The 57,671-nt window shown below is 41.4% G+C and carries 50 protein-coding genes and 1 tRNA gene (2 of these 51 cut by a window edge); 27 read left to right on the top strand and 24 right to left on the bottom strand.

Annotated features, from left to right (window positions below; all coding sequences use genetic code 11):
- Positions 1–982, top strand: partial view of an NAD(P)/FAD-dependent oxidoreductase gene (locus RM553_RS11300; RefSeq protein ID WP_311535037.1) — the 3' portion only. Its footprint begins 80 nt before the window's first position; 982 of the gene's 1,062 nt are visible here — the last part of the coding sequence; the start codon falls outside the window, past its left edge; it ends in the stop codon at positions 980–982.
- Between the two features lie 50 nt (positions 983–1,032).
- A complete protein-coding gene (locus RM553_RS11295; protein WP_311535036.1) occupies positions 1,033–1,368 on the top strand; it encodes a 2Fe-2S iron-sulfur cluster-binding protein in 336 nt (111 codons plus the stop codon).
- A 36-nt stretch (positions 1,369–1,404) separates the two neighbouring features.
- On the opposite strand, the gene RM553_RS11290 is transcribed toward RM553_RS11295, so the two are convergent.
- Positions 1,405–2,187, bottom strand: a complete 783-nt coding sequence (locus RM553_RS11290; protein WP_311535035.1) for a DUF3050 domain-containing protein — start codon at positions 2,185–2,187, stop codon at positions 1,405–1,407.
- A 112-nt stretch (positions 2,188–2,299) separates the two neighbouring features.
- On the opposite strand from RM553_RS11290, the gene RM553_RS11285 reads away from it, so the two are divergent.
- Positions 2,300–2,479 (top strand): hypothetical protein, encoded by a 180-nt coding sequence (locus tag RM553_RS11285; RefSeq protein ID WP_311535034.1) that lies wholly within the window; start codon positions 2,300–2,302, stop codon positions 2,477–2,479.
- A 63-nt stretch (positions 2,480–2,542) separates the two neighbouring features.
- Here the strand turns inward: RM553_RS11285 and RM553_RS11280 are convergent, their stop codons facing one another.
- From RM553_RS11280 to rplM, 6 genes are all read right to left on the bottom strand, one after another.
- Positions 2,543–3,718, bottom strand: a complete 1,176-nt coding sequence (locus RM553_RS11280; RefSeq protein WP_311535033.1) for an acyl-CoA dehydrogenase family protein — start codon at positions 3,716–3,718, stop codon at positions 2,543–2,545.
- A 198-nt stretch (positions 3,719–3,916) separates the two neighbouring features.
- Positions 3,917–4,639: a tRNA1(Val) (adenine(37)-N6)-methyltransferase gene (locus RM553_RS11275; protein WP_311535032.1), complete on the bottom strand. Its 723-nt coding sequence runs from the start codon at positions 4,637–4,639 to the stop codon at positions 3,917–3,919.
- A 179-nt stretch (positions 4,640–4,818) separates the two neighbouring features.
- Positions 4,819–5,646 (bottom strand): translation elongation factor Ts, encoded by an 828-nt coding sequence (tsf, locus tag RM553_RS11270; RefSeq protein WP_311535031.1) that lies wholly within the window; start codon positions 5,644–5,646, stop codon positions 4,819–4,821.
- A gap of 89 nt (positions 5,647–5,735) precedes the next feature.
- Positions 5,736–6,635: a 30S ribosomal protein S2 gene (rpsB, locus tag RM553_RS11265; protein ID WP_311535030.1), complete on the bottom strand. Its 900-nt coding sequence runs from the start codon at positions 6,633–6,635 to the stop codon at positions 5,736–5,738.
- Between the two features lie 184 nt (positions 6,636–6,819).
- On the bottom strand, positions 6,820–7,206 hold the full coding sequence (gene rpsI, locus RM553_RS11260; RefSeq protein ID WP_311535029.1) for a 30S ribosomal protein S9: 387 nt from the start codon (positions 7,204–7,206) through the stop codon (positions 6,820–6,822).
- Positions 7,206–7,661 carry a 50S ribosomal protein L13 gene (rplM, locus tag RM553_RS11255; RefSeq protein WP_311535028.1) on the bottom strand — a complete coding sequence of 152 codons (456 nt, stop codon included), beginning with the start codon at positions 7,659–7,661 and terminating at the stop codon, positions 7,206–7,208. Before rplM ends, rpsI begins: the two co-directional genes overlap by 1 nt.
- Positions 7,662–8,017: 356 nt before the next feature.
- Between rplM and RM553_RS11250 the strand changes: the two genes are divergently transcribed.
- Entirely contained in the window at positions 8,018–8,629 is a 612-nt protein-coding gene (locus tag RM553_RS11250; RefSeq protein WP_311535027.1) for a DUF5004 domain-containing protein, read from the top strand.
- 102 nt (positions 8,630–8,731) lie between these two features.
- Here the strand turns inward: RM553_RS11250 and RM553_RS11245 are convergent, their stop codons facing one another.
- From RM553_RS11245 to RM553_RS11230, 4 genes are all read right to left on the bottom strand, one after another.
- A complete protein-coding gene (locus tag RM553_RS11245) occupies positions 8,732–9,778 on the bottom strand; it encodes an AI-2E family transporter (protein ID WP_311535026.1) in 1,047 nt (348 codons plus the stop codon).
- Positions 9,779–10,090: 312 nt separating this feature from the next.
- Positions 10,091–12,919 carry a DNA polymerase I gene (gene polA, locus RM553_RS11240; protein ID WP_311535025.1) on the bottom strand — a complete coding sequence of 943 codons (2,829 nt, stop codon included), beginning with the start codon at positions 12,917–12,919 and terminating at the stop codon, positions 10,091–10,093.
- A gap of 96 nt (positions 12,920–13,015) precedes the next feature.
- Positions 13,016–14,326, bottom strand: coding sequence for a sugar MFS transporter (locus RM553_RS11235; RefSeq protein ID WP_311535024.1), 1,311 nt, complete (start codon positions 14,324–14,326; stop codon positions 13,016–13,018).
- 17 nt (positions 14,327–14,343) lie between these two features.
- On the bottom strand, positions 14,344–15,312 hold the full coding sequence (locus RM553_RS11230; RefSeq protein WP_311535023.1) for an isoaspartyl peptidase/L-asparaginase family protein: 969 nt from the start codon (positions 15,310–15,312) through the stop codon (positions 14,344–14,346).
- A 186-nt stretch (positions 15,313–15,498) separates the two neighbouring features.
- On the opposite strand from RM553_RS11230, the gene RM553_RS11225 reads away from it, so the two are divergent.
- Together RM553_RS11225 and RM553_RS11220 are read left to right on the top strand one after the other, a co-directional pair.
- Positions 15,499–16,722: a metallophosphoesterase gene (locus RM553_RS11225; RefSeq protein ID WP_311535022.1), complete on the top strand. Its 1,224-nt coding sequence runs from the start codon at positions 15,499–15,501 to the stop codon at positions 16,720–16,722.
- Positions 16,723–16,795: 73 nt separating this feature from the next.
- On the top strand, positions 16,796–17,092 hold the full coding sequence (locus RM553_RS11220) for a thioredoxin family protein (RefSeq protein WP_311535021.1): 297 nt from the start codon (positions 16,796–16,798) through the stop codon (positions 17,090–17,092).
- On the opposite strand, the gene RM553_RS11215 is transcribed toward RM553_RS11220, so the two are convergent.
- Positions 17,089–17,778, bottom strand: a complete 690-nt coding sequence (locus RM553_RS11215; protein ID WP_311535020.1) for a polysaccharide deacetylase family protein — start codon at positions 17,776–17,778, stop codon at positions 17,089–17,091. The two genes, RM553_RS11220 and RM553_RS11215, sit on opposite strands and share 4 nt — an antisense overlap.
- A gap of 73 nt (positions 17,779–17,851) precedes the next feature.
- Positions 17,852–21,166, bottom strand: coding sequence for a DUF2723 domain-containing protein (locus RM553_RS11210; protein ID WP_311535019.1), 3,315 nt, complete (start codon positions 21,164–21,166; stop codon positions 17,852–17,854).
- Between the two features lie 270 nt (positions 21,167–21,436).
- Here RM553_RS11210 and RM553_RS11205 point away from each other — a divergent pair.
- The 3 genes from RM553_RS11205 (at position 21,437) to RM553_RS11195 (ending at position 24,215) form a co-directional block, all read left to right on the top strand.
- A tRNA-Gln gene (locus tag RM553_RS11205) sits at positions 21,437–21,509 on the top strand.
- Positions 21,510–21,884: 375 nt separating this feature from the next.
- Positions 21,885–23,138, top strand: a complete 1,254-nt coding sequence (locus tag RM553_RS11200) for a sensor histidine kinase (protein WP_311535018.1) — start codon at positions 21,885–21,887, stop codon at positions 23,136–23,138.
- A gap of 24 nt (positions 23,139–23,162) precedes the next feature.
- The gene (locus RM553_RS11195; RefSeq protein WP_311535017.1) at positions 23,163–24,215 is read left to right on the top strand and encodes a response regulator; all 1,053 of its coding nucleotides are present in this window, start codon (positions 23,163–23,165) and stop codon (positions 24,213–24,215) included.
- Positions 24,216–24,280: 65 nt separating this feature from the next.
- Here the strand turns inward: RM553_RS11195 and RM553_RS11190 are convergent, their stop codons facing one another.
- The 6 genes from RM553_RS11190 to RM553_RS11165 all read right to left on the bottom strand — a co-directional run bounded on the left by RM553_RS11190 (position 24,281) and on the right by RM553_RS11165 (position 28,112).
- Positions 24,281–24,664 carry a group III truncated hemoglobin gene (locus RM553_RS11190; protein ID WP_311535016.1) on the bottom strand — a complete coding sequence of 128 codons (384 nt, stop codon included), beginning with the start codon at positions 24,662–24,664 and terminating at the stop codon, positions 24,281–24,283.
- A complete protein-coding gene (locus tag RM553_RS11185) occupies positions 24,665–24,949 on the bottom strand; it encodes a hypothetical protein (protein ID WP_311535015.1) in 285 nt (94 codons plus the stop codon).
- Positions 24,950–25,054: 105 nt separating this feature from the next.
- Positions 25,055–25,354: a thioredoxin gene (gene trxA / locus RM553_RS11180; protein WP_311535014.1), complete on the bottom strand. Its 300-nt coding sequence runs from the start codon at positions 25,352–25,354 to the stop codon at positions 25,055–25,057.
- A 174-nt stretch (positions 25,355–25,528) separates the two neighbouring features.
- On the bottom strand, positions 25,529–26,110 hold the full coding sequence (locus RM553_RS11175) for a YceI family protein (protein ID WP_311535013.1): 582 nt from the start codon (positions 26,108–26,110) through the stop codon (positions 25,529–25,531).
- Between the two features lie 102 nt (positions 26,111–26,212).
- Positions 26,213–27,496 carry a hypothetical protein gene (locus RM553_RS11170; RefSeq protein ID WP_311535012.1) on the bottom strand — a complete coding sequence of 428 codons (1,284 nt, stop codon included), beginning with the start codon at positions 27,494–27,496 and terminating at the stop codon, positions 26,213–26,215.
- Between the two features lie 28 nt (positions 27,497–27,524).
- Positions 27,525–28,112 (bottom strand): YceI family protein, encoded by a 588-nt coding sequence (locus tag RM553_RS11165; protein WP_311535011.1) that lies wholly within the window; start codon positions 28,110–28,112, stop codon positions 27,525–27,527.
- A gap of 692 nt (positions 28,113–28,804) precedes the next feature.
- On the opposite strand from RM553_RS11165, the gene RM553_RS11160 reads away from it, so the two are divergent.
- Positions 28,805–29,212, top strand: coding sequence for a response regulator (locus RM553_RS11160; protein ID WP_311535010.1), 408 nt, complete (start codon positions 28,805–28,807; stop codon positions 29,210–29,212).
- Between the two features lie 33 nt (positions 29,213–29,245).
- Here the strand turns inward: RM553_RS11160 and RM553_RS11155 are convergent, their stop codons facing one another.
- From RM553_RS11155 to RM553_RS11145, 3 genes are all read right to left on the bottom strand, one after another.
- The gene (locus tag RM553_RS11155; RefSeq protein WP_311535009.1) at positions 29,246–29,578 is read right to left on the bottom strand and encodes a hypothetical protein; all 333 of its coding nucleotides are present in this window, start codon (positions 29,576–29,578) and stop codon (positions 29,246–29,248) included.
- Positions 29,579–29,719: 141 nt separating this feature from the next.
- Entirely contained in the window at positions 29,720–30,340 is a 621-nt protein-coding gene (locus RM553_RS11150) for a metallophosphatase domain-containing protein (RefSeq protein WP_311535008.1), read from the bottom strand.
- 43 nt (positions 30,341–30,383) lie between these two features.
- The gene (locus RM553_RS11145; protein WP_311535007.1) at positions 30,384–30,605 is read right to left on the bottom strand and encodes a hypothetical protein; all 222 of its coding nucleotides are present in this window, start codon (positions 30,603–30,605) and stop codon (positions 30,384–30,386) included.
- 185 nt (positions 30,606–30,790) lie between these two features.
- Between RM553_RS11145 and RM553_RS11140 the strand changes: the two genes are divergently transcribed.
- Complete coding sequence (locus RM553_RS11140; RefSeq protein WP_311535006.1) at positions 30,791–32,299, top strand: hypothetical protein; 1,509 nt, start codon at positions 30,791–30,793, stop codon at positions 32,297–32,299.
- Here RM553_RS11140 and RM553_RS11135 read toward each other — a convergent pair.
- Positions 32,296–33,123, bottom strand: coding sequence for a universal stress protein (locus RM553_RS11135; protein WP_311535005.1), 828 nt, complete (start codon positions 33,121–33,123; stop codon positions 32,296–32,298). The two genes, RM553_RS11140 and RM553_RS11135, sit on opposite strands and share 4 nt — an antisense overlap.
- Before the next feature lie 164 nt (positions 33,124–33,287).
- Between RM553_RS11135 and rimP the strand changes: the two genes are divergently transcribed.
- The 3 genes from rimP (at position 33,288) to infB (ending at position 37,828) form a co-directional block, all read left to right on the top strand.
- Complete coding sequence (gene rimP, locus RM553_RS11130; RefSeq protein ID WP_311535004.1) at positions 33,288–33,749, top strand: ribosome assembly cofactor RimP; 462 nt, start codon at positions 33,288–33,290, stop codon at positions 33,747–33,749.
- 12 nt (positions 33,750–33,761) lie between these two features.
- Complete coding sequence (gene nusA / locus RM553_RS11125; RefSeq protein ID WP_311535003.1) at positions 33,762–34,997, top strand: transcription termination factor NusA; 1,236 nt, start codon at positions 33,762–33,764, stop codon at positions 34,995–34,997.
- A gap of 62 nt (positions 34,998–35,059) precedes the next feature.
- On the top strand, positions 35,060–37,828 hold the full coding sequence (gene infB / locus RM553_RS11120; protein ID WP_311535002.1) for a translation initiation factor IF-2: 2,769 nt from the start codon (positions 35,060–35,062) through the stop codon (positions 37,826–37,828).
- Between the two features lie 75 nt (positions 37,829–37,903).
- Here the strand turns inward: infB and RM553_RS11115 are convergent, their stop codons facing one another.
- Entirely contained in the window at positions 37,904–38,293 is a 390-nt protein-coding gene (locus tag RM553_RS11115) for an SPOR domain-containing protein (protein ID WP_311535001.1), read from the bottom strand.
- 224 nt (positions 38,294–38,517) lie between these two features.
- Between RM553_RS11115 and RM553_RS11110 the strand changes: the two genes are divergently transcribed.
- The 13 genes from RM553_RS11110 to RM553_RS11050 all read left to right on the top strand — a co-directional run.
- Positions 38,518–39,888, top strand: coding sequence for a c-type cytochrome (locus tag RM553_RS11110; protein WP_311535000.1), 1,371 nt, complete (start codon positions 38,518–38,520; stop codon positions 39,886–39,888).
- Positions 39,889–39,935: 47 nt separating this feature from the next.
- On the top strand, positions 39,936–43,007 hold the full coding sequence (locus RM553_RS11105) for a TAT-variant-translocated molybdopterin oxidoreductase (protein ID WP_311534999.1): 3,072 nt from the start codon (positions 39,936–39,938) through the stop codon (positions 43,005–43,007).
- A gap of 30 nt (positions 43,008–43,037) precedes the next feature.
- Positions 43,038–44,843: an NrfD/PsrC family molybdoenzyme membrane anchor subunit gene (gene nrfD / locus RM553_RS11100; RefSeq protein ID WP_311534998.1), complete on the top strand. Its 1,806-nt coding sequence runs from the start codon at positions 43,038–43,040 to the stop codon at positions 44,841–44,843.
- A 5-nt stretch (positions 44,844–44,848) separates the two neighbouring features.
- Positions 44,849–45,370, top strand: coding sequence for a DUF3341 domain-containing protein (locus RM553_RS11095; protein WP_311534997.1), 522 nt, complete (start codon positions 44,849–44,851; stop codon positions 45,368–45,370).
- A gap of 11 nt (positions 45,371–45,381) precedes the next feature.
- The gene (locus tag RM553_RS11090) at positions 45,382–46,095 is read left to right on the top strand and encodes a c-type cytochrome (RefSeq protein WP_311534996.1); all 714 of its coding nucleotides are present in this window, start codon (positions 45,382–45,384) and stop codon (positions 46,093–46,095) included.
- A gap of 25 nt (positions 46,096–46,120) precedes the next feature.
- On the top strand, positions 46,121–47,509 hold the full coding sequence (locus tag RM553_RS11085) for a quinol:cytochrome C oxidoreductase (protein ID WP_311534995.1): 1,389 nt from the start codon (positions 46,121–46,123) through the stop codon (positions 47,507–47,509).
- Positions 47,510–47,541: 32 nt separating this feature from the next.
- A complete protein-coding gene (locus RM553_RS11080; RefSeq protein ID WP_311534994.1) occupies positions 47,542–48,708 on the top strand; it encodes a cytochrome c oxidase subunit II in 1,167 nt (388 codons plus the stop codon).
- 20 nt (positions 48,709–48,728) lie between these two features.
- Positions 48,729–50,552, top strand: a complete 1,824-nt coding sequence (locus tag RM553_RS11075) for a cytochrome c oxidase subunit I (RefSeq protein ID WP_311534993.1) — start codon at positions 48,729–48,731, stop codon at positions 50,550–50,552.
- A 117-nt stretch (positions 50,553–50,669) separates the two neighbouring features.
- Positions 50,670–51,692 (top strand): Holliday junction branch migration DNA helicase RuvB, encoded by a 1,023-nt coding sequence (gene ruvB, locus RM553_RS11070; RefSeq protein WP_311535063.1) that lies wholly within the window; start codon positions 50,670–50,672, stop codon positions 51,690–51,692.
- A 170-nt stretch (positions 51,693–51,862) separates the two neighbouring features.
- Complete coding sequence (locus RM553_RS11065) at positions 51,863–53,188, top strand: cytochrome P450 (protein WP_311534992.1); 1,326 nt, start codon at positions 51,863–51,865, stop codon at positions 53,186–53,188.
- A 285-nt stretch (positions 53,189–53,473) separates the two neighbouring features.
- Positions 53,474–53,602 carry a hypothetical protein gene (locus RM553_RS11060; RefSeq protein ID WP_311534991.1) on the top strand — a complete coding sequence of 43 codons (129 nt, stop codon included), beginning with the start codon at positions 53,474–53,476 and terminating at the stop codon, positions 53,600–53,602.
- 457 nt (positions 53,603–54,059) lie between these two features.
- Positions 54,060–54,983 carry a tRNA epoxyqueuosine(34) reductase QueG gene (queG, locus tag RM553_RS11055; protein WP_311534990.1) on the top strand — a complete coding sequence of 308 codons (924 nt, stop codon included), beginning with the start codon at positions 54,060–54,062 and terminating at the stop codon, positions 54,981–54,983.
- A gap of 424 nt (positions 54,984–55,407) precedes the next feature.
- Positions 55,408–57,671 carry the 5' portion of an NADP-dependent malic enzyme gene (locus RM553_RS11050; RefSeq protein ID WP_311534989.1) on the top strand. The gene runs 28 nt beyond the window's last position, so only the first 2,264 of its 2,292 coding nucleotides appear in the window; its start codon is at positions 55,408–55,410; the stop codon falls past the right edge of the window.

Raw genomic sequence — 57,671 nt, 5'->3', positions numbered from 1 at the left:
GAAATGCCATCTTATAGATGCCCTGCCACAACCAGGCGGCCAATGCTCCGAAATTTATCCCAAAAAACCCATTTACGATATTCCCGGTTTTCCTGAAGTGCTTGCTGGGGATTTGGTGAAGAACCTTATGGAGCAAATTCGGCCATTCGAACCCGGGTTTACCCTGGGGGAACGGGCAGAAACCATAGACAAACAGTCCGATGGCAGTTTTATTGTGACCACAAATAAAGGCACACAGCACCAGGCTCCGGTAGTGGTTATTGCCGGGGGGCTTGGCAGTTTCGAACCGCGAAAACCCCCAATTGCCAATATTGCCGATTATGAAGACAATGGCGTGGCCTACATTATACGTGATCCTGAAATTTACAGGGGCAAACGCGTGGTAATTGCCGGAGGTGGAGATTCGGCTTTAGACTGGTCCATCTATCTGGCAGATATCGCTTCGGAAGTGGCACTGGTGCACCGTAGGAAGGATTTCCGTGGGGCTTTGGATTCCGTAGAAAAAGTAGAAGAACTTTCCAAATTGGGCAGGATAAATCTTATTACCGATGCTGAAGTTGTGGGTTTACAGGGGGAAGATAAATTGGATGCTGTGGTTATAAGGCATAAAGATACCGCCAGGGGAGAAGAGGTAAAAGAAGTTGATAATTTTATCCCGCTGTTCGGGCTTTCGCCAAAACTTGGCCCTATAGCCGACTGGGGGCTGGAAATTGAAAAGAACGCCATCAAGGTGAACAACGCCTATGATTATGAAACCAGCATCCCGGGCGTTTATGCCATTGGTGACGTAAATACTTATCCGGGAAAGTTGAAGCTTATTTTATGCGGTTTTCACGAGGCAGCTATTATGTGCCAGAGCGCCTATCAAAAGATATTTCCCGATAAGAAATACGTGATGAAGTACACCACGGTAAGCGGGGTGAGTGGTTTTGACGGGAGTAAAAAGGAAGCCAAAAAAGAAGTAGTTAAGAGTATAAATTAAAAATATAAGCCTCACCGGTTTTAAAACAACCTCTGGGGTTTCTTGCAGATATGTCTGATATAAAAATTACCATTATAGACCGGGAAGGCGAAGCGCACACCGTAGACGCGCCCACAGATATGAATATGAACCTCATGGAGGTAATCCGTTCTTACGAGCTGGCCCCTGAAGGTACAATTGGCATTTGCGGCGGAATGGCCATGTGTGCTTCCTGCCAGTGCTACATCCTAAACCTGGAACATATGCTGCCCGAACAAAGCATTGAAGAGGAAGATATGCTGGACCAGGCTTTCTTTGTTGAAGAGAATAGCCGTTTAAGCTGCCAGATTCCCATTACAGATGATCTGGACGGGCTGGAGGTAAAGCTCGCCCCGGAATCTATGTAGACAATTTTAAAAACTTGATAGAGCCATGTTAGGAAATTACCTGTAAATCAGGGTTTTTTCTTCAATTTCCTGCTCGATACCGTTCCAGAGTTCTATACGGCTTTCCAAGGATTGCTGAGCGGTAGTCCTGGCCTGTTCCCATTTATCAGCATCATTCCCGCACAATTTCTCTACCATTTTAAAAGCCATGGGGCCATGTTCATCACCATCGAGTTCTATATGGCGGTCAAAGTAATATTTAAATTGCTCCAGGTCCTTTTCGGGGAAATTTTTCTGTATGTTTTCAATAATTGAAGAAAACATGCCGGGAATAAGGCCTTCTCTCCCAAATGTAAAAGCAGCGGCAATGTTGTGCGGCTTTCCTTCAGAAATAACATCAAAAGTATGTTTTAAGAATTGCTTGATGCTTACCGGAAGTTTAATTGCGGCGATAATCAGGAAAATATCGGTGCCATGGGTTACCTGTAGAAGAAAATCTTTTACCCGGTTGGTATCGGCTCCTGCCGAAGTCATGGCGTCTAAATACATTTCAAAATGGCTCTGGCGCTTTCCCTGCAGGTTAATATCGGTTTCTTCAGCCAGAACAATCTCATTAATAAGGTAACGCACTTCCGGGTCTCCCACCGGGATCCACGGATTGGTGGTTCGGGTGAATTTCTGCTGCAAGGCGGTAAGCAAAGACATGAAATCCCACACCGCGTATACATGGTGCTCCATGAAAATCTGGAGCTGTTGTGGGGAAGCGATTTTCTTATACAAAGAATGATTTAATAATTGCTCCCGTTGCGGTTGTAGGCTTTCATTTATCTCCTGAATCATATAAGTGCTGATTTTTTGCAAAAGTACAGCTATTCAGGGATTTCTGAAATTTGAGGCATATTTTTTGGTTTGATTAACGCTGATTACCGGCTTTTTAAGGTATATTAAATATATGGGGATGCTTTTTTGTACATCGGTAAATGTTATCATCTTTTATTCTGAAAAGTCCAGGGATTATCTGCGACTGGACGGGGTGGTGGCTAAAAAACCCAAGCCTTTAAAGAAGGAATGCTGTGAAAAGTACAAAAAGGGCAAGCGTTGTAAACGCTGCCCCTGTTTCGACCTGAGGTAATGGTTTTTAAAAGAGATTTAAGATTTTAATTAACTTCTTGGCTTTTTGGCTTTTTCCCTTCAATCAAAATGCCGAATGCCCTGTAATATCCAAACCGGTTATAAGCAGGTGAATATCATGGGTGCCTTCGTAGGTAATTACACTCTCCAGGTTCATCATATGTCGCATAATACTGTATTCCCCGGTAATTCCCATCCCGCCTAAAACCTGACGGGCCTCTCTGGCTATTTTAAGAGCCATATCCACATTATTCCTTTTAGCCATGGATATTTGTGCTGAAGTTGCCTTTCCTTCATTTCTGAGTACTCCCAGGCGCCAGGCCAGTAGCTGGGCTTTGGTAATTTCAGTAATCATTTCTGCCAGCTTTTTCTGCTGAAGTTGTTTTGAGGCAATAGGAACTCCAAATTGCTCCCGTTCTTTGGCGTATCTAAGCGCAGTGTCGTAGCAGTCCATGGCCGCCCCAATCGCACCCCAGGCGATTCCATATCTTGCCGAATCGAGGCAACCAAGTGGGGCTCCCAAACCGCTTTTGTTTGGTAGCAGATTTTCTTTTGGAACCTTCACGTTATCAAAGATCAATTCTCCGGTTGCGCTGGCGCGCAGGGACCATTTGTTGTGGGTTTCGGGGGTGGAAAAGCCGTCCATACCGCGTTCCACAATCAGCCCGTGGATGCGCCCATTATCGTCTTTGGCCCAAACAATGGCAATGTCTGCAAATGGGGAGTTCGAAATCCACATTTTCGCGCCGTTAAGCAGAAAATGATCTCCTTTGTCTTTAAAACTCGTCGTCATGCCACCGGGATTGGAGCCGTGATCGGGTTCTGTTAAACCGAAACAGCCAATAAGCGCTCCCGTGGCAAGTTTAGGCAGAAATTTTTTCCGTTGCTCTTCGGTTCCATATTTAAAAATGGGATACATAACCAAAGAAGATTGTACTGAAGCCGTAGAACGTATGCCGCTGTCGCCCCTTTCAATCTCCTGCATAATGAGGCCGTATGAAATCTGGTCCAGGCCTGCGCCGCCGTATTCTTCAGGAATGTAAGGCCCAAAAGCGCCAATTTCAGCCAGGCCTTTTATAAGCTGCTTTGGGAATTTAGCTTCCTGTGCCGCCTGCTCGATTATTGGAGAAATTTCCCGTTTTACAAATTCCCTTGTAGCGTTACGAACCATTTTATGTTCGTCGGAAAGTAGCTCGTCAAGCTGGTAATAATCAGGCGACTGGAATTGGTCTGGTTTCATAAGCGTGCGGTTTTACACAAATGTAACCAAGTCTTTTACAGTAAACAATGATTTTGTTTTTAGAAGATGTAAAGATTTGCCGGTTTTGTTTCAATTAAAAAATCGAGGATTGTCTTTCAGAGAAAGTCTGGCAAAATTGGGTGATTTGGATTAAAAGGTTTTAAAAACCTTGCAGGTGGAACTTTGGCACGTGTTGTTCTACAACTTTAAATAAAAAGGAGCGGCCATTTTTTTAAATTCTTCGGTATAATTATGCCGTGATATTTCCAGGATAAGCTCATCTTCCTGTGTTTCTGTTTTATGAAAACTGAAACTTAGCATACTTCGTTTTATAGCCGACTGTGCATTTCCTTTAACCCGCGTTATCTTCCGCGGAAATAATTGATATGTCGCTGCGATTCTTACCGCCTTCTCTTCTTCAGAAAAAGGAATGATAAAGTCTAAATGACCGTTTTCGGAAAGCAGGAGGGAAGCTCCTTCCAATAATTCTGGAAGCGGCAGAGCTTCAGCAAAACGGGCCTGATCGCGGGTTTCGTTTCCGGTTTTGTAATCTTCAGAATGGAAAGGCGGATTGGAAATAATGAGATCGTACTTCTCTTCTTCCTGCATTTCTTCAACAAACTCATCGAACGCCGCGTGGTAACAGAACAACCGATCGCCCCAATCTGAAGCTTCAAAATTTTCTACGGCCTGCTCATAGGCGTTTTCTTCAATTTCCAGGGCGTCTATAAGAAAGGCCTCAGAACGCTGGGCCATCATAAGGGCGATAAGGCCGGTGCCGGTTCCAACATCAAGAATGCTTTCCGGATGATGTTCAAGAGAAGACCAGGCACCCAGCAGAACACCATCGGTGCCAACTTTCATAGCACATTTATCCTGTTCTACAGAGAATTGTTTGAATTTAAAGGTTTCGACAGACATAATTTTGGATTAATTTTGAAAGTTTCCGGCGGAAAAAGACGAGGGTTTAAAATGCCAATTATCGTTCTGTAGCAGAAGATAGCGGGCAAATTAGCTTTGGCAAATGCTTCCTGTTTAAAAATAAAAAACCGCTTCCTGAAGGAGAAAGCGGTTTAAAGATTTATTTTCTTCCGAAGAAATTATTCTCCTAAAGCTACTCTTTCAAAGCCAACAACAGTAAGAGATGCGTCTACAGATTTTACATAATCGGCAACGCTTTCTTTGTTTCCTTTAATATAATCCTGGTTCACCAAAGTATTGTCTTTAAAGAAACGTTTGATTTTACCCTTAGCGATATTGTCAAGCATTTCTTCAGGCTTACCTTCCTGGCGAAGCTGGTCTTTAGCGATTTCAATTTCTTTATCGATAGTAGACTGGTCTACCCCGTCTTCATTTAAAGCCACTGGATTCATAGCAGCAGCCTGCATAGAAACGTTTTTGGCAGCTTCGTCTGCACCGTCTACATTAGCAGAAAGTCCTGTAACAACGGCAATTTTGTTCCCCGCGTGGATGTAAGATCCTACGAAAGGAGCCTGTAGGGTTTTAAAAGCGCCTATCTCAATTTTTTCACCAATAACGCCGGTTTGCTCGGTAAGTTTATCCTGAACAGTGATTCCTTTGTAATCTGCAGCCAAAAGTTCTTCTTTTGTGCTGTAGTCAAGGGCAAGTTCAGCAAGACTCTGTGCCAGGGCTACAAAATCTTCGTTTTTAGCAACGAAATCTGTTTCACAGTTTAAAGAAATAACCACACCTTTAGTGTTGTCGTCATTCACTTTTGCGATGGCAGCACCTTCACTGGATTCCCTGTCTGCTCTCTTGGCAGCAACTTTTTGTCCTTTTTTACGAAGCACTTCAATTGCCTTGTCAAAATCACCATCAACTTCTACCAGAGCCTTTTTGCAGTCCATCATTCCTGCACCGGTAGCTTTTCTTAATTTATTTACTTCTGCGGCGGATATCTTAGCCATAGTATTTGATTTTATTTAGAATTAATAAGTCGTTTAGCCGAATTAAAGAAACGAACTAAACGACTTATAAAATTTACCAAAGTTTATGTTTATTCTTCTTCGTTAGAAGAAGCTTTGTCTAAAGTTTGTTGTTTAGATTCAAGCTTCACATCCTGCTTTGCTTCTTTCATTGCCTTTTTATCTTCGGCATCTGTAGAAGGCGCTTCAGCTTTCTCTTTTTTGGCTTTAGGAGTTTTTTCAGATTTTTCTCCTTTAGCTGCTTTCTCAGCTTTTTCTTCTTTCTTGGATTCTTTGTTGGCTTTTCTGTCTGAAAGGCCTTCAATAATAGAATCTGCTACATAAGAAATTACCTTGCTGATAGATTTTGAAGCATCATCGTTTGAAGGGATCAAATAATCTACTTCACGAGGATCGGAATTAGTATCCACCATCGCGAAAATTGGAATGTTTAATTTTTGAGCTTCTTTAACTGCAATGTGTTCACGTGTAATATCAACAACAAAAAGGGCTGCCGGAAGCCTGGACATGTCTGAAATAGAACCAAGGTTTTTCTCTAACTTAGCTCTAAGACGGTCTACCTGCAGACGTTCTTTTTTAGAAAGCGTGTTGAAGGTACCATCTTTTTTCATCCTATCGATAGAAGCCATCTTCTTAACGGCTTTACGGATAGTTACAAAGTTGGTCAACATACCACCAGGCCATCTTTCAGTGATGTAAGGCATGTTTGCTCTTTCAGCTTGTTCAGCAACGATCTCTTTTGCTTGTTTCTTGGTAGCTACGAAAAGTATTTTTCTACCACTGGCTGCTATTTTTGCCAAAGCCTCTCCGGCTTCCTGCATTTTGGCAGCACTTTTATATAGGTTGATGATGTGAATCCCATTACGCTCCATATATATGTAAGGAGCCATGTTTGGATTCCATCGTCTTGTAAGGTGTCCAAAATGTACACCTGCGTCAAGTAATTCTTTTACTTCTACTTTGTTTGCCATTTTTGTAATAGTTTACGTTCTGTTGAAGATAGCAACAGGCAAGTGGCTATTTATAATTAAATACGGCCTTGCTTGTTTAGATGCTAAACTAACTCCCGGCACTTCGACAAGCTCAGTGGGATTCCGGAATAACAACAAAAATCTTTTTAATTTTAAATGAACTTTTAGGGCAACGCCCAAATAATTAACGTTTAGAGAACTGGAATTTCTTACGGGCTTTCTTCTGTCCGTATTTCTTACGTTCTACCATACGTGGATCTCTTGTTAATAAACCTTCAGGTTTAAGAGTTGTACGGTTTTCATCATCCAGGGCTACCATCGCTCTGGAAAGCGCAAGGCGAATTGCTTCTGCCTGCCCGGTGATCCCACCGCCGTAAACGTTTACCTTTACGTCAAAAGTCTTATCGTTTCCTGTAAGGTTTAGTGGCTGATTTACTTTATACTGAAGTGTTCCGGTAGTAAAGTAATCTTTCATTTCTTTTTTGTTCACGGTAATGTTTCCATTTCCATCAGAAACATACACACGTGCAACAGCCGTTTTTCTACGGCCAATTTTGTGAATAACCTCCATTACTTAAGATCGTTTAAGTTAATAGTTTTAGGTTTTTGTGCTTCCTGGCCGTGCTCAGATCCTGCATAAACCTTTAAATTTCTAAATAGGTCTGCTCCTAATTTGTTTTTAGGCAACATTCCTTTTACCGCTTTTTCAATCAATCGCTCCGGGGCTTTGTTGAATAACTCGGATGCTGTAAGACTTCTTTGTCCACCTGGGTAGCCGGTGTGTCTAATGTATTCCTTAGAATCCCATTTCTTACCGGTCAAGTTGATTTTTTCAGCATTTGTGATAACCACGTTATCGCCGCAATCAACGTGTGGGGTGAAGTCTGGTTTGTACTTTCCTCTAAGTATTTTTGCTACCTTAGAAGCAAGACGTCCCAGTGTTTGTCCTTCAGCATCTACGTGTACCCATTCTTTGGTAACGGTAGCCTTATTGGCTGATACTGTTTTGTAACTTAATGTGTCCACACTAAATAGTTTTACTTAATAATTAAACATTCCATTCCCATGAGCCCGAAATTGATCCCGGGAAAATGGGCTGCAAATGTACAATTATAAATTCATATAGCAAACAGGACTTTCATTATTTTGTTGATGTGGAAAATACTGATTGTCAGAAGTCTTTAAAGTTTTAAACAGGGAGTAGGCGTTGCTTTAAATATGCCTAAGATGATGAAGAGGAATATTCCTTCCACTAAAGCTTGGTAAAAAAGCAGGAAAGGATAAAGTGCTAAAAATAACGATAAGAGGTAATTATTATGTTAATAAAGTCATAATTAATTCGAGCTTTCTCTACTTTTGTTCTTCCCAAATCTAAATAGAAGATGATGAAGAAATTGATGAAAATTAGCCTGCTTACTTTTATGGGCTTTGGCGGAATATTATCTTCCTGCGAAGCCAATCAGGATGAAATGATGGAAGTGCAAGAGGCTCAGTCCAAAATGTTTACTGCAAACGCAAGCATTGAGAGTAATCAACTTGTGGGAAGGTGGGAACTTGTTTCCATGACTTCTGATGTAGCAGTGAATCTTAATGATGGAGAACCGGATAGCAGTACAAATATCCTGGAAGAAACTGATTGTTTTAATAAAATGTATTTTGAATTCTTTGATAACGGAGCCTTAGAAACCGGCCAGGCAAAACTTGATTTTAGTGCAGCCAGCAATGGCTTTAGTTGTGAAAGCGGAGTTTATTTTGCTCAATATGATATAAACAACGAAGGCGAATCCAGTAAGCTGGATATAACTTTTGATGTTGATGGTATGACTGTTACCGAAACTAAAAATATTTCCCTTTCCAGCAATGAAAATGGCGAATTTCTTACAGTAACTCTAACAGCATCTGAAGTTGATCAGGCAAATTACATTAATGACGGAAGGGAAAATACAGTGGTAGGTGATATTACATCCCTGGAGACGGTGTACAAGAAAATTTAATTTTTTGTTTTTAGTGTTAGTATGAGGGTCCTGCGTTCTCCCCAAATGCAGGATCCTTTTTTTTTGTTCAATCTTCCTGGAGCAATGTTTAAAAAAGGGTTCTTAGCCTGAATGATGGTTCTTGTTTTCCATTGGCTTTACATACAGGTCCTGCACCAGGATAATGACCACCAGCATTATTGGCGTGGCCAGGATAATTCCCCATATTCCCGTAAAAATAGCCACAATAAGTTGAGCGCTTATTATAAGGGCGGGAGGGATGCTTATTAAATGTTGTTGTACTTTAGGAGTAATGAGGTTGCTTTCCAGGAACTGCACCAGTAAATAAAGTGCCACCACTATTAAGGCAGTTTGCGGGTCCTGAGATAAGGCTACCAGTACTGCCGGAACCATTGCTATTAAAGGTCCAAAATTGGGAATAAAATTTAGAAATCCGGCGATTATCGCCAGTGCCAGCCACATAGGTACACCTATAATTTTTAAACCTATTGCCGTTAATATAAAAACCACGAACATGGCAAAGATTTTTCCGGTGAGCCATTGTTGCAGTCCGTGGCCAAGATGGCTTAATATTTCATCAGCTTTACCACGCCTTCTTGGCGGCACTAATTTTTTGATGCCTTTTGTGTAAAGAAAAGGAGTGGCGGAAAGATAGGCTCCCACTAACAGGATTACATATAGATCCCCCAGCAAACCAAAAGTTGTTCTAAAAAACCTGGAAAAAATGTCCACCATTTTGCCGTTGGTTCTCTGCATAGAAATCTTTTCTGAAATTTCCTGTCCCACCCAACTGTCGTTTAAATATCTCCGGGCATTTTCAAAAGTGGAAGGCAGTGATTTGCTAAGCTGTGAAAGTTGGGATTGAATTTCTGCACCAATAAGCCAGATAATGCCCGATATTATTAAAATGGTACCCAAGACTGAAATTGTCATGGTAAGGCCAGATTTCCAGCCGGTCTTTTTTTTAATAAATTCACTTATTCCTCTAAAGAATACAGCGATTAAAGTTCCTGCCAATAAAAGGATAAGAACGCTGAAGGTGGCTTTAAAAAGCAGAAGGAGAACAGTAATAAGCGAAAAAATGCCTCCTGTAATCCATACTTTTTGAACAAATGAATGTTTTTTATCATGCTTCGGTTCTTCTGCCATTACAGAATTTTTTCGTTTTTAATCCAGTGTTTTTAAAAGTTACTAAAAATTGTCTTTTCTGCTGCTGCTCTTAACAAAGTCTTGCAATAATCCGGATCTAAGTCATAAAAAAATCCTCCTGTTCCCCGGGAGGATTTTTAGTGCTATAAAGGATAATCAAAAAAACCGGATTTCTTTCAGAAAGATCTTTTACAGAATTTGAAGATGTGCCTTTGTACTGGTAGTTTCCAATTAATTAATAATCACATTTTGCCTCATCTCTTGCTGCGAAACGAACATGTATCTCAAACCACCCAGCAATATTAAAAATGATTAATGCGCTTCCAGCCAGTTTTCTCCTGCGCAAATATCTACTTCCAGTGGTACTTCCATAGTGTAAGCACTTTCCATTTCAGATTTTATCATCTTTTTCACGTCTTCCAGTTCGGGTTTATAAACATCAAAAACCAGTTCATCATGTACCTGTAGCAACATTTTAGTTTTGTAATTGCTGTTCTTCAGCTTGCGGTGAATGTTGATCATGGCCAGTTTAATAATATCTGCCGCACTGCCCTGAATTGGCGCATTCACGGCATTCCTTTCTGCAGCGCCCCTCACCATGGCATTATGGGAATTGATGTCTTTTAAGTACCTTCTCCTGCCTAAGATTGTTTGTACATATCCATTTTCCCTGGCATACGCCACCTGTTCGCTAATATAACTGCTTAGCATTGGGTAAGTTTTATAATAGGTGTCGATTAATTCTTTAGATTCCGACCGGGAGAGACTGGTCTGGTTGCTTAATCCAAAAGCCGACACCCCATACACGATCCCGAAATTTACCGTTTTGGCATTGCTCCTTTGTTCCCGGGTAACTTCTTCAATAGGAACGTTAAACACGCGGGCGGCGGTAGAAGCGTGAATATCTTCGCCTTCGCGGAAGGCTTTTATCATGTTTTCTTCCTTGCTTAAAGCAGCGATAATGCGCAGTTCAATCTGCGAATAATCGGCGGCAAGGAGAATATGCTCTTCATCTCGCGGGACAAAAGCCTTGCGAACTTCGCGCCCTCTTTCTGTTCTAATGGGGATATTCTGAAGGTTGGGATTATTGGAGCTCAGCCTTCCCGTAGCGGCGATGGTCTGCACATAATCTGTATGTACGCGGCCGGTGGTTTTTTCAATTTGCCCGGGCAAAGCATCTACATAAGTGTTTTTGAGCTTTACGAGCCCCCGGTAATCCAGGACGCGCTGAATGATCTCATGGTCTTTTGCCAAAGCCGAAAGTACATCTTCGCTGGTAGAATACTGGCCGGTTTTGGTCTTTTTCGGCTTTTTTACGAGCTGCATTTTTTCGAAAAGAATAATTCCCAGCTGTTTTGGGGAACCAATATTAAATTCTTCCCCGGCATCGGCATAAATCTTTTCCTCCAGTTCCTTAATGTCGCGGTTTAATGCTTCGGAAAGGGAGCCGAGAAATTTTTCGTCCAGCCGTATGCCTTCCAGTTCCATGTCTGCCAGCACCCTAACCAGCGGAATTTCAATCTCGTCAAAAAGCTTTCGCGTGTTTGCTTCTGTTAATTCCTTTTCAAAAAACTGCTTTAGCTGAAGGGTAACATCGGCATCTTCCACCGCATATTCCGACTGTTTTTCCAGCGGAATATCCCTCATGCTCTTCTGATTTTTGCCTTTTTTGCCCACCAGTTCCGAAAGTGGCTGCGGGGAATAATTTAGATAAGTTTCCGCCAGCACATCCATATTGTGGCGCATGTCCGGATTAATAAGGTAATGGGCGATCATGGTATCAAAAAGCGGCCCTTTTATTTCTACGCCATATTTTGCCAGGACTTTTATATCGTATTTCAGGTTTTGTCCTGTTTTTTCAATGTTTTCATCTTCAAAAAAAGGCCTAACTTCCTCAAGCAAATCTTTCGCGTCGTTTTGATCTTCAGGAAAAGGAAGGTAAAATCCTTTGCCGGTTTCCCAGGAAAATGCGATTCCAATCAAACAGGCTTCCAGTGGATTCTCACTGTCAGTTTCCGTTTCAAAACACACGCTTTTTTGCTTTAATAAATTCTGAAGAAAAAGCTTTTGTGCCATTCCTGTAGCAACCGACTGGTATACGTGAGCTGTGTTTTCTAATGATTTTCGACCTGAAGTTGCCTCGATCTTTTCAGCATCCCCGGAACCAAAGAGCGAAAACTGCCCGGCTCCCGCCGTTTGGGCGTTTTGCTGAGCCGAAGGGGAATTGCTCACCTGTGTTTGCGGATGGTCTTCTTCCCCGCTGAACAATTTTATAAACTGGTCCTTCAGCCTTCGGAATTCCAGCTCGTCAAATATCTCCTGCACCTTTTCGGCATCGGGCATGGAAAGTTCATAATCTTCCGCGTGAAATTTCACATCACAATCGGTGATTATCGCGGCAAGTTTCTTGGAAAGAATTCCCTGTTCGGCATGTGTGATCACCTTTTCTTTCATTTTTCCTTTCAGCTTATCTGTGCCCGCCAACAGCCCTTCCATGCTACCGAATTCCTTCAGGAATTTTTTTGCAGTTTTGTCGCCAACGCCAGGCAAACCCGGGATATTATCTACGGCATCACCCATCATTCCCAGGTAATCTATCACCTGCTCCGGCCGTTCTACGGCAAATCTTTTCTGCACTTCAGGAATTCCCCAAATTTCGATCCCGTTCCCCATTCTTGCCGGGCGGTACATAAAAATATTTTCTGTTACCAATTGGGCAAAATCTTTATCGGGGGTAACCATAAAAACTTTATAGCCTTCCCCTTCGGCCTGTTTGGCCAGGGTTCCAATAATATCGTCGGCCTCGCAACCTGGAAGTTCCACCACGGGAATATGCATCGCTTTCAGGATATCCTGGATAATAGGGATTCCCTGCATAATGGGCTCGGGGGTGGCATCCCGGTTAGCCTTGTAGTCGGTAAACATTTCGGTACGCACCGCGCTGCCTTCCTTATCAAAGCAAACCGCGAGATGGTCCGGTTTTTCCCTTCTTATCACGTCAAAAAGGGAATTCATAAATCCCATTATTGCTGAAGTGTTAAAGCCTTTTGAATTGATCCTGGGATTTTTGATGAAGGCATAATATCCGCGGAAAATAAGCGCGTAGGCATCAACCAGAAATAATCGTTTTTGAGAAGACATATATTTGGAAATGTTGTTTTACTGAAAGTTTCAAAACTACAAAGATAATCTTACTAAAAGAAAAGCCGTTCAAATAGGGAACGGCTTTCAGTTTTATCAAATACTTACCTGCCGGCGCTTATTCCTGAAGCCGTAGTAGAAAATATAGGCATAGCAGCACATTACCAGGATAAAGGCAATGTTAAAGCTGAAGCTGTCCACTAAAAAGCCATAAGCCGGTGGGATAATTGCCCCGCCCACAATCATGGTGCATAAAACCCCGGAGCCCTGGGGTTTATCATCTCCTAACCTGTCCAGTGCAAGGCTAAAAATGGTTGGAAACATAATGGAATTGAAAAGGCCTACTGCTATAATGCTCCACATAGCCACCAGCCCCACAGTAAAATTGGTGATGATGAGCATGGTAACTGCGCAGGCCGCAAAGGCGCTAAGCACAACGGCCGGGTTCATGATTTTTGTAAGATAGGAGCCAATAAACCTACCAATCATAGCGCCGGTCCAGTAAAAAGTAACGAAAACGCCTACTACAGCCATACTGCTGGCTTCTGTAATTCCCGAAGACAACAGCCATTCTGCAATAGTGCGCATAAAAGGAGTGTTGATAATGGTGTTACTTAGGTTAAGGCTTAGAAAGTAATTTACCATATAGCTTCCAAGCGCAACTTCGGCCCCCACGTAAAAGAAAAGGCCAACAGCTCCCAGCATAAGGTTTTTATTCCTGAGCACTTTTCCATAATCATTGGAAGCGGCAGTGTCCCCGATTTTGGGCAATTTTACAAACGCGAAAACCAGTGCAATAACCGCAATAAAAATGGCAATTCCCACAAAAGGTTCCTGTACGGCGGCAGCTTCAGAAATATAATATTGTTTCTGCTCGGCGGCATTCATGGAAGATATTTCTTCTGAAGTCATTACTTTATCACTTAGGATAAACAGAGCGCCAATAAGAGGGGCAATGGAGGTTCCCAAAGAATTAAATGCCTGTGAAAGATTGAGCCGGCTGGAAGCGGAACTTTCAGGTCCCAAGATGGTTACATAAGGATTTGCGGCAACCTGAAGAATGGTAATCCCACCAGCCAAAATAAAGTACCCTAGCATAAATATTCCAAAGATCCTGTAGGAAGCCGCGGGATAAAAAAGCAGGCATCCCACGGCCATGGTACTAAGGCCCAGAATTATTCCTTTTTTATATCCTATTTTGGACAGGATATATCCTGCGGGGATGGAAAGCAGGAAAAAGGCGCCAAAAAAGGCTAACTGTACCATTCCGGCCTGGAAATAACTTAGGGTGAAAACTTCACGGAGCCTTGGAATAAGAGAATCTACCAGTACGGTAATAAAGCCCCAGAGAAAAAAAAGTACAGTTAAAAATATAAATGCAGTGCGGTAAGATTTTTTTTGATTCATTTAATTTAATTCTTGGTTTAGATATAAAATTGACTGGGGTTATTTGAAATTTCCCCGTTTTGATATTTTGCATAGGAGAAACCTTTATGAATACAATAGGAACCCACTTCCCCTTTTTTGTTAAGCGCTACAAAGGCAACCTGGAAATCCTCATAATTTCTGTTTTGTGCTACAATCCTTTTTACGGCAATTTCACAGGCTTCCTGGGGAGATTTTCCCTGGCGCATTAATTCTACAATTAAAAAACTGCCAACGCTTTTCATTACTGCTTCTCCCATTCCGGTGGCAACAGCTCCGCCAATCTCGTTGTCCAGGTACAATCCGGCGCCAATAATTGGAGAATCCCCCACGCGGCCGTTCATTTTATAAGCAAGGCCAGAAGTGGTGCATGCTCCGGCGATATCACCTTTTTCGTCTATGCACAACATGCCAATTGTGTCATGATTCTCTATATTGATTATTGGCTTGTAATGTTTATGCTCCAGCCATTGTTTCCATTCTTTTTCTGATTCTTCGGTTAAAAGATCCACCTTCTCAAAACCATTTTCTAAAGCGAATTGCAAGGCTCCTTCGCCGGCAAGCATCACGTGTGGCGTTTCTTCCATTACCTTTCGGGCTACTGAAACAGGGTGGGCAATATGCTTCAGATAAACTACAGCGCCGGCATCGCCTTCCGGGGACATAATGCATGCATCCAGGGTAACATTCCCATCCCTGTCTGGCGCACCGCCATTTCCCACAGTGGTGTTTTTGAGATTTGCCTCTTCTACCCGCACACCCTGTTCTACCGCATCCAGCGCATTGGCTCCCTGGAATAACATTTCTCCGGCTTTTTTGGTGGCTTTTTGAAAATTCCAGGTCGCGATACTTATTGGGGTGTTTTGCATTGTGGAAAAAGGATTTAAAGATTTTAAACTAACTGACGGAGTCGCGGCGAAGGCGGCAGCTGACATTCCTGTGGTTTTAATAAAATTTCTTCTTTTCATCAGGCGGCAGACGCGTTTTTAAACGGGCGAGAAGTTAGTCTTTCGGCTTTAATTACACAAGCCCAATTATGCGATAAGAAAGATTGTTTTTGCATAAAAATTGCTTATTTCGTTATCGGATTAAAAATCAGATAATTTACATAGGAAGGGTTCTTAAGAATTATCTTTGCCGAAAACTGAAATTTCATGCGTTGGGTCATTTTTGTGGTTGTTTACGTCCTGCTGGATATCTATGCTTACCAGGTCTTCAGAACCATTAGCAGGTATTCGTGGGTTTATTATATTTATTTGTTCTTTTCACTGGCTGTGTTGGCTAATATCATTTACCAGTTTAATACTGGAAGTGGGGAAGGCTGGGCTGGCGCCAAATCCTACGCTATAGGTTTTTTTCTAGTGTTCTTTTTGCCAAAACTTATCTTCTTCATCTTTATGTTGGGAGAAGATGTAGGAAGGCTGGTTTTGGGTACAGTTAGAAAAGTTGGAAATACCGGCAATGACTTTAGCCTCCCGTCGAGAAGAAAATTTATAAGTCAGGTGGCGCTGGGGCTGGCCGCCATTCCATTTGCTTCGGTGCTTTACGGGATGTACAAAGGAAGGTATAACTTCAGGGTTTTGAAACATACCATGTATTTTGAGGATTTGCCCGCTGCTTTTGATGGGTACCGTATTAGCCAGATTAGCGATATTCACAGCGGCAGTTTTGATAATCATGAAAAAATTAAATATGGGGTAGACCTGCTGAAGCAGCAGCAGAGTGATGTGATCTTTTTTACCGGCGATTTGGTGAACAACAAAGCTTCTGAAATGGAAGGCTGGAAACAACTATTTTCATCCATAAACGCACCGGATGGCGTTTTTTCCATCCTTGGAAACCATGATTACGGAGATTATATTGAGTGGGAAAGTGCCGCGGCAAAAGAAGCCAATCTGGAAAGACTAAAGAACATTCATGCCGAAATGGGTTGGGATTTACTGCTTAACGAGCATCGTTTTCTTGAAAGGAATGGAGAAAAAATTGCCCTGGTTGGAGTTGAAAACTGGGGAGCTGGTGGATTTAAAAAGAAAGGAGATCTGGACAAGGCAGGAGCGGGTTTAAGTGCAAAAGAGTTTAAAATTCTGCTAAGCCATGATCCTTCGCATTGGGAAGAAAAGGTAAGATATAACGATAGGCACTACCAGCTTACGTTAAGTGGCCATACGCACGGGATGCAATTTGGAATTGAGATCCCAGGCTGGATTAAGTGGAGCCCGGTGCAGTACCGGTACAAGCATTGGGCAGGAGTTTACGAAGATTTGGGAAGGGCAATTAACGTAAACCGGGGGTTCGGGTTCCTGGCATATCCCGGGAGAGTGGGAATATGGCCTGAGATTACCGTAATTGAGCTAAAAAAGGGGCCTAAACCTGCTTAGTAAAGGGAAATTATTATATTTGATAATGGATCTGATTTCGGGATTTTCCGGAAGATTATAAAAGTCGCTTTATATGTCAAAATTTGGGGAGTTAGTAGATTTAAATATTCCTGTTCTTTTAGATTTTTTTACTGACTGGAATGAGTCTTCAAAAGCTATGCATCCTATACTCCGGGATGTTGCGGCGGCTTTAGGCGATAAAGCGAAAGTTATCAAAATAGATGTAGACAAGAATGCGCAGCTTGCTGAAGCGCTTAGGGTAAAAATATTACCTACCTTGATGATCTATAAAGACGGGGAGATGAAGTGGAGACAAAGCGGGGAACAGGATGCCAATACACTTATAGACCTGCTTCAGGAATATGCTTAAATACTGCTGAATTTGTAGCCTTTGCTACTGAAATATTCCAGCACCTTGGGCAAAACTTTTTTTAAATTTTTAAATGCTTTCCGGCTGTCGTGAAAAACTACGATACTGCCTTCTCTTGAAAATTTAAGCACATTCTGAAGGCATTCTTCTTCAGGTAAACCCCGATTAAAATCATAGCTGATAATATCCCACATTACAATTGTATATCCTGCTTTTGAAAGCTTGCGTGCCTGGCTGTTTTTTATTTTTCCGTAAGGCGGGCGGAAGAATTTAAAGTTTGTAGTTCGTAGTTCTGAGGTTTTAGTTTTGTCATTCCCTCTTTTACTTTTTCCCTTTTCTATTGCTTCAGCATTCATAATTTCTTCAGCCCGAAAGGTATTTTTGATATATTCTAAAGTGGAAGTTTTCCAGCCGTTGAGGTGGTTGTAAGTATGATTTCCTACAGTGTGTCCTTCAGCAATAATTCTTCTGAAGATATCGGGATGTTTCTGAACATTATCGCCTATGCAGAAGAAAGTGGCTTTGGCATTAAAGTTCTTCAGAAGGTCCAAAACCCAGGTTGTCACTTCAGGAACAGGGCCATCATCAAAAGTGAGGTAAATGATATTGGCATTTTTAAACCGCGTTTTTCTTTTAGGATAAAGCCATTTAAGAACCGCAGGATATTTTACCAGGAATTTCTTCATGAGCAGGAAGGGCAGGTGCTAAAATTGCCACAAATCCACGAATAGAATTGGCAGATTTGTGACAATATCAGCTTTATTGTTCAATTTCTTCCAGAGAATCTATGGGCAATGAATCTATCCTGCCCTGCGGGTTCATCTCGGGGTCAAATTGTTCTTCAATTATTTCCTGCTGAGGGTTGGTTGCCGGAATTTCTTCTTCCTCTGCATAGAAATGCCTGAACATTCTTAGGTATTCATTAAATTCTTCAGCTTTTTCCCGAACAATCTCTTCATCCTGTTGTCTTACGAGGAGATCCACCAGGCTGCGGTAACGCTCAATGTTAGAGATAATTTCATCCGCATAACGATACTGCCGGTCCAGGTCCCAGCTACTATAATACTTCAGGTTTTCTTGGTATTTCTGTGCTACCTGCTCCCAGATTTCCCTTGCTCTTTCTGGTTCATTTACTTCATAATAACCGTTTATGTAAGGTTCCAGGAGTGAATAATAGCCATATTCATCTATTGGCATTTTCTCCATAGCAAGATCAAGAATCTCCCTTGCGGCGGTAGTATCTTCTTCCCTGAGCAGGTTTTCTACCAGTCTTGCCAGGTTGCTTCTGTAAGTAATGGCATTTTTTCGGGTTTCAGGATCATGATAAATATCAGGATCTCCCATATTGCCCCAATCCCAGTTCTTGACGATGTTGTACATTTTTTCGGTATTCACCCTTCCCATATCAAAAGGATTACGCGGGTCTACCGGCGTGCGGATTGGCACGAGCTTATATGCCACACCTTCCAGCTGAAGATAATCCTTCATCCACAGGTAATCTTCATCCCCAAAACTGCCGCCCGTGAAGTAGATAGGGCGTTCCCAGTTATTGTTGGCAATTATATCCAACATCATGAGGCGATTCTTATAAAGTACCCTGCCATCTATTTTAATGTCTATGTGGTCTACAATTTCTCCCGCTTCATCCTGCTGAACAATTCCGTTTTCCAACACCGCCTGTTTGTCAACAGGGATCCTCACGAACTGAGTTGGGTAAGTATTTACCGACTGCCCTCCCTGAAGTTCAGCCTTGGTGCGTGGATCGTCGCTTTGGATAAAATTTAGCCATGTGCCTATTTCCAGGGTGTCATTGGTACGCTGTTCAAGGAAAATAGCATCATTTTTTCCGGTGTAAAAGTCATGGCTCAGTTGCGAGGGAATTGCATCACTCTCAAAAGCCTTGCGTTTCATCTGGTCTATATACCAGTCGGTGGCGAAGAGGCTGGTATTGATCACCCGTACATCTGTACGATATTTTTCGACCTGCTGGGCATACCAGAGGGCGAAGGTATCATTATCCCCAATAGTAAAAATTATCCCATTTTCTTCAACCGAATCCAGGTACATCTTGGCCATGGCAAGCGCGGTAAATTTATTGGAACGATCGTGATCATCCCAGTTTTCACTGGCCATAAGCGTTGGCACGGCAAGAAGCGTTGCAATTACTACTACAGGAACGGCAATTTTTGGCTTCACAAAAGCTTTTAGCTTATCTATAAGAGCATAAACCCCAAAGCCAATCCAGATGGCAAAAACGTAAAAAGAACCTACCAGGGCATAATCCCGTTCTCTGGGTTCAAAGGGCCGCTCGTTCAGGTAGATTTTTAAGGCGATCCCGGTAAAAAGGAAAAATACCAGTAACACCCAAAAACTATTTTTATCCCTTTTAAGCTGAAAAACAAAGCCGATTAACCCTAAGATCAGCGGAAGGAAATAATAGGTGTTTCGGGCATCATTGTTTAAAGCGTCACTGGGCAGGTTTTCCTGCGGCCCTACATGCATTTTATCTATAAAGTCTATACCGCTAATCCAGTTTCCATTCATATCGGTATATTTTCCCTGGATATCGTCCTGCCGCCCCACGAAATTCCACATAAAATAGCGCCAGTACATATAGCCAATCTGGTATTCCAGCAGGTAGGCGATATTGGAAGCGAAGGATGGTTTTTCGACATTTATATAATCGCTGAAACGGCGCAGGAAATTGTGGTAATCTTCATTGGTAAGCTGTCCCCGGGAATAACTGGTTCGAAACTCATTAATGGCCTGCATTAACTGTTGTTCTCCCTGGTATTCCGGTTTTACCGTGAAATCCAGCGGCCCGGTGAATTCCATATAATTCACAGCATGTTCTGTGCTCCACATTCTTGGGAGAAAGGCCTTATGATCGTCATCTAAATTCTGCCTTGCGTTCTTGTAATCATTAACAATTACGTATTTGCCCAGCTCTTCATTTTTTTCATATTTAGGCTTGGCATCCATATAAGGATTGTCCTCGTCCAGTCCGGAATACATTTCAGACCATTGAGGGCCGTAAAAAAGGTGGGTTTCCCCGTATTGTTCCCGGTTATAATATGCCAGCAGTTCCCGGGCATTATCGGGACTGTTCTCGTTGATTACTGTGGGAGCGTTGGAACGGATAGGCAGCATAATCCAGCTGGAAAAACCAATCAGGATAAACAGGATGCAGAGGAAAAGCGTATTTAGCTGATAATAATTCTTTTTGCGGGTATAGTTTATTCCGAAGTAAAAAGCAGCTATAATTACCAGGAATGCGATAATTGTTCCCGTATTAAACGGCATGCCCAGAGAGTTAGTGAAGAATACTTCTGAAGCTGCAAAAAAGGTAAGCGTGTAAGGCAACAAAAGTTTAAAAATGAACAATAGTACTGCCACCACGACGAAATTAGCGATTATGAAGTTCTTAACGGTGACTTTCTTATAGTTTTTAAAGAAGTAAAGGAAGCCAATGGCGGGAATTGTGAGGAGACTAAGAAAATGCACTCCAAAAGAAAGTCCTATTACAAGGCTTATCAAAATCAGCCAACGGTGGCCCCTGGGTTTAAACATGTCTCTTTCCCACAGCAGCCCCAGATAAAACATAACAGCCATAAAACAGGAGGCCATGGCGTAAACTTCGGCTTCTACGGCGCTAAACCAAAAACTGTCTGTAAAGGTAAAAGCAAGTGAGCCAACCATAGAACTGCCCAGGATGGCCATCTTCTTTGAAGTTGAAATTTTAGCGACAGGCCCGGTGATTTTTAGAAGTAACAAAGTGATAGACCAGAACATAAACAGAATGGTGAAAGCACTTGCCAGGCCAGACATGAAGTTAACCATTAAGGCGACTTTGCTGTTATCTGGCGCAAAAGTGGAAAAAAAAGCGCCCATCATCTGGTAAAACGGTGCCCCGGGCGGGTGGCCGACTTCAAGATTGGCAGAGGTTGCAATATATTCTCCCGCATCCCAAAAACTTGCGGTAGGCTCCAGGGTTGAACTATAAGTGGCAAGGGCAATCGTGAATACCAGCCATCCCAGTATTTTGTTCCACTTGCCAAAATTAAAATCTGTCATTATTGTCTAAGCTTGAATCTCATTGTGTTTGCCTAGCAGAATGTCCTGCAGGTATAATAATATAATGTGGCGAATTTAATAATAAATATATGAATGCCTGATTAACGGAGTTTAAAACAAAATATTTTTCCTTTTATATACAATTATATAGCACCTCATTTCCTGTACCAAAATCTCTTCGGAAGAAATTTGAAGTTTTTTCTTTAATTTTTTTAAAAATTGTTTGTGTAAAAAGAAGTTTGTTTTAAATTTGCATCCGCATTTAAGCATTGGCCTATGGTGTAACTGGCAACACGTCTGGTTTTGGTCCAGAAGAGTCTAGGTTCGAGCCCTAGTAGGCCAACAAAAAGAAATCCGGTTTCAAGATTGAAACCGGATTTTGCTTTTTTAAAAAATAATGGGCGATAATTTATCCCGATTGTAGCGAAGGCGGAAGATGGAGAAGCCTTAGCAGGCCAACAAAAATGTGAAACCGAATTGTGAAAACAGTTCGGTTTTATGTTTTCAGAGGGTTGAGCAAAAAGTTTTTCCAGTCGATGCAGAAAATATTCTTTAGGAGTTAATCATAGTGTCTTAGTTAAATGAACCTTCCTGTTGAAAGCCATCTGCTTCAGTAGAGTGAAGGGAAAAGGATGACGGGAGAAATTTCTGCGGAAAGGTGAATATAGATTCTCATTTTATTCCTGGCTTTTGTATTTTCGTGAGAAAGTAAATCCTGGTGGAGCAAAACGACTTTTTTAAGAATAAAAATGTTTTCAATGTACTTTTTGAGGCCGCTTCAGAAGGGATTATTGTAGTAGATGCTTCCCAGACGGTAATAGCTGCAAACGGAGCTGCAGAAATTATGTTTGGTTATGAGAAGGGGGAGCTGCTGGGCCAACCTCTAAATTTGCTTATTCCCAGAAATTACCGGCCTAATCATGGCAAACATTTTAACCATTTTTTAAAGAACAGTGAAAAAAGGCAAATGGGGCATGGCCGGGATTTACATGGCCTCAAGAAAGACGGGGCAAAATTCCCGGTAGAAGCAGGGCTAAATCCTTTTGAAATAGACGGGAAAGAATATGTGATGTCTTTAATTATAGATATTACGGTACGTAAAGAAAACCAACGTCAAATAAGGGAACTCAACACTCAATTAGAAGAAAAAATCCAGGTGCGCACGAAAGAGCTGCAGGAGAGTGTTGAAAAACTTCAAAGTGTCAACCTCAATCTTGAAGATGAAATTCAGAAGCGAAAAGCGGCAGAACGTAAAATAAAAGATGCCCTCCAGAAAGAAAAGGAACTAAATGAGCTGAAAACGAAATTTCTTTCCCTTGTTTCCCACGAATTTAAAACCCCTCTTAGCGGAATCCTGACTTCAGCTACTCTGGCTGAGAAATATACCAAAACGGAACAACAGGAAAAACGGGAAAAGCACCTGGGGACTATCAGGAATAAGGTGCATTATTTAAACAATATTCTTAATGACTTTCTTTCCATAGAGCGGCTTGAAACCGGGAAAGGCCAGTATAAATACACTTCCTTCAGCCTGAAGCGGCTTATAAATGAGGTGGTTTACAACGCCAATATTACCCTAAAGCACGGGCAGGAAATTAGTTATCCCAAAGATATTGAAGACAGGATGCTTTACCAGGACGAAAAGATACTGGAGCTTATTCTTTCAAATCTTTTGGGCAATGCCATTAAATATTCCCCTGAAGATACCTTAATCAAATTTAGGGTGAAAGCGGCAGAAAAACAGGTTAGTTTTGTGGTGGAAGATGAGGGAATCGGAATTCCGGAGAAAGATCAAAAACATATTTTTGAACGTTACTTTCGGGCGGAAAATGCTCTCCTGGACCAGGGTACAGGGATAGGTTTGAATATTGCCAAAACACACCTGGAAAATCTTGGTGGAAGCATCAATTTTGTGAGTAAGCAAAATAAAGGTACCACGTTTACGGTAAAAGTTCCTATCCTAACACCTTAATATAGAATTACAAATGCTATTACTATGAAAAAAGTATTGCTAATAGAAGACGACGTTACCGTTAGGGAAAACACTGCTGAACTTCTGGAACTTTCAGATTATGATGTGCTTACGGCTTCCAACGGGAGGCAGGGCGTGGAAAAGGCAAAAGCAAATTTGCCCGATATCATCGTTTGTGACATTATGATGCCGGAAATGGATGGTTATGGTGTGTTGCAGGAATTGAGCAAAAATGAAGAAACCATAAATATTCCTTTTATATTCCTTTCAGCAAAAACAGAGCATAAAGACATTCGTAAAGGAATGGATTTGGGCGCAGATGATTATCTCACCAAGCCTTTTGAAGAAGAAGACCTGCTGAGTGCCATAGAAAGCAGGCTGGCAAAGGTTTCTATTCTTAATTCCTTCAAAAGAGAAAAAAAGGAAACTGCCCCTGTTGCCGGAAACACCGGTTTAAAAGGAATAGAAGATTTGCGCAGCATTCTGGCCAATTATGAGTTGCTGGAATTTAAAAAGGGTGACAATATTTATGAACCTGGCCGGCAATCCAGTTATTTTTACCTGGTAAAGCGCGGAGTGGTAAAAGTGCATAGAATAGACAGCCAGGGAAAAGAGTTGATTACGGAGCTTTTTAAGGAAGATGATTTCTTTGGAAATATGTCCTTTAATTCCGCAGCATCATACGAAGATTTTGCCACAGCCATGGAAGATACGCAGCTTTATGCTGTTTCTAAGGAAGAATTGCACAAGATCCTGGCCAACAATGGTAGGGTGACGCTGGAGCTGGTAGAGGTGCTAAGCAATAACTTATCTGGCCTAAAAGAACAATTGATGGGAATGGCCTATGGATCGGTTCGAAAAAAGACGGCTAATACCATTTTGCTTTTTGCTGAAAAAATAAAAAAACATCCGCTTAAGAGCATCCGGATTTCGCGTGCCGATCTTGCCGGCGTGGCAGGAATGGCTCCCGAAAGCCTTATCAGGACACTTTCAGATTTTAAGAAAGAAGGCATGATAGAAATAGAGGGCAGAAATATAAAACTGCTGGATTCCCAGGCTCTAAGAGCTGTGGTTTGACACTGCAGTGCAGAATTTTGCAGATGATGAATAGCTGAAATGACTTTTTTTGAAAATGGACACCATCAGTGCCTGCAGCTAAAAATCTTCAGATAAAGATGAGTAGACATTTTTCTGGCATTGTGTTTTGCCCTTTCGGCCAATTCTCCACTGAAGTTTTCATTAATGGTTTCAAACCAAAGGTTTAACCAAACCCCGAAGTGATATTCATTTATCTTATTATGATTCTCATGATCTGCTTTTACGTGGGCAAATTGGGGGTTTCCCCTGTAACTTCCGGTAAAGAAAAGGTTACTTTCCCAAAAATCAGTTAGTTTATTGAGATGGGCATCCCAATCTTTTATACTGTTGTTGAAAAAGTAACCTATTTCGCGGTTTTTCCTCACTTTGTTATAAAAGGAAGATACCAAAGTATATACGTCTTTCCTGTCCTTAAGATCCCTTTTCATTTACAGGGGCACATTTACAGCGATTAATACTGCACTTAACAGGCAGCTGGCTATAAAGGAGTTTACCACGTGCTTTGATTTTAATTGAGCCAGTACTGCGGCATTAAAGCCCATAGATACGGCAACTACAAAAAACAGTTGGATCATATTCGTCAAAGTGTGGCCGTTCATAAGGATCATCATCGCGGCAACGGCGCCCATACAACTGGAAATAATTATTCCCGCACTCACATATCCATAATAAGATTCCTGGAAATTAGCTACAAAGTCTTGATAGAGTTTCATGATATTTCTTTTTTAATTATGGTGTAAAATTACCATGAAAGCCCAGGCTAAAATATGACTGTAATCATATTAAGCGTTATTTGCTTGTGCTTAATTAGATGCTATTCAGGAATGTGAGCGTACAATTTTTACAATTTCGTCTTTGGGTAGCACTCCGCTTTGCCTCCAAAGCTGTTGCCCTTGTTTAAACAAAATCATGGTGGGCACGCCCCTTACCTGGTATTTTCCCGTCAGCTCCTGGTTTTTGTCCACATCTATTTTTACAATTTTCACTTCTTCCCCCAGAGTAGCTTTGGCATCTTTAAGAATAGGAGCAAGTGTTTTACACGGGCCGCACCAGTCGGCGTAAAAATCTACCAATACCGGTTTTACATCATTTATAATCTCGCTGAATTTACTTTTCATAACAACTGAATTTTTAATAAAAATGCCGAAAACCGATAAAAATCGAACACGGCTTTTTTAAGGACTTTTACATTTAAAATTACGAAAAATCAGTGTTTCTATGCGGAAAATACTTTCTCCTAATATTATTGTTGTAATTGTTTCTGAAGCTGACAGGAAACGCGGGAATTGGTTTTATTTCTTTGGCTTTACTACAAGGTTGAAATTGATCTCAATTTCATCTTTAATCACAATTAAGCCGAATAATTTTCGGGGAGGTTCCAATCCAAAATCTTTGATATTCAGGTTAAGAGTCCCTTTATAATTAGGGGTGGGGCAATCTGTAATTGTTATCGGAATAATATAGCTTTTTTCCCTGCCGGCCATTCTAATATTTACCCTGGCCATTGCATTATCGTCTTGATCAAAAGAGACTTTTTTAAGCTCCAGTTTTATACCGGGATATTTTTCAGTTTGCATAAGGGAATTAAAATCTTTATTAATCGCCCTGTTACCACAATCAAAGCCATTATTTTTCAAATTGAGGACGGCATTTTTAAAATAAATACTTCCGTTTTCTTCAGAATACTGAAATTCATGTTTCCCCTTGAGCAGTAAAGTGTCAAACTCGCAGTGGAAGGCACTAATATTGGTATCCCCGCTTATATTCAGGGTGCTTTCGGGAAGGACCTGTATTGTTTTTTGTTCAAATTTATTTTGGGAAAAGCAGGTTGAGGTAACAATGCCAAGAAGAAATAATAAAATTGCATTTTTCATAGCTTCAGTTTTTAATTTTGCTTTACAGGCAGCGACTTTGGGCAGATTTTTAATAAAAGTGGGGAGACATTTGTCCCCCCACTTCTGGCTAATTCAATTCTTTTAGAAGCTGATCACTGCTTCAAACACTACCCCGTTAAACTTACCTCCGTTGTGGATGTCGGTTGTAGGATAATCGTTGTATTCCTGGTTTACATATTCAATTTTACTAAGGATATTTTTGGTCATAAACCATCCTGCACCAATGTTGTAACGGTCTACAGTCACATCTTCGCCGGTTTCCAGTTCCCCATTTACGGAATTGTAACGTCCTCCTATATAAAAGTTTTCAGTATTTCCAAAGCGGTAAATCAATTCGCCGGCATATTGGTTCCACACCCTTTCATCTGTTTCGGCGGCAAGTTTTCCTGAAGCCCTTTCATAGATTCCGAAGAATTCAAGTCCGCCAAATTTTAAGAACGGGTTAATCATTACAGAAGTCAGTTCATTTCTAAGGTTAGGGTTTATCCTGGCAGATCTAAAGCCATCACCGGCACCTTCAGGAGTCGTCATTAAGCTGTAGTAGCGTGACCCTGCACGGTCACCGCTGTAAAGATATGCGCTTGAGGTTTGGTTGGTGTGGTACACAGACCCTGTTAACCTGAACCTGAAATCATCGCTTAAATTTTTATCGTATCCAATTTTTGCCAGTAAAGACGGGCTTGTAGTTCCCGGGTTGGTAACGTTCTGGTTCAATTTACCGTTGGTAGCACCAAGCATTCCTAAAAAGCCATTGTTAAAATAATATACTTCCACACCAACTTCAGTAGTAAAACTATCCATTAAATAGTTTCCAACAAAAGGGTTGTAAAGTGCCATGGCGTTATCTGTCCTGCGGAAATGCGCATCGCCATAGTTGTTTTCCATATGGCCTATTTTAATCCTCATGTGGTCCATAAGCCCCTGGGCAAAGCCTTCGCTTATAAAATCCAGTTTGTCTATTTGAAGGTAACCCCCTTTTACGTAGGTCTCATTGTGGTGTTGAGAAGAAAGATAGGTTCTAAGGTGTAACCTCACTCCATCATACAGCATCACATCAAAATCCAGGTTAGCGGTGGCAAGGTTGAAATTTTCGCCAATATCAGCCAAAGCGGGAGTGGCGGCATTACCAGAATTTTCCTGATCTATCGCCTGGAACTGCAGGGCAAAAGCGCCTCCCACTCGCACGTTAATGCCATTAAAATCTGTTATAGTATCCTTGTTAGGTTCAAAATCTGAGATACCTCTCTGGTCCGGATACCTGAAATTAGGGAAATCCCTGTCCCATAAGTTATTTTCCTGGGACTGCATTTGCAATCCTAAGCAAAGAGCAAATACGACACCTGAATATTTAAGTAGATTTTTCATTTTAGTTTATTTTGAAAGGTTGAAATAGTTATTTTGAAAAAGTAGTTTGAAATTCAATTTTCACTTCGTCACCGGTGGTAATCGCGCCAAACATGGCGGTGGGCGGATCGATCTTATATTCAGACATCTTTACTTTTTCGCTGCCTGAAAGCACGATCTTATTATTTTCTACTTTCGCGGTAAAGGTGATGTCTACAGGGTTTTTTGTACCTGCAATTGTTAAATACCCGCTGGTGGTTACCACGCATTTTTCGCTGGAGGTACAATCTATGTTTTTGACTTTGTTAAGGGTGTAAGTGATTTTCTTGTGTTTATCTGTTTCCAAAGCTTTATAGGTGTTTTTATCCATTGCACCTTTTCCGCTTTTAAGGCTTTCTGCTATTACTGTAAATTCAAGATTTTTAATTTGAGTTAACTGGCCATCTTTTAATTCGGCGTTAAGTGTTCCTTCAAAATCTTCGGCTTCTATTTCCCAATCGTGAATATTGGATGTGCCCTCAATCTTCATATTAGAACCTGTTTTTTTTACGTCGAATGTTTGTGCGGTTGTTGAAACTGAAATCATCATGAGAAGAAAGCTTCCTGCTGCCAACCAATAGTTTTTAAAAGTATTCATGGTTTCTTGTTTTTAATTTGATACAAATTTGGGGCAAGAATGGCGGGGAAATTATGACGATAATCAGCTTTAGATTGATTTATATTCAGGCTTGACAGCGAAAAGGTTTGAAATGCCTGATTCAAAAAGGGGAGTAGTTGCTTTATTGTTTTCAGATCATTTTGCCCATTTTTGTATATTCGAGCCGGTATAAAAACGGTCTTCTAAGCTATTTTAGCAGTGTCCGGGAGCCTTGTGAAAAAAACATTACCATCAATTCCCTTTCCGCTTGTATAAGAGGTTGTATTCCTGTTATGGCTTTGCGTGTTTATTTGTATGGAAAAAAAGACTGGCAGTTGGCGTATAACCATGAAAAGCAGGAAACTAAAATAAAAATTGAAGGGTGGAGTGGAATATGAACAATTCCTTAAAAAAAATTTTATGTCACTATTCCTTCTTTGGTTTCGAACCATTACCTGATGCGTACAGCTGAAAATTTTTGAAGGAACGGGGAATTAAAAGAATCTGGTACAGGAATTGATAAGAGCAAATACTCCGGAAAAATGTTCTGGCTGTATGACTTTTGGTAAACGATCGGGAGAAGGAGGAGGCATAAGATGTTGGAAATAAAGATATCAGTTATGCCTTTAAGTCAGAAGTCTGTATGGAAAATAAAAACCGATAGGAAACTATCTTTAAGTATAATATAAGTAATGGGGAAGTGGAGTATAGGTGTAATAGATGATGATGATATTTACCAGATGATTATGCATAAGCTTATCTGTAGAACTGGTTTGTTTAAAGAGAAAAAAAAATATTGCAGTGCTGTAATGGCTCTTGAGGATTTCCAGGATTTTAATAAGGCCCTTCCGGATATTATTCTGTTGGATATTAATATGCCTGAAGTTGATGGATGGCAGTTTATAGAGAGAATGCGAAAGCTAAGGCCAGGTTTTTCAACAGAAACCCGTATTTACGTAGTGACTTCTTCTATAGCAAGCTCTGATGTTGAAAAGGCCAGGACATATGAGGAAATATTTGAGTTTTTGAGTAAGCCGCTAAGTGTGGCGAAATTGAAGGAGATTGGGGAGGCTTTGGATAAAAGCAAAAGTTCTGCATAAAAATAAAACTTCAGCCTTTGCCGAAGTTTTATTTTATGCAGCTACAATTACATTATAATGTGAAAGCAAGTCCTGGTAGAAGTACAAATTCTTCTCATCCTCTTTAAGACAGGCTTTCAGAAATCTTTCGATGTTCTGGCATTCAAAGGTTATACGTGTATACTTCTTTCTTCCCACTGGAATTTGCATTTCCACCTGTTGCTTCTCATAATCAATTTTTACATTTTTCGCCTCAAAATATTTTTTAATGATCGCTCTGTGCATAATCGTGAAATTCGATTTCTCCGCCTCAAGGTTAGAAATACTAAAAGAAATAAGATTTTTAACCTCTTCTATTAATTCTGTAGGTGTAAAGGTGTTATCCATATCTTAGTTAGTTGTGATTTCTTTTTAGATCCGGGGGCTAAGTTACTAGGAGAAAGCTTATTTGATGTTAAAAAAAAGGTAATTAAGCATTACTTAATAATTTTTTAACTCGAATGCTGCTGCTTTAAATTCTTCTTAAGACTAAACAGAGTAGGTAAGGGGAATATTAATATGGCGATACCTTTGGTCCAGGCAACTGGCGTTTACAAAAAGAGTGTCCGCGATTCTTACAGAGCCATACGAGTTATGAAGATGGCCAAAGATGTGCAATTTTACCTTTATTTTTTTCAGTTTTCTTTTAAGTTCTTCGCAGCCAATATGGGTGCCGTCGTCCAGTACATCCATAATCTTATATGGTGGAGTGTGGGTGATAAGAACATCTGTCTCACCTGGAATAAGGTTCCAGTACTTTCTTATTTCATCACCTCTTTCCCTGTTAAAAGCCCAGCCCGCCTTTCCAGGTGTTACAGGTGATCCCCAAAAATTAAAATCCTTAATCTGAATTCCGCTATTGTTGAGGTAATGCACATTTGGGGGAACCAGTTTCTCCGGTTTTATTTCTTTTTCAAAATAAAAATCATGGTTTCCCGCTATAAATATTTTATGCTCGTGGGGTTGTGAAGATAACCAGTTTAAAAAGTCTTCGGTTTCTTTTCTTGTACCTCTTTCGGTAAAATCCCCCGCATGTACGAGCACATCGGCATCAGGTAAGTTCAGTTCGTGGTGTTTATTATGTGTGTCTGAAATACACGTGACAGTCATAGGAACCAGGATAAAAAATTAAAGCTTTTGCAGAAGAGTTGCATTACTTGTCTTGCAACTGCTCCGAATTTTCTGGGGAGATATAATCTTTATCTGCGGGAAGTAATTTATCTACAACCTTGGTTACAGCAAAGGCTATCATTATAGCTGTGACCACAAAAAAAATAAATTTCACCAAAAGACTATCGCTAAGAATAATACTATAGAAGCCCAGGAAGAGTTCTATGGCAATAAATCCTATTTTTATACTTAGCTTTAATAACATTGGTGTGCCGGTTTATTGCAAAGATACAATCAAAAACAAGTTGTTTTCCGTTGGTTTTAAAAGTTTGACTAAAATTTAACAACAGGAGTAAAGAAGATTGCAATTAAAGTTAAAAACCCCTAAGGAGGATTTGGATATAACTATAAATTGTAAATTGTTTTTAAACTCAAAACCATAAGGACAACTTGAATAAGACTCAAAAAATAATTAGCATTATCGCTGGCGTAATCGTATTTCTGGTGATTTTGCTTTTAGTCGTAAACAACATAGCTGAAAATAAATTAAAGAAAGGCCTGGAAGATGCACTTTCACAAACAGAATCCTCCTATGAAAATCTTGAGGTAAGCCTTCTGAATAAAAGTGCGAGTATTGAGAATGTTCAAATTCGAATGGAAGGGAAAACAATTAGTGTGGCCCAGGCAAAACTTCAGGGTATAGATATTATTAAATACCTGTTTAGCAATAAAATTATAGTTGGAGATTTTACCATTTCAGAGCCTCATGTGCTATTAATGGCAAAAAAGGATTCTTCAGGATCAAAAAAGAAAAGCCCCGGTTTTAAACAGGATATTTTAATTAAGAACCTTATTGTTAATAATGGGGATGTAAAAATATCCCAGGGAGATTCCGTGGCAAAACTTTTTACAACCTTCAGTAAAATAAAGCTTCAGGAAGTATCCGTAAACAAAAATACCCTTAAAGGACCTGTGCCTTTTAAATATGACGGCTATAGCATTACAAGTGATTCTTTATTTTTTCAGATGAATGATCTTCATACCCTAACCGTTGGAAGCATTAATGCTGAAGATGGAAAAATAAGCGTAAAGAACATTAAGATGATCCCAAAGTACAGTAAAGTTGAACATCAGCGCCATATACCTTATGAAAAAGACCGTTACGACCTTACTATAGGAGAAATAATGATGAAGGATTTTTCCTGGAAAATAAAAAATGACAGCCTTCAGTTTCAAAATCCGTATATGGAGCTTAATGATGCAGAGCTTATAATTTACAGGGATAAACGACCTCCGGATGATCCGCGGACTAAACATTTATACAGTCAGATGCTGCGTGAGCTACCGGTAAAAGTGGGGATTGACAGCCTGGAAATTAATCGTGCTTATATAAATTATACCCAAAAATTAAAGGCTGACCGTCCTGCAGGAACGGTAGACTTTTCCAATCTTTATGCCTCTATATATAATCTTACCAATATAGGGATGGATAAATCCGGTTTTCCAAAAACACAAATTGATGTCCGTACAGACCTGTACCAAAAAGCAGCATTAAAGGTGCATTGGGAGTTTGATGTGAGTGATGTGTCAGACCATTTTACAATGTCCGGGAACCTGGGGCATTTGGATAGTGATGAAATTAATGAATTTCTCACGCCGGCTATGAATGTAAAAGTTTCCGGGGCAATAGATGACCTGATCTTCGATTTTTCCGGGGATGATGATCAGGCAGGCGGGGACCTGGAATTAGCGTATAATGACTTTAAGGTGGAGGTTTTGAAGAATAATGGACAGGAAAAGAATAATTTTCTCTCTGCTATTGCCAATGTTTTTGTGAAAAATACCACAGATGCGGAAAAGGATTTGAAGGATATCACGGTTACCCGGGAGAAAACCAAGTCTTTCTGGAATTATCTCTGGATCTTTGTGAGAAAAGGTTCTTTAAAAACTATAATTTAAATTTTGAAGGTGACTACCGGCCGCCTCGCATGGTTCACCAGGTCCTCACTTATGCTGCCGTTGAAGAAATGGGCCAGACCTTTCCTGCCATGGGTTCCTATACCTATTAACCCTATATTGTTTTCGGCGGCAAAATTAAGGATCCCTTTTTCCACACTTACGTCATTATAAATATGGAACCGTGGCTGAGTGCCTGTGATTTCGGCAACTTTTCTCAATCTTTCCCCGGCTTCCTTTGAAGTTATAAATTCATTAGGAGTGTTGATGTATAAAAGATGTAAGGCGGCACCCAATGTCCTGGCAAAGTCTACTGCCTTTTGTGCGGTATGCATGGTTGATGCCGATGCATCTGTTGCAAAAACGAAATTTTCTGCATTAAGAACGGCATCACTGTTCTTAATAACCAGCACGGGAATTTGGGACGAACGTACCACTTTTTCTGTATTGGAGCCAATGAACATTTCCTTAAAACCGCTGGCACCATGAGAACCCATTACAATCAGGTCGCAGTCAATTTCTTCGCTAAAATCTTTAATTCCTTCAAAAGCCTGGTGAAATTGTACAGATTCATGAACTTTAATGCCTTCTAAAAATGGTCTCTGCATTAATTTGCCAAAACGCTGGTGGGCAAGTTTCATAAAAAAAATGGACTCCGGCAGGTTTCGGGAGGAGCTTCCTTCTACAGGATCGATGAGTTGAAGCGGTAATTCCAGCATGTGGAGCAGGAAAATTTCGCTGTCAAACTTTTTGGCGAGATTCGCCGCGACTTTTAATGCGACTTCAGCCTGATCAGAAAAATCGGTGGGAACGAGGATTTTTTTCATAATGCCCTGAATTAGCAAGGTTGGAAAGTATTTATTATCATAAATTTACGAATAAATTATCATTGCGTAAGCGGTTTTCTATCTCCGATTTTATTATTATATTTGCATCGTTGAAACTAAAAAGTACAGCGAGGGGACGAAAAGTCCCCTCTTTTTATAATAGTATGTTGCAGGAGAAAGTAGAAAATTTGCTGAATGAGGCTTTCGAAAAAAATAATTCTTTATTTTTAATCAGTCTTGACATTAGCAGCAATAATAATATTAAAGTTGTGATTGATGGTGACCAGGGAATTTCGGTAAACGACTGTATAGAAGTGAGCCGGAGCATAGAGCACAACCTGGATAGGGAAGAGGAGGATTTCTCTCTTGAAGTAACTTCTTCGGGGGTCACAGAGCCGCTGCGCCTGCCCCGGCAATACAAAAAAAATATAGGAAGGAAATTGCAGGTTAAAACCAACGATGATAATATTGAAGGTACATTAACCAGTGCAAATGAGGAAGAAATTCACCTGAAGTGGAAAACCCGCGAACCCAAACCCGTAGGAAAAGGAAAACATACCGTGGAAAAAGAAGCTGTGTTGTCCTATTCAGGTATTGTGGAAGCTAAAGTTATGATAACATTTTAATCAAAAATTGATATGGAAAATATCGCCTTGATAGAGTCATTTTCAGAATTTAAAGATGATAAATTAATAGATCGCGTTACCTTGATGGCGATTTTAGAAGATGTTTTTAGGAATGCTTTGAAGAAAAAGTATGGTGAAGATGATAATTTTGATATTATTGTAAACCCTGATAAAGGAGATCTCGAAATCTGGAGAAACCGGGTAGTGGTTGCCGATGGCGAGGTGGAAGATCCCAACCAGGAAATTTCGCTTAGTGAAGCGAGAAGAATTGAGCCTGATTTTGAGGTGGGGGAAGATGTTTCTGAAGAGGTGAAATTGAAAGATTTGGGTAGAAGGGCGATTCTTGCGTTAAGGCAAAACCTTATTTCCAAGATCCATGAACACGATAATACCAATATTTACAAGCAATTTAAGGAGCTTGAAGGAGAGATATATAATGCAGAAGTTCATCACATCAGGCATCGTGCGATAATTCTGCTTGATGATGAAGGGAATGAAATTGTGCTGCCAAAAGACAGGCAAATCCCTTCAGATTTCTTCAGAAAAGGAGAAAATGTGCGAGGAGTTATAGAGAGTGTGGAGTTAAAAGGTAATAAACCTACCATTATTATGTCCCGTACTGCGCCCGGCTTCCTTGAAAAACTGTTTGAACAGGAAATCCCTGAGGTTTTTGACGGTCTTATTACTATCAAAAAAGTAGTAAGGGTTCCTGGTGAAAAGGCAAAAGTGGCGGTAGATTCTTATGATGACAGGATAGATCCTGTTGGTGCCTGTGTTGGAATGAAGGGATCCCGTATTCACAGTATAGTTCGTGAATTGGGCAATGAAAATATAGATGTGATTAATTATACAAACAACGACCAGTTGTTTATCACAAGAGCTCTTAGCCCGGCTAAAATAACTTCAATTAAATTAGATGAAGAGAATAAAAGGGCTGAGGTAATGTTGAGGCCGGAAGAGGTTTCTAAGGCCATTGGCCGTGGAGGCCATAATATCAGGCTGGCTGGACAACTTACCGGGTTTGAAATAGATGTGTTTAGAGAAGGTGTGGAGGAAGATGTTGAATTGAGTGAATTTGCAGATGAAATTGAAGATTGGGTGATTGCTGAATTTTCTAAAATAGGCCTGGACACTGCAAAGAGTATATTGGAACAGGATGTAGATGATCTTGTGCGCCGTACAGATCTTGAAGAAGAGACTGTTAGGGCGGTATTCCAGGTTTTGCGTGAAGAATTTGAGGAAGAATAAGTCTTTGGATTCAGAACATTTTTTTATAATAAACAAAAAGAGGTTAATTTAGAGGGCAATTTATGGCTGAAGCAAAAACAATGCGATTAAACAAGGTATTACGCGAATTCAATATTTCGTTGGATCGGGCTGTGGAATTCTTGAATTCCCAGGGCCACGACATTGAAGCGCGTCCCACTACCAAAATCTCCCCTGAAACCTATCAGGTGCTTTTTGACGAATTTCAAACCGATAAAAGCAAAAAGGTGGCTTCCAAAGAAGTAGGAGAGGAAAAGAGGAAAGAGAAGGAAGAAATTCGTTTAGCCCGCGAAAAAGAGTTGGAAGATAAACGCAAGGCTGAGGATAAAAAGGAAAAGGAGAAAGAGGAGGAAGTTGTTTCTGCGAGAGCTAAACTTTCCGGGCCTAAAAAAGTCGGAAAAATAGACCTCGATAAAAAACCCGGAACTTCTGACGCTTCTGAAACTGAAAAGGAAAAAGAGCCTGAAAAAGCCGAACAGCCCGCGGCAGAGACTCCTGAGCCTGAAGAAGCTAAACCGGAAAAGACAACTTCAGAAGAAGAGAAAAAACCTGAAAAAGAAGCTCCTGCCACACCAAAAGAGGAAGAAAAACCCCAGGCTAAGGAAGAAGCTGTAAAACAGGAAGATAAAACAGAAGCTTCCGGCGAGAAGGAAGAAGAATCCAATACCCTTAAGACCAATTACGCTAAACTTGAGGGGCCAAACTTTACAGGTGAAAAAATTGATCTTTCCAAGTTCAAAAAACCTGAAAAGAAAAAAGACGACAAAAAAGCTGCTGACGATAAGGACAAACGTAAAAAACGTCGCAGGAGAATTAGCAAAGATGTAAAACCTGGAGCTTCCGGTGGAGGTGGAGGCAGGAAAGGACGCAATAAACCGCGTTCAAGGCCTATAGCCAAAGAAGAGCCAAGCGAAGAAGAAGTTCAGAAACAGGTTAGGGAAACTCTTGAGAAACTTCAGGGGAAATCTGGTAAAGGAAAAGGAGCTAAATATAGAAGAGGAAAAAGGGATCAGCACCGTCAACGTTCCGAAGAGGATCTTGCACAACAGGAACTGGAAAGCAAAACATTAAAGGTGACTGAGTTTGTTACGGTTACTGAAATTTCCAGCATGATGAATGTGCCGGTTACCAAAGTGATCTCAGCTTGTATGTCTCTTGGGATGATGGTTACCATGAACCAGAGGCTTGATGCTGAAACCCTTTCTATTGTTGCTGAGGAATTTGGATATGAAGTTGAATTTGTAACCGCAGATGAAGAGGAAACCACTCAGGAAGTAGAAGAAAATCCTGAAGACCTTAAACCAAGAGCTCCTATTGTAACCGTAATGGGTCACGTAGACCATGGTAAAACTTCTTTGCTGGATTACATTCGTCAGGAAAATGTGATCGCCGGCGAAAGTGGTGGAATTACCCAGCATATTGGTGCTTATGGAGTAGAGCTGGAAGGCGGACAGAAAATTGCCTTTTTGGATACCCCGGGTCACGAAGCCTTTACGGCGATGCGTGCTCGTGGTGCGCAGGTAACCGATATCGCGATTATTGTGATTGCGGCAGATGATGATGTGATGCCTCAAACCAAGGAAGCTATTTCGCATGCGCAGGCTGCAGGTGTACCTATTGTTTTCGCGATTAATAAATCTGATTTGCCAACGGCAAATCCTGAAAAAATTAAAGAAAAACTGGCGGCTATGAACCTGCTGGTAGAGGATTGGGGAGGTAAAATCCAGTCGCACGATATTTCAGCTAAAACAGGAATGGGTGTAAAGGAATTGCTTGAAAAAGTATTGCTTGAAGCTGAAATCCTGGAGCTGCAATCTAATCCAGATCGCCTTGCCACCGGTACTGTGGTGGAAGCTTACCTGGATCGTGGGCGTGGTTACGTTTCTACTGTTCTTGTACAGTCTGGTACACTTAGCATTGGAGATTATGTACTTGCGGGCAGGAGCAGCGGTAAGATAAAGGCTATGCAGGATGAGCGTGGCAAAGATGTGAAAGAAGCCGGCCCATCAACGCCTGTCTCTATTCTTGGCCTTGATGGTGCGCCTCAGGCAGGTGATACCTTTAAGGTGATGACAGACGAACGGGAAGCTAAAAACATCGCTGCCAAGAGGACTCAGTTGCAGCGTGAGCAAACCGTTAGGACCCAAAGGCATATTACGCTTGATGAAATTGGACGTAGGATTGCACTGGGAGAATTTAAAGAACTTAATATTATCCTGAAAGGTGACGTGGACGGATCTGTGGAAGCTCTTACAGACAGTTTCCAGAAACTTTCTACTGAAGAAATTCAGGTGAATATCATTCATAAAGGAGTAGGCGCAATTACTGAAAGTGACGTATTGCTGGCTTCAGCCTCAGATGCTGTAATTATCGGATTTAATGTACGTCCTGCCGGAAATGCAAGACAGGTTGCAGATAAGGAAGAAATTGACATCAGAACCTATTCCATTATTTATGATGCAATCAACGATCTTAAGGATGCGATGGAAGGAATGCTTTCTCCGGAGCTGAAAGAAGAAATTACCGGTACTGCTGAAATAAGGGAAACCTTCAAAATTTCAAAAATCGGAACAATTGCCGGTTGTATGGTAACTTCAGGAAAAATATACAGAAGTTCCGGAATCCGTCTAATTCGTGACGGGGTAGTGGTATTCACTGGAGAACTTGCTTCTTTGAAAAGATTTAAGGATGACGTGAAAGAAGTTTCCAAAGGTTATGATTGTGGTTTGCAGGTTAAGAACTACAATGATATTAAGGAGGGTGATGTAGTTGAAGCCTTCAGGGAAGTAGAAGTTAAAAAGAAATTGAAATAACATTCGATATTCTCAATAAAAGAAAAAAGCCGCTCGGGAATGAGCGGCATTTTTCTTTTATATAAATGGCTGAAATTATTTCCTTTTTGGCTTCGGAATAAAAGCTCCGGGGAAGGCTTCTTTAATAGCCAGAAGAGCTCTGTCCGCTTCAAGACGATTTCGGAAATTTCCTACGTAAACTTTATAATTTGGAGTTTCGTAGTCGATAATTGCAGGGTATTCAAACTGGCTGGTATATTCTTTATAGACTTCGCTTGCCTCATTATTATCCCCATAAAACAGCTGAATTTTATACCGGTCGCCGATTTGATTTTCCTTAGACATTTCTGTCTTTATTTCCAGGAGTTTCGGGATTTTTTCATCCTGATATATGTTAATATTTCCGGTTTGGGCGGAGGAAGACGTATAAAAAAAAGTGGCCACAAAAGCGGCGATTATCATCTTTTTTGGAGCTAAAATTCTCATAGTTATGGTGTTTGAAACAAATGTAAAATATAAAACTTAAAAGTGTTCTTAATTATTATTTAGAACTAATATAAATTATCGATTAACACTATTGTAACATTCCTAAAATCGACTTTATATCTTACTTTTGTGACCGAATTTAGGGGTACGAAATGGCGTTTTTTGCTGGAGTAGCTTTAGTAGAAAAACCGTACCAAAGTTTAGACGTTAATTCAACTTACAATATGAAAAAGGTGAAATACCGCCAATCAACTTCACGATTACTGCTTTTAGGAGTAGCGTTTTTTTTCTCGTTTACAGTTATTGGGATTGCTCAGGACCAGGCAGATGCATCGGCCCAGGATGGAGATGCTGCTCAGCAGGAACAGTCTGAAGGAGGGCAATCTGAAGGTTCTGGTGCCGGGGCCGCTTTAGGTGATGCTTCCAATGGGAAATCGCTTTTTAATTCCTTATGTGCTGCTTGTCATAAGCCATATTCTGAATCTATCGGGCCTGCCTTAAATGGGGTGACTTCGCGCCAGGATTTGGAGTGGATCTATAAGTGGGTGCATAATAATGCTAATCTAAGAGCGTCAGGAGACCAGGATGCGATCGCTATTTTTGAAGAATATAACGAAACCCAGATGCCTGCTTTTCCGCAGTTATCTGAAGATGATATTAATGATATTCTTGCTTATGTAGAGCAGCCTAAACCTGAGCCCGCAGCGGCTCAAACTCCAGCAGGGGGAGCCGGGCAAGGTACTTCAGGTGGCGGCGTTTCTTTAAATATAATTCTTGGAATCCTTGTTTTTGTTCTGGTAATGCTGCTTGCGGTATTATTTCTGGTAAACAAAACCTTAAGGAACTTCGCGAGTGCAAGCGGTGTGGTATTGCCTGAGAAACCTAAAAGAAAACCTATCTACAAATCATTTGTGGAAAATCAATTCCTGATTGTAGTAAGTTCTGTGGTGGTTTTGCTGGCTGTTGGATATTTCGCTTACGGTTGGATGATGCAGGTTGGAGTAGACCAGGGATATCAGCCAATCCAGCCTATTCACTATTCACATAGAATACATGCCGGGGATAATGAGATAGAATGTAAATATTGTCACTCTTCTGCCAGGGTTTCTAAAGTTTCTGGTATTCCTTCCCTTAATGTTTGTATGAACTGTCATAAGGCTATTTCAGAAGTTGCGCCAGAGACTGCTACAGAAGAATACTCAAAAGAATTTTATGACGGTGAAATTGCCAAGCTATATGACGCTGTGGGATGGGATCCTGCTTCCAGGACTTATAGTGGTGATGTAAAACCTGTAAAATGGGAAAGACTTCATAATCTTCCGGATTTTGCTTATTTCAATCACTCACAGCACGTAACAGTGGCTGGGGTGCAGTGCCAGAAGTGTCATGGTCCTATAGAGGAAATGGAAGTGGTTTATCAATATGCGCCATTAACTATGGGCTGGTGTGTCAACTGTCACCGGGAAACAGAAGTTAGAATGGAGGGTAATGACTATTATGAAAAAATTCATGCCCAGTTAGCTAAAAAATACGGAGTAGAAGAGATAACTGCCGCAGAAATGGGTAGTATCGAGTGCGGTAAGTGTCACTATTAGGACGTGCTCTGGTAAAATAATTTTTTAAGAAAGTAATATTTAAATATATGTCATCAAACAAGAAATACTGGAAAAGTGTTGAAGAGCTAAAGGAAAACAGCTCTATTGTTGAGGCGCTCCAAAAAAAGGAATTTACTGAGGAAATACCTGTGGAGGAATTTCTGGGGAACCAGGAGTCTATGGAAGGTTCAAAAACCTCCCGTAGGGATTTCCTTAAATATATTGGGTTTAGTACAGCGGCGGCAACCCTTGCTGCTTGTGAAGGGCCTGTGGTTAAGTCTATTCCGTATGTGGTGCAGCCAGATCGTATTGTTCCAGGTGTGGCAAATTATTACGCTACTACAATGGCAGATGGGTTTGATTTTTCGGGGGTTTTGGTTAAAACCCGTGAAGGAAGGCCTATCAAGATTGAAGTAAATACAATGGCTGGTACCGGCTCTAACGCAAGAGTGCAGGCGTCGGTATTATCTTTATATGACAAAAACAGGCTTAGAAGGCCAACCGCGAAAGGTCAGAATATTTCATGGGAAGAGTTTGACCGTAGCGTAACAGGCAGGTTGAATAATGTAAATGGTGAAATTGCTTTGCTTACTTCAACAACAGCCAGTCCTTCTACTGCTAAACTTATCAATGAATTTTCAGGAAGATATGGAAATGTGAGGCATGTGGTTTATGATGCTTTTTCTGAAGATTTCGCTTTGAATGCTTTTCAGGCAAAATATGGAAAGCGGGCTTTGCCAAATTACGATTTTTCAAAGGCTGAAACTATAGTTTCTGTGGGAGCAGATTTCCTTGGTGACTGGCAGGGTGGAGGGTTCGACTCTCAGTACGCAAGAGGAAGAGTGCCTAAAAATGGTAAAATGTCCCGTCATATTCAGTTTGAATCTAATATGAGCTTAACCGGGTCTAATGCAGATAAGCGTATTCCTGTAACATTATCCCAGCAAAAAGCTGTTTTAGCTGCTTTGCATGGTTATGTTGTTGGAGGAGGTTCTACAAGCGATCTTTCCCCAAGGCTGGATGATGCAGTGGTTAAAGCGGCTTCTCAATTACGTAAAGCCGGAAGAAACGGGGTTGTTGTTTCAGGAATTCCTGATAATGATGCCCAAACCCTTGTGCTGGAAATCAATGAGGCTATGAACAGTGCTGTAATGGATACTGAAAATCCTGTGATGGTGAGACAGGGAAATGCGGCGGAAGTGGCGCGCCTTGTAGATGATATGAACTCCGGGAGCATAGGAGCTTTAATCGTTATGGGTGTGAACCCGGCCTACAGCTTGCCTAATGCTAAAGAGTTTGTTGAAGGTCTTAAAAATGTAGATCTTGCTGTTACGTTTTCAATGAAGATGGATGAAACCGCCAAACTTTGCGAATTTGTAGGAGCTACACCTCATTATTTAGAGAGTTGGGGAGATGTTCAGTTCACCGGAAGACAATTCGGTTTAACCCAGCCAACAATAAAGCCATTATTCGATACCAGGCAATTCCAGGATACCCTGCTAAGGTGGACTGGTAATTCCCAAAATTACTACGAATATCTGAAAGATATGTGGAGTGGTATTTTGGGTGGAAACAGATGGTTTACTGCTTTGCATGATGGTACTTTTGAGCTGCAGGATACTTCTGCAGTGCCGCAATTGCCAGATACAGCCGGAAGCGTTCAGATGAATTCTGGCTCTGCCGCGGCTTCAAGTCTTACAGCTGCTGGTGAAGGAGAAGGCCTTCAGCTTGAGCTTTATACTTCTGTGGCAATGGGTGATGGGCAACAGGCCAATAACCCGTGGTTGCAGGAGATGCCAGATCCTGTAACAAGAGCTTCCTGGGATAATTACCTGAAAATGTCCAGCGAAGATGCCAAGGCTTTAGGCTTGGAGAACTATTTTGTATCCAATGGCGCTCTTAATGGTAGCTATGTGAATATTCAGGTTGGAGACAGCGTGGTAAAAAATGTTCCGGTATATATACAGCCGGGGCAGGCTAAAGGTGTTGTTTCCCTTGCTGTTGGTTACGGGAAAAAAGAATCCATCCAGGAAGAGATGCAGGTAGGGGTGAATGCTTTTCCATTGTATCAAAACTTTAAGGCGCATCAAAATGTAAAAATAGAGAAAGCTCCGGGAATCCATGAGTTTGCCTGTGTTCAGCTACAGGGAACCCTTGCTGGCAGGGACGATATCATCAAGGAAGCTACCCTTCACGAATATAATACTACTGAAGCAGAACATTGGAACCCAAAACCTGAAGTGAGCTATGATCACCAGGAAATTCCAACTACTTCAGACCGTGCAGATATCTGGACTTCTTTTGATCGTTCTATAGGCCATCATTTTAATATGTCTATAGACCTGAATGCCTGTACAGGATGTGGCGCGTGTGTTATCGCCTGCCATGTTGAAAACAATGTACCGGTCGTGGGGAAAGAGGAAGTGAGAAATTTCAGGGATATGCACTGGTTGCGTATTGACAGGTACTATTCTGCTGCCGATACTTTTGTGGAGGAACAGGAAAACCTTGAAGAATTGCCATTATTTGAAACTTATCGTGAAGTGGAGACGCCTTCTTACGATAATCCGCAGGTAGTGTTTCAGCCGGTAATGTGCCAGCACTGTAACCATGCACCTTGTGAAACTGTTTGTCCAGTTGCGGCGATTAATCACGGGCGCCAGGGGCAAAACCAAATGATTTATAACCGTTGTGTTGGTACAAGATACTGTGCAAACAACTGTCCTTATAAAGTTCGTCGTTTCAACTGGTTTACGTATGCTGAAAATGATGAATTTGATTACCATATGAATAACGACCTTGGCCGAATGGTATTGAATCCAGACGTTACAGTTCGTTCCAGAGGAGTAATGGAAAAATGTTCTCTATGTATTCAGAGAACACAAAAGACAATTTTAGATGCCAAAAGGGAAGGTCGTCCTGTTGAAGATGGCGAGTTCCAGACCGCATGTTCTCTGGCCTGTGATAAAGGAGCCATTGTGTTTGGGGATGTGAACGATCACGATACCCGTATCTTTGAAAAAGTAACTGACGAAAGAATGTACCATAACCTTGAAGGACTGGGTACACAGCCAAATGTGGTTTACCAGGTAAAAATCAGGAACACTTCGGAGTCATAAATTAGTATTAAGAATCAATTTTAAAAGAATATGTCGTCACATTACGAAGCGCCTATAAGAGAGCCTCTAGTTACCGGAGATAAATCTTACCACGATGTAAGTGTAGATGTTGCTGCTCCGGTAGAGGGAAGGGCAAATAAAGCCTGGTGGATTGTGTTTTCAATTGCACTGGTCGCATTCTTATGGGGAATAGGCTGTATTGTTTATACGGTATCTACCGGTATTGGAGTCTGGGGCTTGAACAAAACCATTGGATGGGCCTGGGACATTACCAACTTTGTATGGTGGGTAGGTATTGGACACGCGGGAACACTTATTTCTGCGGTACTTCTTCTTTTCCGTCAAAAATGGAGAATGGCGGTTAACCGTTCTGCGGAAGCAATGACCATTTTCGCCGTTTTCCAGGCCGGGTTGTTTCCTATTATTCACATGGGGCGGCCATGGCTGGCATATTGGGTACTTCCAATTCCAAACCAGTTCGGGTCTTTGTGGGTAAACTTTAACTCGCCGCTCCTTTGGGACGTATTTGCAATTTCCACCTATCTTTCTGTATCGCTGGTGTTCTGGTGGACGGGGCTTCTTCCTGATTTCGCGATGTTGCGGGACAGGGCAGTAAGGCCTTTTCAGAAGAAAATCTACGGAATACTTAGTTTTGGATGGAGTGGTCGTGTAAAGGACTGGCAAAGGTTTGAAGAGGTTTCCTTGGTTCTTGCAGGTTTGGCAACTCCGCTGGTACTTTCGGTACACACCATTGTATCTTTTGACTTTGCTACCTCTGTGGTGCCGGGATGGCATAGTACCATCTTCCCGCCCTATTTTGTTGCGGGTGCGATTTTCTCCGGTTTTGCGATGGTGCAGACACTGCTTATCATTATGAGAAAGGTTTCCAACCTGGAAAATTATATTACCCTCCTTCATATTGAATATATGAACAAGGTGATCCTGTTAACCGGTGGGATTGTTTCCATAGCTTATATTACAGAATATTTTATTGGATGGTATTCAGGAAGTAGTTACGAGAACTACACCTATCTTTCTTTTGGAGCTGCTACCGGGCCTTACTGGTGGGCATTTTGGGCGCTTATCATTTGTAACTTTGTGGTGCCGCTTACTTTATGGGTGAAAAGCCTTAGAAGGAATATTTTATGGACTTTCATAGTTGCGCTTATTATCAACATCGGGATGTGGTTTGAGCGTTTCAACATTATCGTGGTAGATTTAAGTAAAAGTAGGACGCCGTCTTCATGGGCAATGTTCTCACCAACATTTGTAGATATTGGGGTATTTATTGGAACCATAGGTTTCTTCTTTGTGCTGTTCCTTCTTTACGCGAGAAATTTCCCTGTAATTGCGCAGGCAGAGGTTAAGACAATCCTTAAATCTTCCGGAGATAAATACAAAAGGTTACGTGCAGAGCATGGGGATGATGTAAGCCATGTACATGTAGATTCAGATCCAACGGCCAAAGAGCCTGCATCTAATATTGATGAAAGAATTACAGAGCAGTTTAATGACGAAGAGGAGCATCATACTGAAACGGTAAATGCAGATGCCCTTACCATATCCGAAGTTACCCGCAGCAGGTTGGATGAGATGCTGGAGAGAATAGGTGTTTATGATCCTTCCACTCAGTCTGCCGATGATCTTGGCAAACTAAAAGCAGTTGGTCCTTTACTGGAACAGCACCTGCACCAGGTTGGAATATACACTTTTGAACAGGTTAGTAATTTAACCGAGAATGATTTTGTGTTGCTAAACGAAGTTATAGATCCATTCCCTTCAGCAGACCGTAGGGGAGACTGGGCAGCTCAGGCAACAAAATTTAAAAACAGGTAATCAAGATGGCTTCAAGAACTATACACGCTATTTATACAGATGACGATTTGCTTTTACAGGCGGTAAAACAAATTCGTGATGCGCGCTATCATATTGGCGAAGTTTATACTCCTTTCCCTGTTCACGGGTTGGATAAAGTAATGGGTCTTGCCCCAACAAGGCTTGCAATTACTTCCTTTCTTTATGGGATTACAGGATTATGTGTGGCCATCTGGATGATGAATTTTATGATGATCGAGGACTGGCCAAGGGATATTGGAGGTAAGCCAAGTTTTACCTTTATACAAAATATGCCGGCTTTTGTGCCTATTATGTTTGAACTTACCGTATTTTTCGCGGCTCACCTTATGGTGATCACTTTTTACATGAGAAGTAAACTATGGCCTTTTAGAAAAGCTGAAAATCCTGATTTTAGGACTACAGATGATCATTTTCTTGTTGAAGTGGATGCGGCCAGTCATAATGTAGATGACCTTACGAAGTTTCTTTATGATACCGGGGCTTCCGAAATTAAATTAATTGAATAATAGTAGATCTGATGAAGAATTTGTTCTATAAATCTATAGTAATGTTTCTTTTGGCTGGCATGGTCATTTCCTGTGCAGATAAGGACAGTCCAAATTACCAGTATATGCCAGATATGTATGCGCCGGTAAGCTATGAAGCTTATGGCGAGTATGATATATTCCAAAATCAGCAGGAAGCAAAATTGCCTGTGGAAGGTTCTATTCCCAGGGGATGGATGCCTTATCCTTATGAGAATACTGCAGAAGGGATGGCGGCCGCTAAAGCTAACCTAAAAAACCCTTTGCCTTATACTGAAGATAACCTTAATGAAGGGAAACAGCTTTATACAATTTACTGTGCAGTTTGCCATGGAGACAATGGTGATGGCCAGGGAATCCTTGCGCAACGGGAAAAGATATTAGGAATACCTGCTTATGATGATGCCGGTAGGGCGATTACAGAAGGTAGTGTATATCATGTAATGTATTACGGGCTTAACAATATGGGTTCTTATGCTTCCCAAACGAGTATTGTGGAGCGATGGCTTATAGATCATTACGTAATGAGCCTTAAGGATAACCTGGAAGGAAAGCCGGAAAGGGAGTTTGAAGAAGTAGAGGGTCCTGCCGAAGAAAACCTTATTCCTTCTGAAGCAGAGATAACCGAAATTCTTCCGGAGGAGGATCAGGAGGTTTCTGTTGAAAGACAATCTCAGGGGCAGCAGGCAGACGAAACTGAAAATTAAGAATAAAGCATTTAGATCAAGTAATATGTACACGCTATCCAGTAAGTTAAAAATAACAGCAATTATATTTATGGTTGTTGGTGCCATAGGCCTGATTTATGGTTTTATAGCTGCGCCTTCAAGTATAGAGGAAGTAAAGGAAATGTTGGCTGCTGAAAGTCATCATGGTGCTGAAGAAGGTTCTACCGATGTTATGGGACATGAACCTGAAGCATCAGGACAGGCACATATGCAGGGAGGGCGCGAAGAAGGAAACGCACATGGGGTGGAAACCCGGGCCGGAGAAGAGGCTCATGGGGAGCATGGAGAGACAGCGCATTATGAGCATGTCCTGCACCAGTTGGAAACCAAACCTTGGTCTGCGCTTTTTGTTTCTGCCTTCTTCTTTTTTATGATCGCGTTGGGGGCATTGGTTTTTTATGCTATTCAATTTGCCGCGCAGGCGGGATGGTCGCCGGTTTTGTTCAGGGTTATTGAAGGAATTACTTCATATCTGCTTCCTGGATCTATTATTGTAGCGCTTATAGTTATTTTTGCCGGTACGCATTTCTTCCCGTGGCAGAATGAAGAACTGGTGTCAGAAGATAAAATATTACAGGCGAAGTCAGGTTATCTTAATTTTCCCTTCTTTGTCATAAGGGCGATAATCTATATAGTGGGATGGAACCTCTACAGGTTCTTTTCAAGAAAATTCTCGTTGGAACAGGCAAGAGCAACCGGAGACGATTTAAGGCCGTATAAAAAGAGCTTTAAAGGAGCCGTTTTCTTCCTCTTGTTCTTTATAGTAACAGAATCTATGATGGCGTGGGACTGGTTTATGAGTATGACTCCGCACTGGTACAGTACCCTTTTTGCATGGTATGTTTTTGCGAGTATGTTTGTATCTGCAATAACAGTAATTGCCCTGGTGACTATTTTGCTGAGAAGGGCGGGTTACTTAAGTTTTGTGAACGACAGCCATTTGCATGATCTTGCTAAATTCATGTTCGCTTTCAGTATATTCTGGACCTACCTTTGGTTTGGACAGTTTATGTTGATCTGGTATGCCAACATTCCTGAAGAAGTAACCTATTTCATATTAAGAATTCAGGAGTATAATTTGTTGTTTTTTGGAATGCTCGTGCTTAATTTTGTATTCCCTATCTTACTCCTTATGAATAGTGATTATAAAAGGCTGCCAATAATTATAACCATTGCCGGTTTAGTGATTCTTGTTGGTCACTATATAGATATTTATCTTTTGATAATGCCATCTACCGTTGGCGCTAACTGGTTCTTTGGAATTGCAGAAATAGGAGGTTTATTGTTTTTCCTTGGTCTTTTTATCCTTGTTGTGGGAAGCGGCCTGGCCAAAGAGTCGCTTTATCCAAAAGGTAACCCGTTCCTTAAGGAAAGTGAGCATTACCATTATTAATTAGATTGATTGTTTAAAGAAGAATATATAAAATGACCGTATTTTTAGTAATCATAGTACTAGCGCTTCTTGCCCTCACTGGTTGGCAGATGTCGAAGATATTCCAGTTATCCAAAGGTCCGGATGTAGAGAGTTCGCAAGTTGCCACAGACAAGGATAACAGCACGCAGGGGCTTAACCTTTTGATATTTGTGATCCTGTTCTTTATTCTGATGATTTACTGCTTCTGGTATTACGGTAATTTTTATTTGCCGGCAGCGGCTTCAGAACACGGGTCACAGTACGATAACCTTATGTTTATTTCTATTGCGGTTATCATGACCGTGCAGGTAATTACGCAGGCACTACTTTTCTATTTTGGATATAAATACAGGGGGAATAAGACCAAAAAAGCCCTTTTTTATGCAGATAATGATCGTCTGGAATTTATCTGGACCATCATTCCTGTTGTGGTTCTTGCCGGTTTAATTCTATACGGATTATTCACCTGGTCTAATATTATGAATGTTAATGAGGATGATGATCCTTTGGTTGTTGAACTTTACGCAAAACAATTTAGCTGGACTGCCAGATATTCGGGAGACGATAATACCCTTGGTAAAGCAAACGTGCGTTTTATTGAAGGTGTGAACCAGCTGGGAGTGGATGAAAATGATTCTTATGCTGAAGACGATATTGTGGCCACCGAGTTACATTTACCTGTGGGAAGGCCTGTATTGTTCAAATTAAGGTCACAGGATGTACTGCATTCAGCATATTTTCCACATTTCAGGGCTCAAATGAATGTTGTTCCCGGGATGATTACCCAATTTGGATTTACTCCAACGGTTACTTCCGAAGAAATGAGGAGTAGCGAGTATATGGAAGAGAAAGTGAGAAGAATTAATGAAATAAGAAGGGAAAACAGTACAGCGCTTGTTGCTAACGGAGAATCTCCTTTAGACTCTTATGAATTTGATTATTACCTGCTTTGTAATAAAATATGCGGGGTGGCTCACTATAATATGCAAATGAAGATTGTTGTGGAAAGCCCGGAAAAATATGAGGCCTGGCTTGCAGAACAACAAACTTTTGGTGAGACCATGGCAGCCCAGGATGCTGAAGAAAATGAGGCACAAGGGCAGCAGGAGGAACCAATAGATGCGCCTGCTGAAGTATTGGAAACCACAGAGGCAAGGAATCAGGAAGAAGAAAATTAAAAGATTAAAGAAGTATAGGTATGTCAGCAATAGCAACAAACGTAGCGGCTCACGATCATCATGACGATCATGGACATCATCATAAGCAAACATTTATAACAAAATATATTTTTAGCCAGGACCATAAGATGATTGCCAAGCAATATCTTATCACCGGGCTTATAATGGGAATAATTGGGATAGCCATGTCTATTCTTTTCAGGATACAACTGGCATGGCCGGAACAGTCTTTCTGGATCTTTGACGTGCTGCTGGGGAAATGGGCACCAGATGGAGTAATGTCCCCTTCAATTTACCTGGCATTGGTTACAATACATGGTACCATAATGGTATTTTTCGTATTAACTGCAGGTTTAAGTGGTACCTTTAGTAACCTTCTTATTCCGCTTCAAATTGGGGCAAGGGATATGGCATCAGGATTTTTGAACATGGTTTCTTACTGGTTGTTCTTCCTGTCCTGCGTTATCATGTTAAGCTCTCTTTTTGTGGAATCGGGCCCTGCAATGGCGGGATGGACCATTTATCCTCCGCTTAGTGCGTTGCCCCAGGCCATTAGCGGTTCCGGTACGGGTATGACGCTGTGGCTGGTTGCTATGGCAGTTTTTATTGCTTCCTCACTTCTTGGTTCCTTAAATTATATTGTAACCGTACTTAACCTTAGAACAAAGGGAATGTCTATGACAAGGCTTCCGCTTACCATCTGGGCATTTTTTGTAACTGCAATTATCGGGGTGGTTTCGTTCCCTGTATTGCTTTCTGCGGCTTTGCTTCTTATAATGGACCGTAGCTTTGGAACTTCCTTTTTCCTCAGTGACATTTTTATTGAAGGGGAAGTTTTAGCGCACCAGGGAGGTTCTCCTGTTTTGTTTGAACACCTTTTCTGGTTCCTGGGCCACCCGGAAGTTTATATTGTAATCCTTCCTGCTTTGGGGATCACTTCGGAAATTATCGCGACCAACTCCCGTAAACCAATTTTCGGTTACCGTGCGATGGTTGCCTCTATACTTGCGATTGCTTTCCTTTCAACCATTGTTTGGGGGCACCATATGTTCGTATCGGGTATGAACCCGTTCCTTGGTTCGGTATTTACCTTTACAACCTTGCTTATCGCGATCCCTTCCGCAGTAAAAGCCTTTAACTATATCACCACCTTATGGAAGGGTAACCTGCAGATGAACCCGGGAATGTTATTTTCGATCGGACTTGTTTCTACCTTCATCACCGGTGGTTTAACAGGGATTATCCTTGGGGATTCAACGCTGGATATTAATGTTCACGATACTTACTTTGTGGTTGCACACTTCCACCTGGTAATGGGTATTTCGGCCTTATACGGCTTGTTCGCCGGGGTTTATCACTGGTATCCAAAGATGTTCGGAAGAATGATGAACAAGAATATGGGGTATATACACTTCTGGGTAACTGCCGTTGGCGCATACGGGGTATTCTTCCCTATGCACTTTATTGGTATGGCCGGCCTTCCAAGAAGGTATTACACCAATACCGCTTTCCCATATTTTGATGACCTTGCCGATGTTAACGTGATCATTACCGTTTCGGCAATCATTACGGCTCTGGTACAGCTGGTATTTATCTACAATTTCTTCAGCTCGATGTTCTTCGGAAAAAAGGCTGTTCAAAACCCATGGAGGTCAAATACCCTGGAATGGACTACTCCCGTGGAGCACATCCACGGCAACTGGCCTGGGGCAATTCCTTCAGTGTATCGTTGGGCTTACGACTATAGTAAAACCAATGAAGACGGGAATTACGTAATTGCCGGGCAGGATTTCGTGCCGCAAACCGTTCCGCTTCAAAAAGATGAAGAAGAACTCAATCATTAGAATTAAGTTTTCATATTTCATACAAAAGCCTTTTCTTAACCGGAGAGGCTTTTTTCTTTTATCTTTGTTCGGAAGAAATTGCCGGAAGAAACACCTTTCCTGTATTAAAAAATAATGATGAACGAAAATCTTGATCCTACCGGGGAGAATTTTTCGCCGGAAGAATTTGATATTGAAAGAGCATTGCGTCCGCTTAATTTTGATGATTTTGCAGGTCAGGACCAGGTGCTTGAAAATCTGAAGGTTTTTGTTCAGGCGGCAAATTTACGGGGAGAAGCTTTAGACCATACCCTGTTCCATGGGCCTCCCGGACTGGGAAAAACCACGCTTGCCCATATCCTGGCAAATGAGCTTAACGTTAGCCTTAAAGTTACTTCGGGCCCGGTACTGGACAAACCGGGAGACCTTGCCGGTTTGCTTACCAATCTGGAAGAGCGGGATATACTTTTTATAGATGAAATTCACCGGTTAAGCCCGGTGGTAGAAGAATATCTGTATTCGGCAATGGAAGATTACCGTATAGATATTATGATTGAATCCGGTCCCAATGCCAGAACGGTTCAAATCAATCTCAATCCGTTCACGCTTGTTGGCGCCACCACAAGATCTGGCCTGCTTACTGCCCCCATGCGGGCAAGATTTGGTATTTCCAGCAGGTTGCAATATTATTCCACCGAGTTGCTTTCCGATATTGTACAACGCAGCTCCGATATTTTAAAGGTGCCCATTACTTTAGATGCGGCCGTAGAAATTGCGGGACGCAGCCGGGGCACTCCGCGTATTGCCAATGCGCTGCTTCGCAGGGTACGTGATTTTGCACAAATTAAAGGTAACGGGAAGATTGACCTGGAAATTTCAAAATACGGGCTAAAAGCGCTTAATGTAGACGCGCATGGGCTTGATGAAATGGATAATAAGATCCTCAGCACCATAATAGACAAATTTAAAGGCGGGCCGGTGGGAATCACTACTCTGGCCACAGCTGTTAGTGAAAGCGCCGAAACCATTGAAGAAGTATACGAGCCTTTTCTTATCCAGCAGGGATTTATTTACAGGACGCCGCGCGGTCGCGAAGTAACCGAGGCTGCCTATAAGCACCTTGGTAGGATAAAGGGGAATATCCAGGGCGGCCTTTTTTAAAATGATGCTCATTATTAAATGAATTAAAGGGATTGAGGCTAACAGACCTCACAGGTTTTTGAAACCTGTGAGGTCTTACTTGATTGAAGTTTTAAATCAGTCGCTGATTTCTCCTGTTCCAAGGGAAGAATGAATTCGGGCCGGAGGAGGTCAAATTCTAAAATGACCAGATGAAAAATAATATTCCAACAGTTTCCACTTTTCAGTTTCTTAAAAACGCCAATCGCATCCTGCGAAATCCCCTGCCTTTTCATCATGAGAATTTTGAAAAATTCGGCGATGTTTTCAGGATAAATGTGGGCTTCGGAAAAAAAATTATCTTTTGCCGGGATGCGCGTCTTGCGGAATATGTGCTTCAGAAGAACCAGAAAAATTATCATAAATCCGATATTCAGACCAAAGAAATGGCAAAATACATTGGCCATGGACTGCTGACTACCGATGGTGAGAAATGGCGAAAGCAACGGCGGATGATCCAGCCGGCCTTTCATAAAAAGAAGCTGACGTTGTTGTTGGAAACGGTGAATTCTGCCATAAAAGCCGAACTTGATAACATCTGGCCGGGTAAAAATATTGATGTTTTCCCGGTTTTTAACGACCTCGCTTTTCAAACCGTGGTGCAGTCGCTTTTTAGCGGCGCCGCCAATAAGGAAGAAATAGATCGCCTGCAGTACATTACCGAGGCCGCCCAGAAAATGCTGGTAAAGGAATTGCGCCAGCCGTTTAAAAGATGGTGGTTTCACCTAAGCGGGAAAATTAAACATCACCTGGAGCTAACAGAGGAAGCCCGGAATATCCTGAAAAAAATAGTTGCGGAACGTAAAAAAAGTGGCAAAAGATATGATGATTTGCTGGATATGTTGCTGGACGCGCGCTACGAAGATGGTAACGGTATGGATGAAGAACAGCTTATAGATGAAATCCTCATCTTATTTACCGCCGGCCACGAAACCACCTCTAACGCGCTTACCTTTATTGCTGAACTTTTGGCGAGGCACCCTGAAGAACAGGAAAAAGTTGCTGCGGAAGTAAAAAATGCCAGGGCCTCTTCTGAAAATCTTTTGGAGTTTTTGAAATCCTGCCCTTACACCGTGGCTGTAATCGAAGAATCCATGAGGTTGTACCCGCCGGTTTATTTTATTGACCGGGTGAATTTGGAAGAGGATGAATTTGAAGGTCTGCATATTCCAAAAGGCTCAAGTCTGCTCTTTTCTATTTTTGAGATCCACCGTCATAAATCGCATTGGAAAAGCCCCGAAAACTTCCAGCCGGAAAGGTTTTTGGAAGGCGGCAAGAAGCATGAGCCATTTTATTATCCGTTTGGGGCCGGCCCCAGGAAATGTATTGGCAACAATTTTGCAATGTACGAGATGGTTTTAACGGTTGCTGAGCTGGTTTCGCGTTACAGGATTTTGGCTGTTTCAGAAGAAATTGAAATTTTACCACTTATCACGCTGAAGCCAAAAAATGCCATTTTAAAGTTTGAACGCAGGTAAATAAGTATCTGAAGTGGGACTAAAATTTTACGGGAGTTATTATGAAATAACTTTTTAAATTATGGTATCTTAGAAGAAACAGTTTAGGTTAAATCTGGAAAAGTCAATTAGGGAACAAGAAAAATCCCGTAAAAAAATCCGCTTTATAAACTTTCAAATAAAAACTTTGGTAAAATAATTTACCAATTGAAAACACATAAATGTCCAAGATATAAGTGGATCATTTATAATAAATAAGATAATGCAATGGTAACGGTCATTAAAAAAGGCACTCCAATTAATAAAATGAAGAAGCTTTTAAATAGAGCTTTTTCCAAGACACCTAAGAAGAATATTAAAAAATATGCAGGTGTTCTGCAAACAGATATTGATCCTTTGGATTATCAGAAAAAAATGAGGGATGAATGGAAATAGACTGTTTGTTAATACAAATATTCTGTTGTATTACTTAAAAGGGAATGAAGAAGTAGTTGAATTAATTGCTGAGAACGATGTAATTGGATGTCTAATTTTTTTGATATAAAGCGATTGTTTTTGACAACTTATATATTTTGTAATTTCTCCGGCCTATCGAAAGTTTATCGTAAAATTTTAAGTGAAAGCACGGTGAAATTTTAGACTGTTTGAGCATGGCCTTTTATCTTTCTTTAGTTGACTTACAATGGCGAGTTTCTAAAATTTAGGTGCTGAACGAAAAATTTAGATAAACTTTCGTAAGCCTAGACTTTTTTGTTTCTTTTTTGGGCGATGCAAAAAAGAAAGAGTTCATATGAAATTATGTATTGAAATGAATTAAAATTTATTTAAGAAAGGATTGATTACTTTCAGATAGCAAATTCCTGCTCCGGAAATTTAACCTTAACTTTGCGCCGTGAATAATAAACGGCATAACACCGAATTAATTAAAGCCGAAGCCAAGCGCCTCGGCTTTCTTTCCTGTGGTATTTCCAAAGCTGAATTTCTTGAGGAGGAAGCACCGCGGCTGGAAGAATTTCTGAATAAAAACCGCCATGGCGAGATGCAGTGGATGGAAAACCATTTTGATAAGCGCCTGGACCCAACCAAATTGGTTCCCGGTTCAAAAAGTGTAATTTCCCTGCTGCTTAATTATTATCCGCACGAATTTCAGAATAAGGAATCTTATAAAATAAGCAAATATGCTTATGGCCGGGATTATCATTTCGTGATAAAGGATAAACTGAAGCGGCTGCTGACTTTCATGCAGGACGAAATTGGGGAAATAGAAGGCCGTGCTTTTGTAGATTCCGCCCCTGTTCTGGATAAAGCCTGGGCAGCCAGAAGCGGGCTCGGCTGGATTGGGAAAAATTCGAACCTGCTTTCCAAGCAAACCGGTTCCTTCTTTTTTATTGCTGAGCTTATCGTAGACCTCGAGCTGGAATACGATACCCCGGTTACCGATCACTGCGGCAGCTGTACCGCCTGCATCGATGCCTGCCCTACAGATGCCATTGTGGAACCGTACAAGGTTGATGGCAGCAAATGCATTTCCTATTTCACCATCGAACTGAAGGACGAGCTGCCAGCTTCCTACCAGGGCAAATTCGATGACTGGATGTTTGGCTGTGATGTATGCCAGGATGTTTGCCCCTGGAACCGTTTTTCAAAACCACATAACGAACCGCTTTTTAACCCACATCCGCAGCTGCTTGAAAATGATAAAAAAGACTGGGAAGAAATTACCCGAGAAACCTTTAATGAAATCTTTAAAAAGTCGGCAGTAAAAAGAACTAAATTTGAAGGCCTGCGCCGCAACCTTGAGTTCTTAAAGGATTAGGTTTAATCAACCTTCGAAGGTTTATGGATGTCAGGTGAACCTTTATATTCCAATAATGGTGTGAAAATCTCTAGATGCTAAGAAAAAGCAGGTGTGGTGTTTTCATTCAAAAGGTATAATGGCCTAGTGAAAGTTTAGCGTAAAATTTGATGCGAAAGAACCGTAAAATTTTAGGCTGTTTGAGCTAAACAAATTTTGCTATTTATTAAAATATAAATAGCGAGTTCCTAAAATTTAGGTTCTGAGCGAGAAATTTAGATAAACTTTCATAAGCCTAGATTTTTTTGATTACTTTTTTCATCAATGGAAAAAAGTAATAGAAGAAAGAAGTAAACTCAATTAATATCTTATAAACATTTTAAAATTTAAAATTAGTTATTGTGGGCAGGCTTTCTAACTTTGTAAGTCAGGTAAAAATATCATTATGGAGAACAAAGCAAGGAAGAGACGCGAAGCACTGGTTTATCACGCAAAACCAAAACCGGGAAAAATTGAAGTGGTGCCCACTAAAAAATACGCTACTCAAAGGGACCTTTCCCTTGCCTACTCTCCCGGCGTGGCAGAACCTTGCCTTGAGATAGAGAAAGATAAAGACAATGCCTACAAATATACCACCAAGGGCAACCTGGTGGCGGTTATTTCTAACGGGACAGCGGTGCTGGGTCTTGGCGATATAGGCCCCGAGGCTTCAAAACCGGTGATGGAAGGAAAAGGGCTTTTGTTTAAGATCTTTGCCGATATTGATGTTTTTGATATTGAAGTAGATACCAAAGATGTAGATAAATTCATTGAAACCGTGAAAAATATCGCGCCAACCTTTGGCGGGATCAACCTTGAAGATATTAAAGCTCCGGAAGCTTTTGAGATCGAACAGCGTTTAAAAGCAGAGCTGGACATCCCGGTGATGCATGACGACCAGCATGGAACGGCTATTATCTCGGCGGCAGCGCTCCTTAATGCGCTGGAACTCGCTAAAAAGAAAATAGAAAAGGTGAAAATAGTGGTAAGCGGCGCCGGAGCCGCGGCGGTTTCCTGTACCAAATTGTATAAGTCTTTTGGCGCGAAAGCCGAAAATATCGTGATGCTGGACAGTAAAGGCGTTATTCGCAAAGACCGTCCAAACCTTTCAGAAGAAAAAGTAGAGTTTGCTACAGAGCGAAAAATTGATACCCTGGCAGAAGCGATGAAAGATGCCGATGTGTTCATAGGGCTTTCCATTGCCGATATTGTTTCTCCCGAAATGCTGAAAAGCATGGCCAAAAAACCAATTGTTTTTGCAATGGCCAATCCAAATCCCGAGATCGATTACCAGCTGGCTATGGATACGCGGGACGATATTATTATGGCTACCGGAAGGAGCGATCATCCAAACCAGGTAAATAACGTGCTGGGCTTCCCATTTATCTTTAGGGGCGCGCTGGATGTGCGGGCAACAAAGATCAACGAAGAGATGAAAATGGCCGCGGTAAAAGCCCTGGCTGAACTTGCCAAAGAGGCTGTGCCAGAACAGGTAAACATTGCCTACGGGGAAACCCGTCTTAATTTCGGGGCAGATTATATAATTCCCAAGCCGTTCGACCCGCGATTAATAGCCAAAGTTCCGCCGGCGGTGGCTATGGCCGCCATGCAAAGCGGGGTTGCCAGGGAGCCTATTCAGGACTGGCAAAAATATGAAGACGAGTTGCTGGAGCGTATGGGCAACGAGAATAAAATTACGCGACTTCTTATAAACAGGGCCAAAATCAACCCAAAGCGTATTGTTTATGCTGAAGCAGATCACCTTGATGTGTTAAAGGCTGCCCAGATTGTGAAAGATGAAGGTATCGGTATTCCAATCCTTTTGGGAAGAAGGGAAGTGATAGAAGAGCTCATGCGGGAAATCGATTTTGATGCTTCCGATGTGGAGATTATCGATCCTATTTCTGATGAGGAAGCAGAACACAGGAAAGCTTACGCCCAGGTGTACTGGAAAACCAGGAGCAGGAATGGCGTTACACTTTACGACGCGGAAAAACTGATGCGGGAACGCAATTATTTCGCGGCCATGATGGTGAACGAAGGGGATGCCGATGCATTGCTTTCAGGTTATTCCAGGGCTTATCCTACTGTTGTGAAGCCAATGCTGGAGCTAATAGGTATGGCCAAAGGTGTTAGCCGGGTAGCCGCCACCAATGTAATGAATACCGCGCGGGGGCCGTTATTTATAAGCGATACCTCCATAAATATAGATCCTTCGGCAAAAGACCTGGCTAAAATTGCCCAAATGACAGCCCGTACGGTGCAGCTGTTTGGAATGGACCCGGTTGTAGCCATGATCTCTTACGCCAATTTTGGCTCTTCAAAAGATCCGCGTGCGAAAAAGGTGAAAGAAGCGGTGTCTTATCTTCACCGTTTTCATCCTGAACTTAGCGTGGACGGCGAACTACAAACAGATTTTGCGTTGAACAGGGAAATGCTGCAGGGAAAGTTCCCATTTTCCAAACTTGCCGGCAAAAAGGTAAATACCCTTATTTATCCTAACCTCGATTCGGCCAACAGCACCTATAAATTAATCAAAGAGCTGAACAATGTAGATTCCATCGGGCCTATTATGATGGGCATGAAAAAACCGGTTCATATTCTTCAGTTAGGCGCAAGCGTAGAGGAGATGGTAAACATGTCTGCAGTGGCGGTGGTAGACGCCCAGGA

The organism is Autumnicola tepida (genome assembly GCF_031846485.1).
Taxonomy (GTDB): Bacteria; Bacteroidota; Bacteroidia; order Flavobacteriales; family Flavobacteriaceae; genus Autumnicola; species Autumnicola tepida.
This window is presented reverse-complemented; position numbering and strand designations above follow the sequence as displayed.

Excerpts from the sequence above, each read along its gene's own strand:
- RM553_RS11295 (WP_311535036.1), top strand. The coding sequence starts at position 1,033 with ATGTCTGATATAAAAATTACCATTATAGACCGGGAAGGCGAAGCGCAC.
- RM553_RS11290 (WP_311535035.1), bottom strand. The coding sequence starts at position 2,187 with ATGATTCAGGAGATAAATGAAAGCCTACAACCGCAACGGGAGCAATTA.
- RM553_RS11285 (WP_311535034.1), top strand. The coding sequence starts at position 2,300 with ATGGGGATGCTTTTTTGTACATCGGTAAATGTTATCATCTTTTATTCT.
- RM553_RS11280 (WP_311535033.1), bottom strand. The coding sequence starts at position 3,718 with ATGAAACCAGACCAATTCCAGTCGCCTGATTATTACCAGCTTGACGAG.
- RM553_RS11275 (WP_311535032.1), bottom strand. The coding sequence starts at position 4,639 with ATGTCTGTCGAAACCTTTAAATTCAAACAATTCTCTGTAGAACAGGAT.
- tsf (WP_311535031.1), bottom strand. The coding sequence starts at position 5,646 with ATGGCTAAGATATCCGCCGCAGAAGTAAATAAATTAAGAAAAGCTACC.
- rpsB (WP_311535030.1), bottom strand. The coding sequence starts at position 6,635 with ATGGCAAACAAAGTAGAAGTAAAAGAATTACTTGACGCAGGTGTACAT.
- rpsI (WP_311535029.1), bottom strand. The coding sequence starts at position 7,206 with ATGGAGGTTATTCACAAAATTGGCCGTAGAAAAACGGCTGTTGCACGT.
- RM553_RS11250 (WP_311535027.1), top strand. The coding sequence starts at position 8,018 with ATGATGAAGAAATTGATGAAAATTAGCCTGCTTACTTTTATGGGCTTT.
- RM553_RS11245 (WP_311535026.1), bottom strand. The coding sequence starts at position 9,778 with ATGGCAGAAGAACCGAAGCATGATAAAAAACATTCATTTGTTCAAAAA.
- polA (WP_311535025.1), bottom strand. The coding sequence starts at position 12,919 with ATGTCTTCTCAAAAACGATTATTTCTGGTTGATGCCTACGCGCTTATT.
- RM553_RS11235 (WP_311535024.1), bottom strand. The coding sequence starts at position 14,326 with ATGAATCAAAAAAAATCTTACCGCACTGCATTTATATTTTTAACTGTA.
- RM553_RS11230 (WP_311535023.1), bottom strand. The coding sequence starts at position 15,312 with ATGAAAAGAAGAAATTTTATTAAAACCACAGGAATGTCAGCTGCCGCC.
- RM553_RS11225 (WP_311535022.1), top strand. The coding sequence starts at position 15,499 with ATGCGTTGGGTCATTTTTGTGGTTGTTTACGTCCTGCTGGATATCTAT.
- RM553_RS11220 (WP_311535021.1), top strand. The coding sequence starts at position 16,796 with ATGTCAAAATTTGGGGAGTTAGTAGATTTAAATATTCCTGTTCTTTTA.
- RM553_RS11215 (WP_311535020.1), bottom strand. The coding sequence starts at position 17,778 with ATGAAGAAATTCCTGGTAAAATATCCTGCGGTTCTTAAATGGCTTTAT.
- RM553_RS11210 (WP_311535019.1), bottom strand. The coding sequence starts at position 21,166 with ATGACAGATTTTAATTTTGGCAAGTGGAACAAAATACTGGGATGGCTG.
- RM553_RS11195 (WP_311535017.1), top strand. The coding sequence starts at position 23,163 with ATGAAAAAAGTATTGCTAATAGAAGACGACGTTACCGTTAGGGAAAAC.
- RM553_RS11190 (WP_311535016.1), bottom strand. The coding sequence starts at position 24,664 with ATGAAAAGGGATCTTAAGGACAGGAAAGACGTATATACTTTGGTATCT.
- RM553_RS11185 (WP_311535015.1), bottom strand. The coding sequence starts at position 24,949 with ATGAAACTCTATCAAGACTTTGTAGCTAATTTCCAGGAATCTTATTAT.
- trxA (WP_311535014.1), bottom strand. The coding sequence starts at position 25,354 with ATGAAAAGTAAATTCAGCGAGATTATAAATGATGTAAAACCGGTATTG.
- RM553_RS11175 (WP_311535013.1), bottom strand. The coding sequence starts at position 26,110 with ATGAAAAATGCAATTTTATTATTTCTTCTTGGCATTGTTACCTCAACC.
- RM553_RS11170 (WP_311535012.1), bottom strand. The coding sequence starts at position 27,496 with ATGAAAAATCTACTTAAATATTCAGGTGTCGTATTTGCTCTTTGCTTA.
- RM553_RS11165 (WP_311535011.1), bottom strand. The coding sequence starts at position 28,112 with ATGAATACTTTTAAAAACTATTGGTTGGCAGCAGGAAGCTTTCTTCTC.
- RM553_RS11160 (WP_311535010.1), top strand. The coding sequence starts at position 28,805 with ATGGGGAAGTGGAGTATAGGTGTAATAGATGATGATGATATTTACCAG.
- RM553_RS11155 (WP_311535009.1), bottom strand. The coding sequence starts at position 29,578 with ATGGATAACACCTTTACACCTACAGAATTAATAGAAGAGGTTAAAAAT.
- RM553_RS11150 (WP_311535008.1), bottom strand. The coding sequence starts at position 30,340 with ATGACTGTCACGTGTATTTCAGACACACATAATAAACACCACGAACTG.
- RM553_RS11145 (WP_311535007.1), bottom strand. The coding sequence starts at position 30,605 with ATGTTATTAAAGCTAAGTATAAAAATAGGATTTATTGCCATAGAACTC.
- RM553_RS11135 (WP_311535005.1), bottom strand. The coding sequence starts at position 33,123 with ATGAAAAAAATCCTCGTTCCCACCGATTTTTCTGATCAGGCTGAAGTC.
- rimP (WP_311535004.1), top strand. The coding sequence starts at position 33,288 with ATGTTGCAGGAGAAAGTAGAAAATTTGCTGAATGAGGCTTTCGAAAAA.
- nusA (WP_311535003.1), top strand. The coding sequence starts at position 33,762 with ATGGAAAATATCGCCTTGATAGAGTCATTTTCAGAATTTAAAGATGAT.
- infB (WP_311535002.1), top strand. The coding sequence starts at position 35,060 with ATGGCTGAAGCAAAAACAATGCGATTAAACAAGGTATTACGCGAATTC.
- RM553_RS11115 (WP_311535001.1), bottom strand. The coding sequence starts at position 38,293 with ATGAGAATTTTAGCTCCAAAAAAGATGATAATCGCCGCTTTTGTGGCC.
- RM553_RS11110 (WP_311535000.1), top strand. The coding sequence starts at position 38,518 with ATGAAAAAGGTGAAATACCGCCAATCAACTTCACGATTACTGCTTTTA.
- RM553_RS11105 (WP_311534999.1), top strand. The coding sequence starts at position 39,936 with ATGTCATCAAACAAGAAATACTGGAAAAGTGTTGAAGAGCTAAAGGAA.
- nrfD (WP_311534998.1), top strand. The coding sequence starts at position 43,038 with ATGTCGTCACATTACGAAGCGCCTATAAGAGAGCCTCTAGTTACCGGA.
- RM553_RS11095 (WP_311534997.1), top strand. The coding sequence starts at position 44,849 with ATGGCTTCAAGAACTATACACGCTATTTATACAGATGACGATTTGCTT.
- RM553_RS11090 (WP_311534996.1), top strand. The coding sequence starts at position 45,382 with ATGAAGAATTTGTTCTATAAATCTATAGTAATGTTTCTTTTGGCTGGC.
- RM553_RS11085 (WP_311534995.1), top strand. The coding sequence starts at position 46,121 with ATGTACACGCTATCCAGTAAGTTAAAAATAACAGCAATTATATTTATG.
- RM553_RS11080 (WP_311534994.1), top strand. The coding sequence starts at position 47,542 with ATGACCGTATTTTTAGTAATCATAGTACTAGCGCTTCTTGCCCTCACT.
- RM553_RS11075 (WP_311534993.1), top strand. The coding sequence starts at position 48,729 with ATGTCAGCAATAGCAACAAACGTAGCGGCTCACGATCATCATGACGAT.
- ruvB (WP_311535063.1), top strand. The coding sequence starts at position 50,670 with ATGAACGAAAATCTTGATCCTACCGGGGAGAATTTTTCGCCGGAAGAA.
- RM553_RS11065 (WP_311534992.1), top strand. The coding sequence starts at position 51,863 with ATGAAAAATAATATTCCAACAGTTTCCACTTTTCAGTTTCTTAAAAAC.
- RM553_RS11060 (WP_311534991.1), top strand. The coding sequence starts at position 53,474 with ATGAAGAAGCTTTTAAATAGAGCTTTTTCCAAGACACCTAAGAAGAAT.